Raw genomic sequence first — 55,748 nt, 5'->3', positions numbered from 1 at the left:
CAGTCCGGTGCTGGCGATGGAGGGCGGAATCTCGATTTCCGAGGATCCCAATATCCGCTTCACCTACGTCTCGAATGGCGCCAAGCGCTTCCGTGCCGAAGCCAAGGACACCGAAGGGCATATCTTCGAGCACGAATGGAAGGTCGAGAATCCCGGCACCTGACGCCTCGCGATCTCACGACGGACGCAAAATGCAATGAGATCAGGTTGGATCGCTATCGCGCCTTAGCCCGGTATTTAAGCATGATCTTTCCGGAAAACCGCTTCGCACTTTTTCGGATCATGCTCTAGAAGCACCTGACTTCGGCTTCGGCCTGGGCGCGCCTGAGGTCGTTGAGCGCGTTCGCGGCCTGCTCGGACGAGCGGAACTGGCCGCCCAGATTGCCCCGCACCTGCGCCATGCTCAGCACGGTCTCGGCGGTGACATAGCGATCATAGGGGATGATCGAGGCGACGACGTCGATCGAGCAGGAACATTGCTCGATCGACTGCCGGGATTCGCCATTGGCCTTCATGCAGCCGAACACATATTCCGCCCGCGCCGAGGTCGGATAGTCGTTGATCTCCTGGGCCCGCACGCTGACGGCCGTCCCGGCAAGCACCAGGATGGCGACAATCGGTCGTAGCATGCCAGCTCCTGCCATGGTCCTGCTTCCTCTTCTCTTTCCGCAAGCTATGCTATGGATGTTGATCAGAAAAGAAAACATTCGGGGAAGTGGCTCAAGAAACGATGATCATCTCTGTACGCACGGTGTTGGCTGCGGCAGTTCTGGCGGTCATGCAGTTCGGCACCTCGTGCTACGCGCAGACCATCCGCGTTGCAGCGCAGAAGACCGGAACGCTGGCCTGGGAACTGGCCGTCATTCGCTCCCATGGTCTCGACAAGAAGGCCAATCTGTCGATCGACGTCGTCGAGTTGGCCAGCCCCGAGGCCGGCAAGATCGCGCTGCGCGCCGGCACGGCCGACGTGATGGTATCGGACTGGCCCTGGGTGTCGCGCGAGCGGTCGCTCGGCGCCAAGCTGCAATTCTATCCCTATTCGAGCGCGCTGGGCGCCGTGATGGTCCCGGCCTCCTCGCCGGTCAAGACGCTCGCGGACCTCAAGGGGCGGAAGCTTGCTATTGCCGGCGGGGCGATCGACAAGAACTGGCTGTTGCTGCAAGCCGCATCGAAGCAGGACGGCATCGACCTGAAGTCGCAGGCGACCATCGTCTACGGCGCGCCGCCGCTGCTCGCCGCCAAGACGCTCGGCGGCGAGATGGACGCGACGCTCAATTACTGGAATTTCTGCGCCGCGCTCGAAGCCAAGGGCTTTCGCCGGCTCGCCGGGATGGAAGAGATCCTGCAAAAGCTCGGCAGCAAGGGCCGCATCGCCATGATCGGCTACGTGTTCGACGAAGCCTGGGCCAATGCCAACAAGGATCTGGTGGCCCGCTTCATCGCGGTGACCCGCGCGGCGAAAGAGATTCTGGCGACCTCGGATGCCGAATGGGACGCGATCGCGCCGCTCACCGGCGCGCAGGATCCCGCAACCCTGCATGCCTATCGTGAGCGCTACCGCGAAGGCATCCCGCGCCGTCCGATCGCGGACGAAGAGGCCGATGCGCGCGTGCTCTACCGGGTGCTGGCGCAGCTCGGCGGCCGCGATCTGGTCGGCACGGCAACCGAGCTCGATCCCGGCACCTTCTACCAAGCGATCCCGGGAGACTAGCGGTGCTGCGTCTCCTCTCATTCACGCTGTTCATCGCGACCTGGTGGATTGCCTCTCTCCTGATCGGCGATGCGAAGCTGCCGGCGCCGCCGGCGGTGCTGTCGGTGCTCGTCGCCGAAGCCCGATCGGGCGCGCTGTTCGTCAATCTCGGCGCAACCCTGGCCCGGGTCGCGCTGGCCTTCACCCTTGCCATGGCGCTCGGCTCGGCGATCGGCTATTTGATGGGCCGCGTCTCGCTTGCCAATCGCCTTGGCGATCCCTGGCTGATCCTGCTGCTCAACCTGCCCGCGCTCGTCGTCATCGTGCTCGCTTACATCTGGGCCGGGCTGACCGAGGTCGCCGCGATCGCCGCCATCGCCATCAACAAGCTGCCGACCGCCGTCGTCACTCTGCGCGAAGGCGCCCGCGCGCTCGATCCTGCGCTCGACGAAATGGCGACGGCGTTTTCTTTTCCGCGCGGCCGCGCCTTCCGTCATGTGATCCTGCCGCAGCTTGCGCCCTACATCGCGGCCGCTGCGCGCTCCGGGCTCTCGCTGGTCTGGAAGATCGTGCTGGTCGCCGAATATCTCGGCCGGCCGAACGGCGTCGGCTTCGAGATCGGGGTTGCCTTCCAGCTGTTCGACATCCCCTTGCTGCTTGCCTATTCGCTGAGCTTTGCGGGTGTCGTGCTCATCATCGAAACCCTGCTGGTGCAGCCGTTTGAAACCAGGCTAACGCGGTGGCGGCTCCGTGCAGCTTGAAGTCAATATCACCGGCAAGAGTTTTGAGAGCGCGGCCGGGAAGCGGCACGACGTGCTCGACAACGTCACCTTCACGCTGAACGCTGGCGAGGTCGGCGTGCTGTTCGGCCCGTCAGGCTGCGGCAAGAGCACCTTGCTCCGGATCCTCGCCGGGCTCGACGCCAACTACCGGGGCCATGTCGCGCGGTCGCCGGGCATGCGCCTTGGCATGGTCTTCCAGGAGCCGCGGCTGTTGCCCTGGCGCACGGTCGAGGAAAATGTGCGGCTGGCCGCGCCGCATGTCGACGACAGCACGCTCTCTGCGCTGTTCGAGGTGCTCGAACTGGGCGCGCACCGCAACCATTTTCCCGCGGAGCTGTCGCTCGGCCTCGCCCGCCGCGTCGCGCTGGCCCGCGCCTTCGCCATCGAGCCCGATTTCCTGATCCTCGATGAGCCGCTGGCCTCGCTCGACAATGCGCTCGCGGGGCGGCTGCGCGACCAGGTCGCGACGCTGGTGGCGAGCCGGAAAATGATGACCTTGCTCGTCACCCACGATCTCGACGACGCCGTTCGCCTCGGCGATCGCCTGTTCTTCCTGTCATCGCGGCCGGCCCGAATCCTCCACGTCGAGACCATTGCCGCACCACGCGCGACGCGCGGCGAACCCGAGATCGACGAAATCAAGCGGCAACTCTCACAGTTGGACCTTGCAAATATGTGAGACGCCGTCATCCTTGGACGAAGCATAAAGGAGAGGCTGGATGTCGCGCGCGTTGATCGCTGTTGGTGTTGCGTCGCTTGTGCTGCCGGCGACGGTGCTCGCCCAAAGCAAGGGCAAAGGCATTCGGCTGTGGAATCTGACCAGCGCCACGATTTCGAGCTTCGCGCTGTCGCCGGCAGGCAAGAACGAGTGGGGTCCGAACCAGACGCTCAACGACAAGGACAAGGAAGTCGACCATGACGAGCGCCTGCGGATCACCGGCGTCGAGCCCGGCCGCTACGACGCCAAGGTCGGCTACAGCGGCGCCAGGCAGTGCTTCGTTCGCGACATCGAGATCAAGGCCGATGCCGTGTTTTCGGTATCCGACAAGGACTTGAAGGACTGCAACAAATAGGAAGGCTAACCCGCCGGCAGCTCGCCGCCCGTGCCGGCCCGATCGTTGCTGTGCGGATATTCGCAACGCCAGCGCACCGCGGTCCATTTCGGATGTTCGCCGACCCACCGCGCGATGTAAGGCGGCGCGGCCATGGCGCATTGCTGCAGCGAGCCGTTCCAGTTGAACACCAGATGCTGCTCCTCGCAGGTGGCGGGCGACAGCACGGCACATACCGTGACGATCAGATCAATCGGGTTCATGCGCGATCCCTAAGCGTGCTCATGCAATAGATAACACGGCGAAATACGTAATCAGCCACGTCCGGGTTTCACAGCCCCGTGAGAGGTTGGGGAACCCGGTCCGGGAGGCTTCACGCTCTAGAAGTTCAAACCGTACACCAGCCGCGCCTGATGGCGCTCGAAATTGACGAGGTCGAGGGCGGCATTGCTTCCGGCCCGCTGCCCCCAGGCCTGGACGCTCCATGTCGCGGTCAGGCGTGAACGTTCGGAGAGCTGGAAATAGGCGGTCGGTCCGATGAACAGCGCCTGCCCGGACAGTTCATCCAGGCCGATTCCCTCGTACTTCCTGAAATAGCGCGCTTCGCCGCCGATCAGGATATCCGGCTTCACCCTGGCCATGAGGCCGAATGCGGCACCGATGGTGGCATCCTGATCCGCAGCGCCGGTGCGCGGCGTGCGCGTCCATTCCGGCTCATAGCTTAGGTTGAGGGCCGCGATGACAAAATTCGGGATCACCTCGCGGTCGAACGCGACCGTGAGTTCGGTGCCATAACTACGGACGGCTGCGGCCGTCGTCTCGTCGACGCGATCGGCACGCGTCTCCAGCGCGACCGTCATGCCAAAGGGCGCCGTCTCGCGATTCAGAAAGCGATAGCGGAAATCGACCGAGACGCTCTGCCACGACAGCTGGCGCCGATCGTCAAGACCCGGAACGCGGTTGATGTCGTATGCGCCGAATGACGTTCCGAGCTCGACACGAAAATTCTGCGCGGGCACGAGCTCGAGCTCCATTTCCTGATTGAGCGTGCGATACCGGCCGCCGTCCTTGGCGAAGCGCCCTGTGGTCTGGCTCTGGAATTCGCGCTCACCGACATTGCCCACGTCGGAGCCGATCATGAAGCCGAAGATGTGCTCGGTATCAAAGTCCTCGGCATATGCGCCAGGCGGCAACACCGCCGCGATGCCGGCAATCGCCGCGCACAGCATCCCCGCCCAACGCCCGGTCTTGAGTTTTGGATTCATCGTCCCCGCACCACCGCCTCAGGCCACACTGTAGGACAAAGCAGCTAGGCCCGCCAATCGCGCAGGTGGTGTCGGTCTCAAGGTCTTGTGGGAAGGGTATGAAGGAAGCTGTCCGAGCGGCCGCAGCGCCCGAGAAAGACACGTTCGACAAAAGACGCCTGCCCGGCTCGATGCAGCGCGCTGCACGAGCCGGGCAGGCTGTCTCGCGTTACTTGTCTTAAGATTACTTGCGCGCTGCGCAGGCGTACATGTTGATTTCCATGCCCACCGGCACTTCGACGATCTTCGGTGTTTTCCAGGCCATTTCCTTCTCCCAAGTCATAAGTTGTTGGCGCAAACCTCGCGCCGCGCGGCAAGCTAGGGCTGCCTTTTCCAGGGCGCAAGCCGGCCGGGTAAGGACCCGACTTCGCTGCTGGACATGCCGAGGCGGACGACGGCTCGCTGACATCTGCCCGGCGTTGGGAACTCCGACACTGATCTGTCGGGCATTTTCCGGCTGCCGGGCGGCGACGCGGGGGTAAGGAGACCCGATTCATCCAGCCGCGTCTTGCCCAAGAGCGAACTCGCAACTTTTTTGTTATGCGCGGATTCCTGCGTCAATATCCGGCAATCCGCCTAGCAAGATGCGCCGGAAAGGCAAGCTATTTGAGCAGGCGCAGCAAGGCCCGGCCGGCGCGCGAGTTCAACTCCTTCGCATCCAGCGTTCCGTCATTGTCGGGATCGGCGGCCTTGAAGCGCTGCTCGACGACCGCAAGGTATTCGTCGAGCGTCAGGGTGCCGTCGTGATCCGGATCGGCCGCGGCCAGTTCTTTCGCGGTCAGCCGTCCGCGCAATTCGCGCGCGTCGAGCGTGCCGTCATGGTCGGGATCGAGCTTCGCGAACAGGTCGGCAGCAGCCTTCTTGGCTTCGGCGAGATCGACCGTACCGTCATTATCAGGATCAAGCATCTTCAGCGCGCCCTTGCGGCTGGATGCCGCCAGGGCGGGCCCCGACAGGATGGCAATGGCCAAACTCAGCGCAAGCGATCGGCGCGAAATCATCGTTCGTCTCCCGTAAGTGCCGCTCCGGCGAAGACACGGAGCGCCTGCGATCGGACCCTACCATAGCAGCTTCAGCGGAGCTTCCCACGGTTCGTGTACGCGGCGAAATCCTGTCGGGTTTCGGGTGGAAAGCGATTGCCTCACGGGTCATCTGTGGCGCTCGCGATTGCATCACAACGAGCGAGGTGACCCATGACCAGCATTTGCAAGAACGCATTGGGCTGCCTTGTTGCATTCGGTCTTATCGCGCCCGTGTCCGCGCAGACCCGGCACCCTGCCCCATCGGCGGAGGCGGTCCAGCAGCGCGTGCTCACCGGCAAGGAGCGGCTCGGCCGCAAATGGACCGACGAGCAGCGTATCGATAATTGCAATGTGCCGCCGGACAAGCGGGGCGCGAAACCGCGGCCGAGTGTCTGTCCCCCGACGCCGTCCAGCTGACCGTTCGTGCCGCGGCATCACGGCGGGCCGCGCTGGTGTAGCGTATTCCACGCGACGGCAAGCCACGAACGCATCTGCGAAAGACCTGACGCTTTCGATCAGTCTCTTGCGGTTAGCGGGCGCTCGTTCACGTTTTCGTATTGACCCGTTTTGGTTTCAGGCGGATGGTTCCGTCCGCAACGTCAGGAATAGGCGTGCGGAAAAAAGATTCATTGGGAGGATAGGATGAGACGCATTGCGCTGGCCGCAAGCCTTGTGATTCTTGCATCGTATGGTGCAAGCGCCCAGACCAACGAGCAGTTGGTCAAGGGGGCGACTGATACTTCGAACGTTCTCAATTACGGCATGGGTTACAATCTTCAACGCTTCTCGACGCTGAACCAGATCAACAAGGACACCGTCAAAAATCTGGTGCCGGTCTGGAATTACAGTTTGAACGACGATCGCAGCGAGGAATCGCAGCCGCTCGTCTACCAGGGCGTCATTTACGTCACCACGCACAACGCCACGATCGCGATCGACGCCAAATCCGGCAAGCAGATCTGGAAGACCAAGGTCGAGTATCCCGCCGAGACGCCGCGTATCGTCTGCTGCGGCATCATCAATCGCGGTGCTGCGCTGTATGACGGCAAGGTGTTCCGCACCACGCTCGACGCCAATGTGATCGCGCTCGATGCCAAGACCGGCAAGGAGCTGTGGCGCCAGAAGGCCGCGGATATCAAGGAAGGCTACTCGATGACGGTGGCCCCGCTGGTTGCCGACGGCGTCGTGATCACGGGCATCTCGGGCGCCGAGTTCGGCACCCGCGGCTTCATCGACGGCTGGGATCCCGCCACCGGCAAGAAGCTCTGGCGTACCTACTCGATCCCGACCCCGGACGAACCCGGTGGCGACACCTGGAAGGGCGACACCTGGAAGCTCGGTGGCGGCTCGACCTGGATCACCGGCTCCTACGATCCCGAATTGAACACGGTGTATTGGGGCATCGGCAATCCTGGACCGTTCAACTCGGCGGTGCGTCCCGGCGACAACCTCTACACCTGCTCAGTGCTGGCGCTCGATCCGAAGACCGGCAAGATCAAGTGGCACTACCAGTTCTCGCCGAACAATCCGTTCGACTATGACTCGGTGGCCGAGATGGTGCTCGCCGACATGAATGTCGAGGGCAAGCCGACCAAGGTGCTGATGGACGCCAACCGCAATGGCTTCTTCTACGTGCTCGATCGCACCAACGGGAAGCTGCTCGCGGCCAATCCTTATGTGAACGTCAACTGGGCCACCGGCATCGACATGAAGACCGGACGGCCGATCGAGACCGACATCACCAAGGATGCGCGTGAAGGCAAGAAGGTCACCGTCTACCCGTCGATCCTCGGCGGCAAGAACTGGGAGCCGATGTCGTTCAATCCGCAGACCGGCCTCGCCTACGCCAACACGCTCGCGTTCGGCGGCAAGTACAAGGCCGAGCCGGTGACGTTCAAGCAGGGCGAATGGTATCTCGGCATGGATCTCACCGATCCCTGGGAATGGGGCACCGGACCGCGCGGCCATCTGAAGGCGATCGATCCGATGACCGGCAAGGCGAAGTGGGAAGCGCCGAGCGATATTCCGCGCTTCTCCGGCGTGCTCTCCACCGGTGGCGGCGTGGTGTTCTCCGGTCAGCTGACCGGTGAATTCGAGGCGTTCGACGCCGATACCGGCAAGAAGCTCTGGCAGTTCCAGACCGGCTCGGGCATCGAAGGACAACCCGTCACGTGGCAGCAGGACGGCGTGCAGTATGTCGCCGTCACCTCCGGCTATGGCGGCGTCTATTCGCTGTTCTCGGGCGACGAGCGGCTTGCCAAGGTCCCACCCGGCGGCTCGCTATGGGTTTTCGCGGTCAAGAACTGAGCGCGGAGCACACGTGACTGAACGAGTAACCCTGTTGACGGCGGCGATCTTCGCCGCCGTCGCGGCGGCGGTGATCATGCTGATTCCGGCCGCCGCACAGCAAACCACCGCAATCGACCTTGAGGGTCAGGCCGACCAGGGCAAGGTCACCTACGCCAAGAACTGCTCGCATTGCCATGGGCCCAACATGGTCAATTCCGGCACCATCACGCCGGACTTGCGCGCGTTTCCCGACGACAAGACGCGCTTCGTGACCACCGTGAAGCAAGGCAAGAACGGCAAGATGCCGCCCTGGGTCGACATCCTGAACGAGCAGGAGATCGCCGACGTCTGGGCCTTCGTGTCGAGCCGGAGGACCCAATGAGGGCTCTTCTTGCGGGCGCCGCGACAGCCCTGCTTCTCGCTTTGTCGTCGGCAGCGCATGCCGCCGACGAACCGCTCAAGGTATGCCTCGACGAGGATCTGCCGCCGCTATCGGCGCATCATCGCGGCAAGCCCGATGCCGGCTTCGACGTCGCGCTCGCGCAGGCCATTGCCGAGCGACTTGGACGGCCGCTCAAGATCCAGTGGTTCGAGAGCAAGCTCGACGAAGATTCGAGCCCGGCGCTCGAAGCCAATGCGCTGCTGTCGGACGGGCGCTGCTCGCTGGTCGGCGGCTACGCGCTTACCACGGACTCGCTGAAGGCGCCCGGCGTCACGACGGCCAAGCTGCCGGACTTCGACGGCGCCACCCGCGAGGATCGCCGCCGGCGGATCCCGATCGGCGTGCTGGCGCCAAGCCAGCCCTACATCTATTCGCCGATGACCATCGTCCTCGGTCCCAAGGCCAAGGACAAGCTCAAGGAGCGCAAGATCACCGGCATCGGCGATCTCGCCGGCCTTCGCCTGACGATCGAAAGCGGCACGCTGGGCGACGCCATCCTGATGACCTTTGACAAGGGTAAGCTGATCGACGACATCACGCACCTCGTTCCGGGGCGCAGCGACCTGCTCGGAGAACTGGAACGCGGCGAATTCGACGCCACGCTGCTCGACCTGCGCCGCTTCGACGCCTACCGCGCTGAACATCCGGACACCAGGATCACGGCCTCGGGCTACTATTATCCGATCGGCGCCAACCGCGGTTACGTTGCGCTCGAAACCGACAAGGCGCTGCTGGAAGCCGTCAACAAGGTCCTCGCCGATCTGCAGGCCAAGGGCACCATCGCGGAGCTCGGCAAGGCCGCCGGCCTCACCTGGCTTCCGCCGCGTGAGCCGATCATCCTCGGCGATGTCTGGCTGAAGATCCTGAACCGGTGATGCCGGCGATAGCTATCGCAAATAGCTCGCCAGATTCATGCTCTGGATCTTGGAGATCGCCGAATAGGACGCCGTCAGCTGCGCCTGATAGGTCGAAAGCTGTGCCGTCACGGCCGCGACATCGACGCTGGTGAGGTCCGTCGACAGCGTCTTCGCAAAATTCTGATAGTCACTCTGGTTTGTGCTGGCGGTCTCGATCTGCGACGCCGCGGCCGACAACTTTGCCTGCACGGTGGATGTGGCATCCAGCGCATTGCTCGCGAGGTCGAGCGCCTGCGTGATGTCGCTCGACGACAGCGTCGTGCTGTTGCCGACGAATTTCAAGAGCCGCATGACCTGCTCGAACGCCGGATTGTCGGCGGTGACGCCGTAGGAAATCGACTGGCTGTCCGACACGCGTACGGACGCGATCTCGCTGTCGCCCTTGTAATAGCTGGCGTCTGATGTCGTCAGCGATCCGGTGCCGGTGTCGAAGCTCGACAAATCCGCCGGCGCGGTGTCGGTGCGGGCGCCGCTGAAGACATATTCGCCGTCATACTGGGTGTTGAGCAGCCCCTGCATCTGCGCCATGGCCTGCTGGGCATAGTTGATCACCGATGCCGTCGCCGTGCCGCTGCCGGTGGTGGCCGCGCTGAGCTGGGTCCGCAGCTGCGTGATGATGTCGGTCACCGAACCGACCGCCGAATACATCACCTGCACCTTGTTATCGGCCAGTTGGCTGGCATCGATATAGGACTGCGCGCGCGTCACCGACACCTGCAAATTGATGACGCGCCCGGCGCCGGAACCATAGCCGCCGAAATCCTCGGATTGCAGCCCGGAGGACTCCTGCACCTGCTCGTTGGCCATGACCGCCTGCACCCGCAGCGCGTTTGATATCATCTGGTCCGACTGAGCAAAGGTGGCAACACGCATCATCATGACGACGGCCTCGGGCTCAGCTGGCGCTCATCGCAGTCATCAGCGCCGAGAACATGGCATTGATGGCCGTAATGATCTGGGACGCGGCGGCGTATTTGTTCTGCAACGCACTCAGATTTGCGGATTCCTCGTCAATGTTGACGCCGGACTGCGACGACAGCGAATTCGCATAAGTCGACTGCGCGGTTTGCTTGGCGGTGTAGGCCGCCGACGCCTGGGTCGCCTTGCCGGCGACGTTGGCGACGATGGCGGCCGCGTAGTCCGTGAAAGAGCCGGTGGTCGCCCCGAGGCCGCCGGCCATGCCGAAATTGGTCGACCCCGTCAGCGCGCTCGAGAGCGCGTTCACCACCGTCGCCGAGCCCGGTGACAGCACCGAGTTTCCGGCCGTCATCGTGGACGACGCATCGAGCGTCGCCGTCGGCAGCGCCGCCGTACCATTGAGGATGTCGCTGCGAACGGCGATGTCGGACGCGCCGGTCCCGTTGATCAGGTCGTTGAACCCGAAGTAATCCGAAAAGCCCTCGCCCGAACTGCCGACCGAGCTCGTCATCTCGTTGATCGCAACGCCGTTGCCGGATGTGGTCGTCGAGATCGACAAGTGTCCGTTGGCATCGACCGAAGCCGACAGCCCCGAGATACCGTTGATCGCGGTGGCGAGATCACCGACCGTGGCGTAGGACGACAGATCGAGGTCCTGGTAGGACACCAGATTGCCGCTCTTGTCCGCAACGGCGATTCGCACCGTGCCGGTCGCCGAGAACGGCGTCGTGCTGCTCACAGTGGCAGTTCCGGTCAGGCTGGCCGGCGGCGGAACCGACGTGCCCTGGTTCGATACCGCGTTGACGGTCGCGGTCAGCTGCCGGGCCAGCTCGTCGAGCTGCGACTGCGCCGCCGGCAGCGTCTGGTCGCGCAAGGTAATCAGCGCGCTGACCTTGCCCGAGGAGATCTGCGAGGTGATGTCGACGCCGTTGACGGAGATGCCGCTGAAACCGCTCGACGATCCCGCGCTATACGTCGTCGACGCCGTGACGCTGGGCAGCGCCGCATAGCTCAGCGGATGCGCCGTGCTGTCGACCAGCGCCTGTCCCGATCCGGTATAGACCTGCAGATCGCCGCTCGACGTGGTGAAATAGCTCACATTCATCATCGACGCGAGATCCTGCAGCGCACTGTTGCGCTGGTCCTCCAGATCGGCCGTCGACTGCCCGGCTGCCGCCTGCTGCTTGATCTGCTTGTTGAGGTCGGAGATCTGCTGCAGGTCGGAATTGATATCGGTGACCGACGAGGCGATGTCCTGGTCGGCATTGGAGCGCAGCGTCTGGATGCCGCTCGAGGTCTGCTGCAGCTGCGTCGTCACGGCCGCAAGCGCGCTGACGGCGTTCGATTGCAGCGACGCGCTGCTCGGCGTGCTCGCCAACGACGACAACGCCGACTCGAATGCCGCGATCGTATTCGCCAGCGAGGTGCCTGTCGTGGAGCTGTCGCTGCTCGATGTGCTGCCATAGAGCTGCTGGAGCTCGGTCAGATAGCTGTTGTTGGTGTCGGCGGCACCGAGATCGGAATCGGCCCCGACCAGCGACTTCAGGAGCAGCTTGTCGACCGCGCTGCTGATCCCCGTGATCGTGACGCCGGTACCGACACCAGAAGTGACGCTGCTGCTCTGGTTGGCGGTCTTCGCGGTATAGCCCTTGGTATCGGCATTGGAAATATTGGCCGAGGCTACGCTGATCTGCACTTGCGTGGCTGACAGCCCGCTGAATGCGATGCTTCGTGCGATATCGAGCGACGACACGGCCAACTCCCTCCGGCACCGGCCCGATCAGGCCCGCACATTGGTGCCATAGGACATCGCAGGCGTGACGCGACGGCCGCCGGCGCCATAAGGCGATACGTTGGCGATCTGCTCGCGGATCGCCTGCATGATCGCCTCGATCCTGCGATTGCTGGCATCGATCGCCGCACGCAGCCGCATCACGTTCTCGTCCATCGCCATGCGCAGCTTCAGGATCCGGTCCATCAGCTGCTCGCGCAGCACGCGATCCTGAACGTTGAGATTTGCCGTCTTGCCGACCGCCTCCGCCACACACTGCTCGAACAGGGTGGCAAGGCGGTGCTTCTCGTCGACCTGCTTCAGTCGCGAGGCCGGCAAGCCCTTGGCGAGCTCGACATTCTCCTCGTTCACGATCGCGATCAGATTGTCGATCAGCGCGATCAACGACCTTGCGCGCTCGTCATTTCCCGCGGGATTGATCTTGATGTTGCGTTCCGGTGTCATGTCATCGCTCCCGTTCAAGCTAGTGTCCGCGACGCAGGGCGCGAACCGATTGTGCGCTGCGCCCGTACGCGGTGATTGCCGTTACCCGGACCGCGGCCCGGTTGAGTTCATGGTCGAGCCGCGCGCATTCGCGCATCAGCTGGTCCCGCAACGTTCCGACATCGTCGAGCAACGCACGAATCTGCGCGCGATCGTCCGGCCGGACCGCAGCGGCCTTCGCCTTCAGCCGCTGAAGCCTGACCAGCAAGCGGTCATCTTGCTTTTCGGTCATCATCGCGACACCGCCGAGATCAGCGTATCGAACATCTTGTCGACGGTGGTGATCACCTGCGAGGCCGCCGAATAGGCCTGCTGCGCCGAGATCATGTTGGAGAACTGGCCGCTGGTATCGGTGGTGCTCGACTCCAGCTCGCTGCCGTAGATCGTGCCGGCGCCGTTGGTGCCCGAGGTCTGCAGCGTGGCGTTGCCGGAAGCTGCCGTCGCGGAGTACATGCCGTCGCTAGCCGCGCTCAATCCGTTGGGGTCGCTGAAGGTCGCGACCGCAATCTTGTAGATCGCGATCGTCTGCCCGTTGGAGTAGGTGGCGTCGACCACGCCCCCCTTGCCGATCGAAATGCTGCTCAGCTTGCCATAGGGCAGACCGTCCGACGTGATGCTGGTGAGATCGACGGCTGGCGTGGTCTCGCCCGATGAATACTGCGTCAGGCCGTCGGTCTTGCCGGCCGTACCGAGATTGAGCGTGATGGCCGTGCCGTTGGCGGCAGAACTGTCGGCCGCCCCATCCTTCCAACCCGTCACCGAGATGACGGGAGGGCTCGGGCTGGTCGAGGCGAGCGAGCCGTCGCTGTTGAAGGTGATATCCACCGTATCGGTGATCGCGCTGGCACTGTCTGTCGTGGAGTCCGACGCGAGCTTTGGCGTCTCGAAACTGGCCTGCCAGCTGTTGTCGGCGGTCTTTTTCCAGTCGATCTGGATCGTGCTCGCCGTGCCAAGCGAATCGTAGATCGTCATCGAGCTATTGAAGGTCGCACCGACGGCGGCATCGGCCGGCAGGTTCGCCGCGACGGTGGTCTTGGTGGTGGCGCTGCCGCTGGTGGAAGCCACCTGCGTATTGATCGGCCCGAGGCTCGCGGCAGAGGCATTGCCGACGATGTTGCCGTCAGCGTCGGTGCGCCAGCCCTCGAGGTAGTTGCCGTTGTTGACGAGATAGCCCAGATTGTCGGTGGTGAACGCGCCGTTGCGCGTATAGGAAGTGGTGCCGCCGGACGTCGCGTTGGTGGTGACGAAGAAGCCGCTGCCCTGGATCGCGACGTCGGTGGCGTTGGTGGTCGCGGACAGCAAGCCCTGCTGGGTGATGTTGGCGCGGCCGGACACCGTGACGCCGCCGGACGTATATGAGGTGGCGCTGTTCGACGCGGTCACCAGATCCTGGAACATTGCCGACGTGGTCTTGTAGCCCGTGGTATCGGCGTTGGAAATGTTGTCGGAAATCATTGCCAGCGACTGGCTCTGCGCATTGAGCGCCGAGATCGCTGAGGAAAGAGCACCAGTAAGACTCATGATATGACTCCGGAGGCAATCAGGACGTGACGCCGATAATGTTGGCGGCGCTGACGGGGACGCCGTTCACGAGCAGCGAGGGCGTCGAGCCGGAGGCATCGATGCCGGTCACCGTTCCCGTCATCGTGGTGTAGCTGAGCAGCGAGTTTCCGGCGGAGTCGGTCGCAGTCACCTGAATCGTGTACTGGCCGCCGTCCTTGAGCTGGGTGCCGTCGGAGGTCTGACCGTTCCAGGTAAAGGTGTTGGAGCCGGCGGTTCCGGTCCCCTTGCCGCTCCACACCGTGTTGCCCGAGGAGTCCTGGATCGTGATCGCGACGTTGGACGCAGCCGAGGTGAGCGAGTAGCCGAAGGTCGCCGAGCCGTTGGTCAGCTCCGCCGTGTTCGTCTTCGCCTCGACGGTGTGGCCGATATAGTTGACCGAGTTGAGCGTCACGAGGCTCGAGAACGAGCTCGCCAGCGATGTCATGCTGGCGTTGGTCGATTGCTGCTCGGTGAAGTTGGCGTAGGAGGTGAGCTGGTTGATGAAGTCGGTCGTGCTGGTGGCGTTCAGCGGATCCTGGTTTTGCAGCTCGCTGACGAGAAGGTTGAGGAAATCGGTCGAGCTCATCCCCATCGACGCACTCGACGACGAGCTCGACGTGGTGGAAGTTGCAGCAGAGGTTGCCGAGGAAACGGTCATGACAAGGCTCTCTTCGCCGCGGGATGCGCGACGGAACGCGGTGGAACATTGGGGTCGTGATGTCGTTCGCAGATAAAACGGATGACGCGCCGATTTCAGGCGCGGATTCATCCGCCCGGAATCACTTGATGAATCGGCAGAATTTGCCGTGTCCGTGGCAGGTTCATGGCTCGCAGGCGTGCATCTCGCCGCGAGAGCCCGCGGAGAGCTGCAACGGCAATGCGCAGCGTTTTAGAGCGAAAGGCTGATCGGCAGATCCGGCTCGCCGAGCATCAATGCCGGCGGCGTCAATGCGGGCAGCAGGCAGAGGGCCAGCAGCAGCGCCGGCAGCACCTTGCCTTGCTGTGCGGATCGGCCCGGTGCTTGTGCATCGTTCGGCTGATCGTCAGCCGGGGCTGGCCCCGAAGCGGGCTTCTGGGGCAATTTCGCCGCCGCGGTCACGATGCTGTCGGCAAGACCCTTTGGTGCGCGAACCGGCGGCGCCGCGAGCGCGCGGCGTACCGCACTCGCCTCCTCGTAGAGCGTCCGCGCCTCGGCCGAAGATGCCAGGAGCTGGACGGCGGCAAGACGTTGATCGTCGGGCCAGCGGGACAGATCCTCCCCCAGCCGGTCGATCAGGTCTTCGAATGTCGCAACGTCCATCGCGCGCGCAGATCCAGCCTCGTCGCCAAGGCTGTCATAAAGCATTCGCGGGACGGCGGAAATCAATTTCCGCCGCTGTCGCATCAGGTCCAGCATGGCGCTCGCCGGGCGGCTATTTTCCCCAACCAGGGCGCCCGCTCAGGCCCTTTGCTGCGCCGGCTAAGCGCCCTCGTCGGGTGATTCGCGGCCCTCTCCGGGCTCAGCGGCCGGCGGCTGATTCGAGCGTCTTGTCGAGTGCCCTGGCCTTGGCGGCCTTGCCGGCGGTCGCCTCGACGAACTTCCAGGCGTCGCGCAGTTCCGCCAGGCTCGCGATGATGCGCCGGAAATTCTCCCTGGCCTGCGGCCGGCCATAGGAGCGCAGGCACGCCATGATCAGGGCGCTATAGGTGCGGTAGAGACGATCAGCCATCGCGCCGCCACGGGTGAAATCGAGATTGTGGCTCAGCCCGCGCAGGATCGCGGTCGCCCGCGTCAGATAGATGTGCCCTTCCTCGAAGCGCTTCGCCTCGTGCGCTTCCAGCGCCTTCTGCAACAGCGTGATCGCGCCGTCGCACAGCATCACCACCGCCTTCAGCGGCGGCACCGCCACTGCGGCGGATCGATAGGCATTGTTGGCGTGGTAGGCGGTCGCGTTTTGGGTCATTAGTTACTCGATGATGCGTCTAGGAGTGCTTTCAGGTAGCCCAGCGTGTTGTTCGCGCTTTCGATGGCCGCCTGGTAATTGGCGTATTGAACCTGCAGCTGAGCCTTGAACGTCGCCGCATTGCTCTGAATGTCGCTGACCTGGGACTGCAGGTCGGTGTCGCGCGACTGCAAGTTGGAGATCATGGTCTGGAGTTGACCGCTGGTTCCGGAACTGGTGTGCGCGAGCTGGTAGAGCTGCGTCGCCAAACCGGACGACGATGTCACCGTGATCGATTGCGAGGTCGAGCCCGTATAGGTGAAGGCCATACCGGCGTAGATCGTTCCTGAATTGCCGATGATGGTGTTGCCGACCACCGAAAAGCCGGAGCTGTCGCCGCCGACCGAGGCTCCGGTCAGCGTACCGGTGGAGTCCACCGTGAGGTCGAGCGTGAAGGATTGCGGCGATGTGCCGGTATTGACCACACTGAGCTGGCTGGACGAAGTGGCGGTCTGCGCCGACAGCAGCTGGGTGACGCCGGCGAGATTTTGCGTCAGCACCGTCGACAGCGTTCCGGTATCGAGCTGGAGCTCGTTGTTTTCATTGAAGGACAGGCCGAGATCGGCCATCGTCATGCCGCCGACCGTCCCGCTGAGCACCTGCTGCAGCTGGGTCATGAGATCGCGCATCGTGCTGTCGCCGAACAGCACCGCGCTCGACGCGGCCGTGCCGTCGGAATTCTGCGCCGACTGCGCAATCACCTGGTCGCGCAATGCGTTGTAGTTGGTGACGAAGGTCTGCAGCGCTGACGTGATCTGGCTGGTGTCGGTCTCGATGCTGATGTTGAGGCTGGTGCCGCTCGGCGTCGGCTGCAGCAGGTTGAACGTGACGCCGGACAAGACGTCGGAAATGTCGTTGGTGTTACGCGTGAGCGCGATGCCGTCGAGGGTGAACTCCGCGGACTGCGACTTCTGCAGCACGTCGGTGAACGCCCCGGACGTGTCGGTGACGCCGAGCTTGTTCAGGATGTCATCGCCCGACGTCGACGAATAGGCGATGTCAGCGGCGTCCTGTGTCCCCGTCAGCACCATCTCGTAGGACCCGCTCGACACCTGGACGATGGAGGCCTGGACATTGGTGGTCGAGGTCTGGGCGTTGATGGTGTCGACGATATCCTGCATCGACATGCCGCTGGTGATCGAGATCGCCGTGCCGGTGCCGCCGGACAGGCCGAGCGAGAAAGTGCCGGAGAGACCCAGCGCCGTCGAGCTGCTCGACCGCGAGGAGCCGATCACCTTCTGCGCGGTCGCGAGCTGAGTGATCTGAAGCGTGTGATCGCCGGTCGCCGACCCGCTGTTGACGCTCATGTTGAGCGCCGACGAGGCGCTGACGTCACCGGTGGACGAGATCGTCGCCGCCCGGGTAGCGAACGCGTTGGTGGCAATCGAATTAATGATCGACGTGCTGAGCGACGACAACCCGGTCGCCAGCGTCGACAGCTCGGTCTGCAGCGATTGATAGGCCGTGATCTTGGCCTGGTTCGCGGTGATCGTCGTGGTGATCGAGGTCGCCGATGCGAGCTTGGCGTTGACCTCGGCCTCGATCAGGGCATCCCAATCGATGCTGGTCGAATTGGTCGTGCCGGTCGTTGTCACCGTGCTGGCGGAACTGGTCGACGTCGTGCCTGATGTGCTCGAGGTGGCGCTGCTAACCGTCATGTCGACACTTCCGCCGCGATAGGAATCGGGCCGGCATCATGCCGGCCCGATCGATCTTTCGAATTAGCCGAGCAGCTTCAGCAGGTACTGCGGCATCTGGTTCGCCGCGGTTTCCGCCGAGACCGCGGCCTGGGTCTTCACCTCGGCCGAGGACAGCGTCGCCTGCTCGGAAGCGATATCGACGTCCTTGATCGCCGAGTTCGCCGACTGCAGGTTCTGGGTCTGGGTCGAGATCGAGTCAGCGCTGAAGTTGAAGCGGGATTCCTGAGCACCGATCTCGGCGCGTGCGGACGAAACCTTGTCGATCGCGGTGTCGAGAGCCGTCATCGCGCTGGTGGCGCTCGACAGACTGGACACATCGAGCGACGTCACGGACAGCGACGAGGCCGTGAGGCTCGTCAGCGTGATCGTGATGGTGTCGGCCGAGGTCGAACCGACCAGCACCGAGACGCCCGAGGAGAACACGCTCGAACCGTCGAGCAAGCTCTGGCTGCTGTAGCGGGTTCCGCTGGCGATCGAGTCGATTTCGCCCTTGAGCTGCGTGAATTCCGAGTTGATGTAGGCGCGGCTGGAATCGGCCACGGTGCCCGAGGCGGACTCGGAAGCCAGCGACTTCATGCGGGCCAGGATGTCCGAGATGTTGGAGGCGCCGCCGTCGGCGGTCTGCAGGATCGAGGTCGCCTGCGCCGCGTTGGTGGCGGCCTGCTGCAGCGTCGTGATGTCGGAGGAGATGCGGGTCGAGATCGCAAGACCGGCCGCGTCGTCGGAAGCCGAGGTGATGCGCGAGCCGCTCGACAGCTTCGACAGCGCGCTGGTTTCCTGCTGCGAGTTGATGTTGAGGTAACGGACCGCGGAGTTCGCGGCGGTGTTGGTGGAGATTGCCGGCATGAGTAGCTCCTGTGCTGATGGGCATGGCAAGCCGCATCGTGAAAAATGAGAGGTGACGCGGATCCAGCCCCCGTCCGCCCGATCAAACGGGTCGGCCGCCGGTGGTCAGGCGCAAAATCTTCAGAAGCCGGAATTTATGGTTAGCAGTCGGTAAACGCGCCGCGCAGGTCGCGCTCGTGCCGCTTCAGCATCTCGCGCAGCTGCTGCCGTCCTCGCTTCAACAGCGACTCCACCGCGGCCACGGTCGTATCCATGACCTCGGCGATCTCGCCGTTGCTCATGTTCTCGTGATAGGAGAGGATCACCGCGACGCGCTGCTGCTCGGGCAGCCGCTGCATCGCGACCTCCAGCAGATTGCCGATCTCGTTGCGCTCGATCACGGCGGAGGCATCGAGCTGGGTGTCGGCGACCTCGGGCACGACATCGACATTCTCGGTGCGCGGCTTGCGGCGCAGATCGATGCAGCGGTTGCTGACGACACGATAGAGCCAGGTCGAGAACTTGGCGCGGCCATGCTGCCAGCGGCCGCGATGCGTCCACACCTTCAGCATCGTGTCCTGCACCACGTCCTCGGCGTCGGCGGCGTTGCCGACGATGCGCAGCGCGATCGCGTAGGCGCGATCGACGTGACGTTCGACCAGAGCACGGAACGCCGTCTCGTCGCCGGCGGCGAGACGGTCGAGCAATTCCTTGTCTTCGTCGTGGATCTCGACGGTGTCGAGCGGACCCGCATCGGCAACGGTCCGAACGTTGCTCCACGGAGCAGCCGCTTCGGCAGGTGCAACCGCGGCCGGCGTGGCCTCCACTTCGGCCGGTGCCCTCATATCAAGCGCGTAACTCATCCGCCGCTCTCCAACCAACGCCGCTGGCACACATTCCATGCGGCTTCTGAGCGTTGAACGGAGAGCGTCAGCAAACCAGGCGAACTTTTTTTGTTATTTTTCAAATGCTTAGCCGGATGTTTTTGCCGACCGCCCGGCAAAAGCTGCCGCTGCGCTTTGGCGCAGGGAAAAATGCGACGGAGTTTGGAGCAGTCGTTCAGCATCGCCTCGCATTTCCGCGGAAGAGATCGTCGCGTCGGAAAACGCTGTTGTCACACCAACTAACGCCACGCGAACCCATGCATGCGCCGAGCATGCGAGTGACTCACCGCCGTTGGTCGCCATCTTGCATTCGACGATTGCGACTAGGCAATTTTTTCCGAATCACTGTTTCGACGTTATCGGATTTTTTGAATCTGTCAGTCGCGAAGCGCGCGTTTTCGAATCCCGCATCAACTTTTTTGAACTGTCGCGCCTGATTTGTCTCACGCGCGCGTTCAACGCATGAGGACTGGCGGGAATTTTGCGCATGACAATCATGACGGTCGACGCGACGCGTCGAGCGCAGAATGTTTCTGCATGTTCATTCGATGTTTTCGATACATTTCTGTTGCGCGCCTGCACGACGGCGGATGGCGTATTTGAAGGGGTTTTTCAGCGTTCCTGCATTGCTGAAAAATTTCCGAACATGTCCGTCAGTTTCGTTCAGCATCGAATCCAGGCGGAGGCGCGGGCGCGCAAAGTATCGCAGGAGCGGTGCGGCTCAACTGAAGTGCGCATCGCCGACATCTACAAATACTTTCCGTTCAGGCTGTTCGGCCTGACCCGCGATGCGTTGCAGGATCTTGCGCAGATCGAGTTCGAGACCGAGCTCGAGCTGTGCCGCGCCAATCCCGAAATGCTCGAGCAATATCTGGACATGAAGCGCGGCGGTTTTCGCGTCGGTTTCATTTCCGACACCTACTGGAGCACAGACCAACTCGCGCAGCTGCTGCGTTGCTGCAGTCCCGGGCTGAGCTGGGATTTCCTCTATGCGTCCTGCGATCACGGCAGCAGCAAGAGCGAGGCACTGTTTGAAGCCTATCTCGCCGAGCAAGGCATCGACGCGGCAAGCTCGTTCCATGTCGGCGACAACCACACCGCGGATGTCAACGGCGCGCGCCGTCACGGCATCCGTCCGCGCTACTACCCGCAGGCCGGCGCGGCGCTGGCTTCCAAGTTTCAACGCGAAGCATCGATCTTCGAATTGCTGTGTCCCGATCAGCCGTCGCGGCTCGATTGCGGCGCCCGCACGCTGCGGCGCGCGGTGACGGCGAAGAGCGCGGAGCATTCTCCCGCCTTCAACCTCGGCGTGACCGTGCTCGGCCCCGTGATGGCGGCGTTCGACGCATTCATTGCCGCGCGGCGCAGCGCGCTTGCTCGCGAGGGCGCGCGCGTTGCGGTCTGCTTCCTCGGCCGCGACGGCCTGCTGCCGCATCGCGTCTGGCAGGCAAACCACGGCGAGACCGGCGCCTATATCGAGATCAATCGTCGCGTCAGCCTGGTCGGGTCTGCCGATACGCTCGAACCACTCTGTGAGCTGCTGAGCCGGGTCGTCAAGATCGACGCGGCGACCTTTATCGACATCGTCAAGGTGCAGCCGCCCGCCGTGATGAAGTTCTTCGCGCAGTATCCCGACGGCATTGCCAGCGGCCGCGAACTCGCCGACGCCCTGCCCGATCTGATGGACCCGCGCGAGATCACCGATATCGCTGCCGGTGTCCGGACCCGTTTGCTGACCTATCTTCGCGCGCATATCCGGGATTTCGACGGCTGCACCGATCTGATCCTGGTCGACCTCGGCTATTCCGCAAGCGTGCAGAAGTCGTTGCGGCGAATTTTCGATCGCGAGGGCATCCGCATCCGCCTGCACGGCGCCTATCTGCTGACGCTTGACGATGCCTTCGACGGCATCTCCGATGACGACACCGCGGAGGGCCTGGTCTCTGATCGCGTCGTCACGCCGCACGTCAAGCGCATGCTGATCCGCAACGTCGCATTGCTGGAGCAGCTGTGCTGTTCCACGGAAGGATCGGCGCGGGATTATCGCGACGGTGAGGTATTGCGCGAGGGTGATCAGCGCCCGGCCGCCCAACTGGCGCTGGCGACCGAGGTGCAATCCGGAACGCTGGCCTATGTTTCGCGCGCCCGCGAGCTGGCACCACGCTACGGATTGCAGCCCGATGCCGCCCCCGCGGTCGCGGCGCGCTGGACGGCCGCCGTGCTCGGCCGCCTCCTGCTGCTGCCGGACGATGATGAGCTCGCGCTGCTCGGCGGCATCAAGCATGACGTCAATCTCGGCACCCCGGCGCTGGCGCCATTGCTCGATGCCGACTTCGTCAATGATAGCATCATCGCCCGCGGCCTCATGACCGCCTGCACGGCTCCGGCGCCCCCGATGTGGCTGGCGGGCAGCTTTGCCGCCCTGTCGCCGTCGCATGCCTATCTCTACACGCTGTTCGGCGCCAATCGCCTGCCCGCTAGCGTGTTCGGCGAAGCGCTGTGCGGGACGCTGCAGGTCGGTCTGTTCGATCGGAACGGCCAGGCGTCGCTGGAGGCGATCAGCGTCTATCACACCGGGCTCGGCGATCTTCGCCTGCGGATCCCGCTGTCGCGCCGGATGGCAATCGCGACCATCGCATTGCCGCTGGCCAAGCTCACCCGCGACGGGATGCTCCACGGCATCACGGTCCAATATGGCGAGAGCGCCGCGAAAGCCGCCGAGGGTTCGAACGTGACAGCGATCGCCGAGGGACGGCTCATCGATGTCGGCCTCAAACGGCGCGGCCGTCACTTCCGCGCCACCAGTGACGACGGCATGCTGCTCATCCCCGTCGACGGCTTCGAAGACGACGTCGCCATCTACACGGTCGCGCTGACCGCCCTCGACCATGACCGCATCCTTGCGGTCGCGGACCGCGACGGCAACGGCGCCGCTTCGGCCACACTGACCTGGCGCAGCGCCAGAGGCATGCCGACAACGAACAACGACAGCTGATTTGTCCGCCTGATCCGGCCGCCCCGCACGTAGAAGGTTAACGAGGGGTAGTGCGGGCATGATTTCTGTTGACACGGCGCAAGCGGACGGCTTGCAGACGAACTTCGACCAATTGCTGGCGGCGAACGGCATCCGGATGAGCGCGGCGCAGCGCCGGCGGCTCGCATGGTTGTCGGAGCGGCTCGGACCCGCGGTCGTCCATCAGGCCGGCTCGGCGCCGGCGAGGGACCATGGCGTCATCATCCTCGTCGAGCCGCCGAGCGGCCCCGCCGCCGAGATGCTTTACCGGTCGCTTCGCGCCGACTGCGCGGTCGTCGTCCCCTTCGGCGAGAATCCCGCCTTCGACTTCCTGAAGTCCAAGTTGACCGACTTCGGAACGATCGGGCCGAGCTTCGATGGCCCGCATGAGATGTGGTGGGGCGGCCTCAATTGGCGCCCGATCGCGCCCGAGCAAGGCTCAAGGTCCGAGGCATCGCTGCGCGTGGTCTCCTGCTATCCCCGCGCTTGCGGCGACGACCATGCCCGCGCTCTCCGCGACAAGCTGGCCGAATTTCGGATCCCCTGCGATATCGCACCGATCGACACCGCAGACGGCGAGCACATGCGCGCAGCAGAGAAATCCGCCTTCTTGCTGCGGATGTGGGAGCAGCATCGTGAGCCGCTGCTGTTCATCGAGGCCGACGCAGTCCTCAGCGAGCCGCCAATGCTGCCGTCGTCCCTCGCATGCGACATCGCGCTTCACAAATGGAACCGGTGGGAAATGTCGGCGCGCACCCTCTATCTCGCCCGTTCGCCCGCCGCCGAAGCGGTGCTGCGCAACTGGCATCACATCGCGAGCGCCTATCCCGCGGTCTGGGAAGGCTATCTGCTCGACCAGGCCTGGAGCCTGACATCGTCACAGATGGCGCTCGACACCGTCTGGCTGCCGCGCTCATACCACGCTCCGGCCGAAGACGCCGGCACGCCCCGCCACACCACGGTCGTTCACGACCTGCCCACCGACAGCAGCGATCTTGGACCGGATGCCGAATTCGGCGTCGCGATGCGGGCCGCGCGGCGCGCCAGCCGCAGCGGCGGCCGTGACGCCATGATCGTGATCCGGTCGCAGGCGGCCTCGAATGATGCGATCACCGTGATCATGCGCGATATCGCGGCCAGCGACGCGCGCGAAATGGCTGCCAGCATCGAGGCGGTCACCGGCGCGTTCGCAGCCGATTGCGGCGGGTTCGGCCGGCTCGAGCTCGCACTCTGCCCCTGGCAGGACGATATCCGCGCGGCGAAATCGGCCGCGAAAAGCGCGAACAACCGCATAATCGAGATCGCGCCGTGGCAGACGCTGCCGGCCGACCTGTTCCGCACCGTGGGTCAATCCCGCGATGCCGGCAGCGTCGTCGTGATGGCCGGGCAGCGCGGCTGATGAACGCCGGAAAGACAGAGCAAGGGAAGGACATCGACATCATGAAGACAATCATCCTTCTTACCGGTGTCGCCAACCAGCAATTCGCGCTCACCGAACTATTGAAGGCGCACAATCCGGCGCTGTCGTTCAGCTGCGCGGTAACGGCCGACGAGCTCGCCGCGATCGAGCCGGAGGTCTTGCGCGAGGCCCGGCTGTTGGCCTTCACCACCAGCGTCATCGTGCCGGAGCACATTCTGGCGGCGCTCGGCCACGGCGCCTACAATTTCCATCCCGGCCCGCCGCAATATCCCGGCTGGGCGCCGGCGCATTTCGCGCTCTATGACGGTGCCCGCACCTTCGGCGCGACGGCCCATGTGATGGCCGCGCGCGTCGATTCCGGCCCGATCGTCGGGGTCGAGACCTTCATCATTCCCGACAAGATCAGCGTGCGCGGGCTCGAACAGATCGCCTATGTGCGGCTTGCCCATCTGTTCTGGCGGATGTCACGCGATCTCGCCTGCGATCCCACGCCGTTGGCGGAATTGGAGATCGCCTGGTGCGGAATCAAGAGCACGCGGTGGATGTACCGCGAGATGTGCGAGCTCCCCACCGACATCAGCGCCGGCGAGCTGGCGCGCCGGATCCGTGCCTTCCACGACGACTTTCGCGGCATCCCGCTGACCTGCTCGTTGCACGGCATCCGCTTCCAGCTGGCAACGACTGCCATGCAGGTGCCCGAGGCACCACAGGTGGTCTCGCCGCCGCTCGCCGCGGCCTCCTGAGAAACGGCCTCAACCGCGCGTCGCACGGCCCCGGACCTCGCGGTGCCGCTGCAAATGCGCCCTCACCGCGCGCTCCGCGGCGCGCGCGGAGCCGAAATAGCCACCGTCGAGGCCGTCAAAGGCGCGATCCGAGGAGAAGAAGCAGAAGCCGCTTTTGTCGCTGACGACGATACCAGCGGTCCGATCCGATACTTCGATGACATAGGCTTGAGACATTTGGGCTTGGGACATGCGTGTTCGATCGCCGGACGACGGCGCTCCTGTCTGATTGTCGGGTGCTTGACTTGTTGGAGCGATCAACAACAGACGCCGGTCGCCGCCGAGACGCAGCGATGCTGCATGCGGTTTCGCATGTCGCACATCAAGCTGCGGTGGTCGTGTCTCATTGCGGTGGCCTTGAACAACGCGGGGTATCGCGCAGCAATATCCGGCCGAACCGCGCGGCAGTCAATGAAATGGCTGACCAAAGATAAGAGCCCGGCGCGACGCCTCATTCGCGGCCAGCGGAAAAACAGCACAGTTTTGGTGGTGACGGTCGTGGAGCGCTGAATTGGCCGGGCACCGTGCATCCCGGCGCCCGGCCAAGGTCGCTCAGGGCAGGATCGGCGGGTGATAGGTGAAGGTCGCCATCAGGATCGCCGCCAACAGCATCACGATCGGGAAATGGATGAAGAACTGCACCGAGGTGTAGCCGATCAGGTCCTTCGACTTCAGGCCGAGGATGCCGAGCAGCGGCAGCATCCAGAACGGGTTGATGAAGTTCGGCAGCGTCTCGGCGATGTTGTAGACCATCACGGTCCAGCCGAGATGCGCGCCGATGTCGTTGGCCGCCTTCATGATGTAGGGCGCCTCGATGATCCACTTTCCGCCGGCCGACGGCACGAAGAAGCCGAGCAGCGCCGAATAGATTCCGACCAGGAACGAAAACACGGTGGAATTGCTGGAGGCGCCGACGAACCAGTGCGCGATCGTGTCCGACAGCGTCGTGCCGCTGCTGTTCGGGACCTTGGTCAAAATCTGCGCAATGCCGGCGTAGAACGGAAACTGCAACAGCACGCCGGAGACACTCGGCATCGCCTTCGAGAACGACTCGATGAGGCTGCGCGGACGCCAGTGCAGCACGATGCCGAGGATGAGGAAGACGAAATTATAGGTGTTGAGGCCCGACAGCGTGATCAACGGATTGCCCGACTGGAACGTCTGCCACAACCAGCCGGCGGCAAGGAGCGCGATCAGGATCGTCAGCAGCGGGCTGAACTCCAGCCAGTCGCCCGGACGCGCCGGCTTCCTGGCCTCGATGCGATCATTGCCGAGCGCAACGCCGAGGTCTTCCGCCGTCTTGGCCTGCTCGGGCGCCGGCGTCGTGAAATAGCAGATCGCAGCAGAGACCACGGTCACCATCGCGACGGTGATCATGTTCTGCCAGGTCAGGATGGTTTCCGAGAAACCGATCACGCCGGTGATCGGCAGGAGCGACGCCGGGATGCTGCCGGCATTGGCCTGCAGCTGCGCAGCTGATGACGTGATGCCGAGCGTGAAGCCGCAGCCGAGCCCGAGATAGCCCGCGGCGCCGGCCGCCCGGTAGTCGAGCCTGATGTCAGTGCGCCGAGCGATCTCCCGCACCAGAAGACCCGAGAAGATCAGGCTCAGGCCCCAGTTCAGCAGCGACAGAAAGATGCTGAGCACGCCGACGAAGACCACGGCGCCGCGCCCGGTCTTCGGCACGCTGGCGAGCCGTGCCAGCACCGCCGCCACCGGCGGCGACATCGCCACGACATAGCCGCCGATCGCGACCAGCGCCATCTGCATCGTGAAGGGAATCAGGTTCCAGAACCCGTCACCAAACGCGCGGCTGACGGCGAGCGGCGAACCGCCATGCAGGATCGCGCCGATCGCGACCGCAATCACCGCGATCAGGACGAAGACGTAGGCATCCGGAAACCAGCGCTCCGCAAACGCCACCAGGGCTTGCGAAAATCGCGCTATGATGTTGTCCGCGACAGGTTTTCGCAAGCTCACGGTTTGATCGTGCGTTGCATTCGTCATCAATCTGATCCCCTTCCGGTAATGCGGTTACAGCCTTCAATCGTGTTCGGTCATCAAAGCGCGAGCGTCAGATCGGTCAGCGGCACGGCCTGGCAGGCGAGGCACTGTCCCTCGCTGCCATCGACAGCGCCAAGATGGGTGAACTCCCCATCGACGACCTGAACCGCGCAGCTTTCGCATTGCCCGACACGGCAGCCGCTCGGCAGCGCGACGCCCGCCGCACTCGCCGCATCAAGCAGCGTCCCCTGCTCCGGCCGCCAGGAAAAATTCTGCTTGCTGCCCAGAAGGCGGACGGTGCGCGGCGCAAGATCGCTCGGTACCGACGGCGGCGACACGAAGCTTTCGGCGAAAATGTCGAAGCGCGGCACGCCGAGCGCCGTCACGGCCTCGATCTGCGCCGCAACGAATTCCGGCGAGCCGCAGATGTAGACCAGCGGCCAACGCGGCAACAGCGGCTCGACCTGCTCGAGATCAACCCTCCCCTTGCGCGACGAATGCAAGTCAATCGGGTCCTGCGCGAACGGCGCGGAATAGAACGTCATACGCTTCAGCTCTGGAATACCGGTTTCCAGCTCCGCAAGCCGCACGGCAAACGGATGCTCCCGACTGCTACGACAGCCGTGGAGCAACAGGATTTCGCCAACGCGATCTTGTGGGGCAATCCGTTGCAGCGTTTCGAGATGGCTGATGAACGGCGTGATGCCGATGCCGGCGGCGAGGAAGATCAGCGGCCGCGGCCCCTTCAATGGCGGCGTGAAGATGCCGCCCGGCGGCTCCAGCACGACCTCGTCTCCGACGGCAAGACGGTGCAGACGATCCGGCATGAAGAACGGCGCATCGCCACTCGGCGCCTCATTGAAGAAGCGCCCCTTCACCGCTATCGAGAGCACATCCGGCCGATCGCCCGATCCGGTCAGCGAATAGGCCCGTGCCTGCGTTGCGCCGGGCAGCGAGACCATCACGTGCTGGCCCGGCAGGAAGTCGGGCAGCGGACCATCGTCAAGCGGCAGCAGGTTGAGCGCGATGACATTATCCGCCTCGGCGCGGCGCGCACCGAGCGTGAACCGCCGCTGACCGCTCCACAGGCCACGACTGGCAACGCCGTCGCGCCTGATGTCGCAGACGATCGCGCGCAGCGGGACGGAGCCGCTGACCGGATCGCGCGCATCATCGTGCAGCACGGCATTGATGTTGCGGGTGTGGATGCCTGCCGTCGCGGAACGCTCGCGGCCGAGCGGCGGACAGTCTTCCCACCAGCCGAATTCGGCGACGACGACGCGATCGTCGAGCGCCGCATTGAGGCGCACCTTCAGGCGCACGTCACCGCCATGCGTCTCGACCACGGCCCAGTCGCCTTCGGCAAGGCCGCGCCGCGCGGCGAGCTGCGGACTGATCTCGACGGCCGGATCGGGTGACTTGCGCCGCAGCGAGGCGACGTGCCGATAAGAGGAGTGAACGAACCAGCCGCTCTTGGCGGTGGAAAGCACGAGCGGAAAGCGTGCATCCGGCGCTGCCGTGAGCGGGCTGCCGACCGGCTCGACATGGTCGGGCAAGGGATCATACCCGTGCCCCAGCATCAGCTCCGAATAGATCTCGACGCGGCGCGTCGGCGTCGAGAATCCGGCAACCGTGCGGTCCTCGCGCGCCACGGCGTATTTTTCGTCGCGGAAGATCTGCGGGAAACGGCGGCCTTCCGGATGGTCGCGCAGATCCTCGACACCGATGCCGAGCGGCGCCAACTGGTAATTCCACCCGGCCTTGATGTCGCCGCCGAAGAACAAGTCGCCCATCCCGAGCTTGAGCGCGAGCGCGGCGGCGATCTCGTAATCGGCCTTCACCTCACCGACCGGCTCGACCATGCGCGGGCGAAACTGCACGGTCTCGACAGCTTCCTGCGTGATCTCGAATCCGATCTTGAGCGCATCGCGCTCCCACGGAGTGCTGGCCGGCAGCACGAAATCGGCGCTCTCCGCGGTCGGATTCATGAACATGTCGATATGAACCTGGAATTCCAGCGCGTTCAGCGCGGCGCGGTTACGCTCGGAATGGCCCTGCGAGACGACGAAGTTGGTGCCGAAGGCGACCAGCGCGCGCACCCGGTAGGGCTCGCCGTCAAGCACGGCCCTGCTGAAATCGCGCGCCGTGATCCAGCCCTTGGCCGGCGGGCCGAGCGGCAGCTCAGTAATGCCCAGCGCCTTCGCCTGCTGCTCCGGCGACAGGATATTGTAGTCGTTGAGGGCGCGGGTCGGCGGCGGCACCGGCCAGCGATTGCCGCCGGGCCGATCGCAAGCGCCGGTCAGCGCATACAACGTTGCAATCGTGCGCTCGATCGCGGTCGCGTTGGTGTGCTGGCCGACGCCGGTCCAGGAATGGTAGGCGAGCCGCGGCCGGCGAGCGAGCAGCGTGTTGAACGCGTCGACGTCCTCGACAGGAAGCCAGGTCAGCTCCGCGACGCGCGCCGGCGTGTATGGCGCGGCTCGCTCGACGAGCAGTTCGAACGCGGTAGCCGCCGCTATCAGCCCGCCGTCGCGTGTGCGGACCTGCAGCGCGCCACGCAACTGGCCACAGCTCTCCGGCACGTAACGCGTGTCGCAAGGCACGGGCGCGCCCGACGCATCGAGACGAACGAAGGCCTCCGGCGCGCCATCCGGCCACAACGCGTCGGCGCGCAGGAAGCGTCCCGTCGCACGATCGACCAGCAGCGATCCATTGGTCCATGCGCTGACGAAATCCGCATCGAAGCTGCCGGTAGCGATGAGGTGACGGATCGCGCCCATCGCGAGCGCGCCGTCGGCGCCCGGACGAACGCGCAGCCACAGATCGGCCTGCTGCCCCGAGCCGTTCGGCTTGGGATCGATCACCACGACCTTGGCGCCGCGCCGCCGCGCATCGGCGATCCGCGTTGCCTGGGCAAGCCAGGTCCGCGCCGGATTGTGGCCCCACAGGATAATCGCATCGGCATTGTCGTAATCGGGAAAGCCGATGCCGCGGCCGAAGGTCAGCGCGTGCGCATAGTCCTTGTGCCAGCCGCAGATCTCGACCGCATAGATCAGGTTCGGGCTGCCGAAGCCGCGGATGAAGCGCTCGACCCACTCGAAACTGTCGACCATCGGCGTGCCGCTCGGCGTGGTGACGCCGAACGCCACCGCCTCGGCGCCGCTCTCCGCGCGGATCGTACCGAGCCGGGCGGCGATCTCGGTCAAGGCCTCGTCCCACGACACCTCGACCCAGCCCGGATCGGCGGCGCCGCGCGGCTGGGTCCGCTTGAGCGGGACGGTCAGCCGGCGCGGGCTGGCGACGATTTCGGGCGCCGCCCTGCCCTTGGCGCAAAGCGCGCCGCCGGTCGGGTGGTTATTTAATACCTCTACACCGACAAGACGCCCATCCTCGACCACGGTGACGGCACCGCAGCGCGAGCGACAAAGCGTGCAATAGCCGGGCAGCCGCTGTTTCACCGCCGTCTCACCTATCCCAGTCAATCCATGTGACGCATTTTTGTAATGCGTTACACATTTACGTCATACGCTACCGGCCGCGTCAAGGCTAAGTAATAATCAGCGACGAATCGGAGTTCCCAGCGAGAGGCGGCCACGACCACCGATGGACCAGAATTTGCGAGAACAGGTGCTGCAGCGGGTGCGGGCCGAGATCATTTCCGGGCAGAGCCTTCCGGGCACGATGTATTCGGTGCCGAGTCTCGCGGCGAGCCTCGGCGTCTCCTCGACGCCGGTGCGCGAGGCGCTGCTCGAGCTCAGCCGCGGCGGTCTGGTCGAGCCGATACGCAACCGCGGCTTCAAGGTGGTCGAGCCGACGCTGACCGAACTGCGCAACCTGTTCGACATGCGCGAAGTGCTCGAGCTGCACGCCGCCGTGCTGGTCGCCACCAATCCGCCGAAGGATCTAACAATCGTGCGCGGCTGGGCCGACCAGATCGCCAGGGCAGTCGAGACCGACGACGTCCAGCTCTATCTGGAAGCCGACCGCAACTATCATCGCGAGTTCATCGCCGCCGCCGGCAACGACCTGCTGACCGACACGGTGATGGGGCTGCGCGACAAGATGCGGCTCTACGGCATCAGCTCCCGCGCGGGCCACGAGCGGCAGCAAGCGTCAGTGCCCGAACATTACCGGTTGATCGAGCTCGCGCTCGCCGGCGAGACCGAGGCGCTGACCGCCCTGCTCCGCACTCACATCCGCTCCTGGGAGCCGATCTTCGTCGATGCATTGCTGCGCTCGAAGGAGCATGCGCGCGAGCCGCTGCGGCAGGCCCGCGGCTGATGCGGAACGGAGGCAGTTAGCCGGTCGTGCTGACCGGCTAGTCCAGAATGCTCTTGTAGTGCTCCGAGAAGACATCGCGGCCGATGATCAGCCGCATCACTTCAGAGCTTCCAGCGAGGATTCGATTGACGCGCGCGTCGGTAAACATGCGACTGATCGGATATTCATCCATGTAACCTGCGCCGCCGTGCAACTGGACGCCAAGATCGAGCATCTTCCACTCGACCTCCGACGACATCATCTTGGCCTTGGCGCCCATATTGCTGGTCAGGCGTCCGGCATTGTGCTCGGCCACGCAGTGATCGACATAGACCTGCACGAGATCGATTTCGGCATCCATCTCCGCCATGCGGAACTGGGTGTTCTGCTGTTCGGCAAGCGGCCGGCCAAACAATTTGCGGTCCATCACGTAAGTGCGCGTGATGTCGAACGCCTTGCGGCCATTAGCGATCGATCCGACCGCGGAGATTAGCCGCTCCTCGGCAAGGCCTTCCATGAGATAGTAAAAGCCCTTGCCGGGTTCTCCCAGCACGTTGGCCTTGGGCACCTTCACATTGTTGAAGAAGAGTTCGGCAGTGTCCTGCGCCGGCATGCCCATCTTCTTGAGATTGCGGCCGCGCTCAAAACCTTCCATGCCGCGCTCGACGATCAGGAGCACCATGGCATGCTTCTTCTCGGCGCCCGCGAGCTTGGCCGCCACGATCACCACGTCGGAATTGATGCCGTTGGAAATATAGGTCTTCGAGCCATTGAGCAGGAAATGATCGCCCTTGTCTTCCGCGGTCGACCGCATGCCGGCGAGGTCTGAGCCCGCGCCGGGCTCGGTCATCGCGATGGCCAGGATGGTCTCGCCGTTGACGCATTTCGGCAGGAATCGGTCGCGCTGCTCCTCGGTGCCGAAGCGCTTGAAGTAGGATCCGACCAGTCGGCTGTGCAGCGTGTTGAACCAGCCCTTGCAGCCCGAGCGCGCGGTCTCCTCGATGATGATCTGCTCGTAACGGAAGTCCTCGTCGCCCATTCCGCCGTATTTTTCCTCGGGCCAGATCATCAGGAAGCCGAGGTCACCGGCCTTCTTGAACGCGCTGCGGTCGACGATGCCGGCTTCCCGCCACTCCTCCATGTGAGGCGTGATCTCGCTGGCGAGGAACTTGCGGTAGGAGTCGCGGAAAATGACCTGGTCTTCGGTAAAGCTGCGCATCAATCACCCAATAGCGCTCTCGTGGAAGCCCACCGACGTACGGCGAGGCATCGTAAAAAGTTTAGAGCGCCGGTTCTGCTGCAATCAAAACCGACGCCCCGTCATCGAAACAGGCGATGCCCTACTTGCCCTTCCAGTTCGGCGCGCGCTTTTCGGCAAAGGCAGCCGCGCCCTCGCGGGCATCCTCGGATACGAAGACAGGACCGACGATCTCCTGCTGCCTCTTCCACATCTCATCTTCCGGCCAGAGCCGGGATTCGACGATCACCTGCTTGGATGCCTTGACGGCGAGCGGGCCGTTGGCGCCGATCGCTGCCGCGAGCTCAAGCGCGGCGTCGAGCGCCGGGCCATCGGTTACGCGATTGATGATGCCGAGTTGATGGGCGCGCTCGGCGCCGAAGAACTCGCCCGTCAATGCGAACTCCATCGCCACACGGAACGGCATCTGGCGCGGCATGCGGATTAGCCCGCCGGCCGCTGCCGCAAGTCCGCGCTTCACCTCGGGGATCCCGAACTTCGCGTTGCGGTTGGCGACGATCATGTCGCACGACAGCGCGATCTCCATCCCGCCGGCGAGCGCGTAGCCGTCGACAGCCGCAATCAGCGGCTTCTTCGGCGGGGCCTCGGTCAGGCCGGCGAAGCCGCGGCCGGGGATCGACGGCCGCTCGCCTTTCAGGAACCCCTTGAGGTCCATGCCCGAGCAGAATGTGCCGCCGGCGCCGGTGATGATGCCGACGCTCAGGGAATCGTCGGCGTCGAGCCGGTCGATCGCCGCGGCCACGCCCTTGGAGAGGGCGAGGTTGGCCGCGTTCTTGGCTTCCGGCCGGTTCAGGGTGATGATCAGTATCGGTCCGCGGACTTCAGTGAGGACCGGGGTTTCTTCGGACATCGCTTTGGTCTCCTGATCGCTTAACGCGGAGCCATGCGGATGGCGCCGTCGAGACGGACGTCTTCACCGTTGAAGTAGCCATTGGTGATCATGGTCAGCGCCAGATGCGCATATTCCTCCGGCATGCCGAGACGCTTGGGGAACGGCACCGACGCGCTGAGCGCGGCCTTGACGTTTTCCGGGGCGCCCTGCAGCAGCGGGGTGTTGAAGATGCCCGGCAGGATGGTGTTGACGCGGATGCCTTCGGCCATCAGGTCGCGCGCGATCGGCAGGGTCATGCCGACCACGCCGGCCTTCGAGGCAGAATAAGCCGCCTGCCCCATCTGGCCATCCTCGGCCGCGACGGAGGCTGTATTGACGACCGCACCACGCTCGCCGTGCTCCAGCGGAGCCAGCGACAGCATGCCCTGCGCCGACTTGGCGATGCAACGGAAGGTGCCGACGAGGTTGATCTGGATGATGCGGTTGAAGGCGTCGATCGGGAAGTGGGTGGGCTCGCCGGTCTTCTTGTCGCGGCCCGCGGTCTTCACCGCATTGCCGGTGCCTGCGCAGTTCACCAGGATGCGCTCCTGGCCATGCGCCGCGCGGGCCTTGGCAAAGCCCGCATCGACCTGCTCGTCCGAGGTGACATCGACCTTGCAGAACACACCGCCGATTTCCTTGGCGATTGCTTCACCCTTCTCTTCGTTGAAGTCGAAGATCGCGACTTTCACGCCTTGCGCAGCCAGCGCGCGCGAGGTGGCAGCACCAAGGCCGGAAGCCCCACCGGTGACGACGGCGGCGACCGATGAATCGAGTTTCATGGCAATATCCTTTCGCGATCACATGCGTTCGATGATGATGGCTGGTGCCATGCCGCCGGCGGCACACATGGTGACCAGGCCATAGCGTCCGCCGCTGCGCTCGAGCTCGTCGAGCGCCGTGCCGATCAGGATCGATCCGGTCGCGCCGATCGGATGGCCGAGCGCGATCGAGCCGCCATTGATGTTGACCTTCTCGCGGTCCAGCTCGAGGTCGCGGATAAACTTCTCGGCGACGACCGCGAAGGCCTCGTTGATCTCCCAGACGTCGATGTCGTTCTTGGTCAGGCCGGCCTTGGCGAGTACCTTCTTGGCCGCCGGAACCGGCGCGTTGAGCATCAGGGTCGGATCGTCACCCTGGTTGGCATAGGCCACGATGCGGCCGCGCGGCTTGAGGCCGTGCTTCTCGGCATATGCCTTCGACGTGATCAGCACCGCGGCGGCGCCGTCCACCACGCCCGAGCTGTTGCCGGCATGGTGCACGCCCTTCCACTCGAGGTCCGGATAGCGGCGCTGGATCTGCTTCTTGAACGTCGTGCCGTTGCCGAGGTCGAAATCGGCAAGCTGCTCGAAGCTCGGCTTCAGCGAAGCAAGGCCTTCAGCCGTGGTCTCCGGGCGCGGGAATTCTTCGCGATTGAGGGCAACGCTGCCGTCGTCGTTGAGGACGGGGATCACCGACTTGGCGAAGCGGCCTTCATCGATGGCCCGCTTGGCGCGCTGCTGGCTCGTCAGTGCCAGTGCATCGCAGGCCTCGCGGCTGATCCCCTCGCGCGTCGCGATGGCGTCGCCGCACACGCCCTGGTGCGACTGCGGGTGAATCTCGTCGAGCGCCGGATTGCCCGAACCCATCATCCGCGCCGGCTGCCCGGCCTTGGAACGCTCGGCTGCGAGAGTCTGTTGATAGCTCATCATCTCGGTGCCGCCGGCGATGACGCAATCTTCCATCCCCGACATCACCGACGCTGCCGCGAGGTTCACCGACGTGATGCCGCCGCCGCAGAAACGATCCAGCGTCGTGCCGCTGGCGTTGATGTCGTAGCCTGCCGCGAGCGCCGACATGCGTCCGAGATCGCCGCCCTGCTTGCCTTCCTGAGTCGATGTCGACCAGATGATGTCATCGACGGTCGACGTGTCGAGCTTGTTGCGCTCCTTGAGCGCGCCGAGCACCGTCGCGGCCAGATGCTGCGGATGCAGGTGCGACAGCGCCCCCTTGCCCGGCTTGCCGATGCCCCGCGGCGTGCGAACAGCGTCAATGATGTATGCTTCAGACATGCGTTTCCCTTTGCTTCGAATGTATCGTTAGTTGCGCTCGTGCCGGTGGTCCCAGCCGTTTCCGCGAGGCATCAACGGTGTGGCGTCACCGCAAGCGGCTCGGCAATCGAGTTGCGCTGATCTTCGAAGTACCCGAAGCGCGGCACCTGGCGGAGTTGCGGCTCGTCGGCGCAGGCAGGCTTGTCGCAACCCTGCGCAAACAACGGCGCACCGGCCGGGGCGGCGTGGGGACCGAGAGCATATTTCTGCTCTTGCGGCAGATAGATCAGCTGCCCGATCTGGGTAAGCGTCAAGGTGAGACGCGAGACCGTCGATCGCGGAAGACCGCAGCGATCGGCGATTTCGCGATTTCCCAGGCGTATGCTTCGACCTTCGAAGCAACGCACGATGTCGAATGCGCGCGACACCACCTGGATCACGCGCCGGTTGTCCGTGCCGGCGGTCTCTTGCGCCATCAGTACCTCAGATCGACGTCCCATCGTTTACGCCTCACTCCTCATTTTCCATACGGGTGAACGAAGCCCACTCTGCTTCGGGCGGCAGACGCCGATCCGCGACATCACTGCCGGGGCGCGCATCGCTCGCGCGCCCGAACTGATGTGCGGGATTCGGCGGCAGTGATCGGCGGCGTGCACCGCGTGGGCGATTGCAGCGGTGCTGCACGGGTTTTTCCGGGATCGACGGTTTGACGCGATGGCCGGTCGCTCCGGCGTTCGGTCTGCCCGCGGTGATCACCCTGACGTTGCGCTCGGCAAAGCGTGCGGCGGGCTCGGCAAGGTCATTCTCAGCCTGTTCGAGGCCGCTGCGCACGGAATGCACGAGCACCTTGTTTTCCAGCCAAGTGAGGCTGCGGCCGCGCGGGGCAAGCAGCTTCGGATGTCTCTGGCCGGCCAGCATCAGGCGGATTCTTTCCCTAGGGTTTTGGGCTTTAATTAATTGATTAATTAGTCACGTGATTAAAGTGGGCGCTCTCCCCTGTCAACCGCCCTCGCTGCAGGGCGCCCCGCGCTCAGCCCGCACCTTCACCCCAACGCCTGTCAGCGCAGTGATCGCGGACCTGTCGTGATGAACTTCGTCAGATTCAGACCGCTGCCGAACGGCGATCGAAATTCCGCGCGCGATAGCGGACATGCCCCGACGATTTGCCGGCCGGTGCGAAACGCAGGCGCAAGCAATTGAGGGCGGAGATCAGGAAGCGGCGTGAGGAAGCAGGCGATAGCGGTTGCCGGAACAGACGCGACCGCTGGCCGGGATGACCGTTACGAGGGCGGACTTAAGCTATGAAAGCTTGGTGGGCGCACCAGGGCTCGCGTGCATTGAACCTCCAGTTTGATTTCCTCTTGTCGGAATGGGGCAAGGCAAATTTCGAGCGAGCCCGGACCAACTAACGATAAGGCGTCGGGAATTCGAGGCACTGGTCCGCTGCATCGCTAAGCCCACTATTCTCGAAGCCCTCTTTTCTACCTACGGGCAGGCAAACTCGCGAGGTCGCCTCCTGATACCCCGTCAAAGGCCTCCTTTCGCCCGCAATTCCACTGCGAGAGGGTTGGAACCAGTTAGGTGCCGGCCTCGGGAGGCTCGCGTCGCGAAATGTCCGTCGCGGAAAGTGCCGAGAAGGTCGGAGCGGATCGCTCGATGTCGTCGGATTCCTCCTCCATCCAATTGAAGCGATCTTTTTGCCATGCCCGGACAAGCTCCGCCTATCGCCGGCTGAGCAGGATGTTGCGGTACTGCAGATCCTTGATCCTCTCGGGCGCAAAGTCGAGCTGGCCAAGGACGTCTTCATTGTGTTCGCCCTGATAGGCCGGCGTGCCGGGCGACGGCAGTTCCGAGCGGCTGAAGATCCAGGGATTGCCCGGCATTCGGACCAATCCGCCGGCCCGGTCATCGACCTCGACCACGGCATTCCACTCCTTGGCCCAATCGGTCTCCACGAACTCGTTGACGGTGCGCACGCGCCCAACCGCGAGCCCGGCTTCACTGACTTGCGCCTGCAACTGCTCGAGATTCTCGAACGTCGTAATCCAGGCGCGGATTTCGGCGAGCAACGGCGCGAGGTTCTGCCGGCGCAGGCTGGCGGTGGCGTAGCGGGCATCGGCCAGCAAATCGCTTCGCCGCATCATCGCGCAGTAGCGCGTGAACATCGGCGAATAGATCGGGCTGGCGGCGATCGTCAGGCGGGTGCCGTCGGACATCTCGAAGATGTGCGACTCATTAGCCGACAGCGCGATAGGCTCGCCGTCGGTGTCGATCCCCGACATCATCGCGCCGGCGCGCTCGTTGACCGACAGCATCGTCGCAGCCATCGACACGTCGACGTGCTGTCCCTCGCCGGTGCGGTTGCGATGCTGGAGCGCGGCGAGCACGGCGATCACGCCCTGCAGCCCGGTATAGACATCGGCATGGCTGCATGAATCGCCGCGTGGCTCCGACAATGCCGCACCGAAATGGTCCTGCACGATCGAGGTCAGGCCGGTCTCGGCCTGCACCGTAGGCGCAAAGGCCGGCCGGTTGCGCCAGGAGGTCGACTGCCCGTAGCCGCTCAGCGAGACATAGATGATGCCGGGGTTGAAGGCACGGACGTCGTCGTAGCTGAAGCCGAACCGCGCCAAGGTGCCGGGACGGAAATTCTCGACGATGACGTCGGCCCCCCTACACAGGCGGGTGACTATCTCGCGTCCCTCAACATAGTTCAGATCGATGCTGAGATTCCGCTTGCCGGCGTTCTGCTGCACGAAATAGAGACCCATACCACCGACGTAAGGCAGTCCGGCGCGGCCAATGTCGCCGGACGGCGGCTCGATCTTGGTGACCTCGGCGCCGAGGTCGCGCAGCGCCTTGGTGCAATGCGGACCGGCCAGCACGCGAGTGAAATCGACCACCCGCAATCCCTGAAGAGGCGCAGCCGACATCGTCAGTCTCCCTCGAAGACAGCTGTTGCCGGGCCCGACGCGAAGAAGGCGTCGGCGCCGCGCTGGCGGTCCCTAGCCTTCCAGATCATGTCGTTGATCTCGACCTGTCGCGCGTCGGCAGCGGCGACGCCGCCGCGCGCCTGCAGGTTCGCCTGCATCTTGATGCCCGCGATGACCTTGGTCGGGCCGGCGGCGAGCTGTCGGGCCATGGTCATCGATGAAGCGCCCAATTCGGCTTCCGGGACGACGAGGTTGATGATGCCCCAGCGTTCGAACGCCTCGGGAGTGTGACGGCGGCCGAGCATCGCGATCTCCTTGGCGCGCGCGATGCCGGCGCGTTGCGCGATGCGCTGCGTGCCGCCGAGCAGCGGCAGCAACCCGACCGCAACCTCGACCTGGCCGAGGAACGCGGTGTTCGCTGCGATAATCATGTCGCAGGTCAGCGCGAGCTCAAGCCCGCCGCCAAGCACGCCGCCATTGACGGCGGCAACCGTGGGAACCGGTACATCCTCGAGACTACGCCAGATTTTTTCGAGACCGGCCTGATCGGTGTGCAGCTTGGTGCCGATTCCCCAGGACGCCATCTCCGCGCCGGCGCAGAAGTGCCGCATCGAGCTACGCAGCAGGATAGCGCGGCAGCCGGCCGCAACCACCGCGTGGTAGGCGCCGACCACATCGTTGATGAGCTGGTCGTCGAGCAAATTGTGCGGCGGCTTCGCCAGCGTCACCACGCCAACCTTGCCGTCCATCTCGTGAAGTACTGTCGTCATCAGGTTCCCTCCGCTCGATGCAAAAGCCGGCCGGCAGCGCTTTCGACGCAGCGTCACGGCGGTCAGACGTCTCCTCGCTGCGGGCCTGCCCGGCGCAGATCCCGCTGTTCTGATGATTTGAATGTCGTCCGTCATAACAAACGTGACAACGTCAAGCTCTGCCAATTATGATGTCGAAGATTGCCAAACGGCCGGAAGAGCCGTTCGTCGGCCTGTCAATCTGTGCCAGCCGGACGTGGAGGAAGTGCCATGAAGCCGATCAAGATCGTGATGCCGATCTCGAGCGACCCCGATGCGCCGACGCAGAGCCTGCTCGGACTCGGCGCGCTGGCCGCCGAGCTGGCGGCGCAGGGCCTGTCGGTTCGGGAGCTGTTTGCACGGACCGGTCTCGATGCCTCCCAGCTCGAGGATCCCCACGCTCGCATCTCGCACCGCCAGCGGCTGGCGATCTACCGCAACGCGATGCGATTGGCGAAGCGCTCCGATATAGGGTTGCTCGCAGGCGCTCGGCAGCGCATCAGCGATTACGGCATTTACGGCTATGCGCTGGTGTCGAGCCGGACATTCGGCGAAGCGCTGATGTTCTCGCTCGATCACATCACCATGGCCGGGCCGGCGGTAAGGCAGATCAGCTTCCGGATCGAGCACGGGACGACCGCGATCCTTCGCAGCCATGGGCTCGACCCGCTCGGCGAGCTGCTGCCGTTCGCCGCGGAATTCTGGCGCAGCTCGATGACCGCGGTGTTCAGCCGCATCCTCGAGTCGCCGTTCCCGAGCAAGAGGATGATCTTTCCGTTTGCCGCACCCGTGCACTGGCGCAACTACGAGCGGATGTTCAACTGCCCGATCGACTTCGGCGCCGATCGCATGGAATGGCATTTCGATGCCAAGGTGCTCGATCTACCCTGCCCCAATGCAAACCCGATCACCGCGAAGATCTGCCAGCAGCTCTGTGACGTCGTCTTGACCGAGCATCCCGGCGAATCCGAGCTAGTAAGGCGGATCAGAGCCGCCTGCCTCAACAGCCCCAGCCGATTTGCGGGCGCGCCGGAGATCGCATCCAAGCTCGGGCTGTCGCTGCGAACGTTCCACCGCAGGCTGGCGGAGGACGGGCAGTCGTTCCAGTCGATCGTCGACGGGATGCGGCAGTCGATTGCGACGGAGTTGCTCGAGAACACCCATCTGGCAATCGATCAGGTCGCCGAGCGTGTCGGCTTTGCCGACGCTACCAGCTTCCGCAAGGCGTTCAAGAAGTGGACCAACCGCTCGCCGTCGGACTTCCGTCACCCTACAGCGCAGCGGCCAGCAGTGTCGCCAGACGCGTGATCAGCAGCAGCGCTAACCCGACCGCCAATGTCAGGAGCTGTCCGAAGCGGAAGTCGTCTGGATCGAGCGCCGCGTTCTGGAGCTGTGCGTAGGTTAGCAGCGATTGACACTCCATATCACCCTCCCGCCATCAGGCATGGTTGTTTCCGGCAATGACGGCGTCCGCCGGCCCGATCCTGCCGACGCATGAGCCGAAGCCGATGCTCGCAAAACCTTCTAGGCTGCAGCGGCCGCGGAAGGTGACTTCATCGCCATCCTCGAGGAAACTGCGGCGCTCGCCGCTCGGAAGCACGGCCGGCCGTGATCCGGCGGCGGTGAACTCGAGCATGCTCGAAAGCTGCGCCGGGCTAGGCCCCGAAATGGTGCCAGTGCCGATCAGGTCGCCCGGCAGCAGATTGCAGCCGTTGATGCTGTGATGCGCGATCATCTGCGCCGGGGTCCAATACAGGTATTTGGCATTGGATGTGAGAATCGCCGCGGCGGGCTGGTTCGCGGCGCGCATCTGCGCGGTCGAGAGCAGGACCTCGAGGTGGACATCGAGTCCGCCGTGCGATTGATCGGCCGCGTCGAACAGATAGTCGAGCGGACGCGGATCGCCGTCCGACCGCGCCAGCGCCGGGACACGGAACGGCGCCAGCGCATCCGACGTGACGACCCACGGTGACACCGAGGTAGCAAAACTCTTGCTGAGGAACGGTCCGAGCGGAAACATCTCCCAGCGCTGGATGTCGCGCGCCGACCAGTCGTTCAGCAGCGAATAGCCGACGATCTGCTGCGATGCTTCGGCGATCGGGACGGGATTGCCGAGCCGGTTGCCGGCAGCGAGGTAGAAGCCCATCTCGAGCTCGAAATCCAGCCGTTCGCACGGGCCAAAGCCCGGCGCTGCGCCCGCCACCGTGGGCGGGCGTTGCCCGAGTGGCCGTCGCACCATCCCGCGCCCCACTTGCACCGACGAGGCACGGCCGTGATAGGCGATGGGCACCCATTTGTAGTTCGCGGGAAGCGGATTTTCCGGCGTCAGCAGCGCGCCCGCCGCCCGCGCATGATAGATGCCGGCGTAGAAGTCCGTGTAGTTCGAGATGCGTGTGGGCAGATGCAGCGTCGCATCCGCGATCGACGTCAGCAATTCGGAGGCGCGGCGCCTGGTGTCATTGGCCGTGCTGCCCTGCCCCAGCAGATCGGCGGCGCGGCGGCGCAGCTCCCGCATCGCCATAGGTCCGAGCGCGAACAGCGCATTGAGCGTGCCTTGCTGGAGCGCCTGGCGGATCGGCGCCGCGAGGTGCTCATCGGAACCGAGCGCTCGCTTCAGGTCGAAGACGAAATCTCCGATCGCGGTGCCGATCCGCGGCTGCGTATCGGCCGCGGTGCTGAAGATGCCAAGCGGCAGATTCTGGATCGGGAAGTCGGTCGCGCCGCCGTTTGCCGTCTCGACAAAACTCCGCCGGGCCGGGTCGTGGGTCTCGTCGAGTTGAACTGCGTTGGTCATGCTGTTTTCCAGGTTCCTCGATGTCACGAGGCTGCGGCTGCGAGAGCCGGCCGCTCGCTGGCCAAAGCCGCTCCGATCTCGGATTGGATGAACTGCGCCGCAAACGCCTCGCGTTCGCGCGCAGCGCGCTCGCTGCGATCCGTTACCGAGAACAGCCAGACGAACAGGAAGGCGAGCGGCATCGAGACCAGAGCCGGATTGTCGTAGGGGAACAGCGCCGTCGGAAAGCCGAGGACGGCGACCCAGACCGTCTTGCTCAGCACGACCAGCACGACCGACGCGACGAGGCCCGCGAGACCGCCGGCGACGGCGCCGCGCGTCGTGGTGCCACGCCAGAACATCGCCATCGCCAGCACCGGAAAATTGCAGCTCGCGGCCACCGACAACGCAAGTCCGGCCATGAACGCCACGTTCTGGTTCTCGAAGGCGTAGGCCAGCAGAACCGCAACGACGCCGATGGCCACAGCCGAGACCTTCGAGACCAGCAGTTCGCGCGCTTCGGATGCCTTGCCGCCGGCCAGCACCTGGCCGTAGATGTCATGACTGACGGCGGAGGCGCCGGCGAGCGTCAGGCCGGCGACGACGGCAAGGATGGTCGCGAATGCCACCGCGGAGATGAATCCGAGCAGCAGCGGACCGCCCATCGCGTGGGCGAGATGGATCGACGCCATGTTCGGCCCGCCGACCAGATCGGCGATCTTGTTGAACTGCCCGGATGCCGCGACATTGAAATAGCTCGGATCCGTCATAAGGATCGCTGCGGCGGCAAAGCCCAGCACCGGAATGATCCAGCAGAAATACGCGACGCAGGCCGTCGCATAGAACACCGATTTGCGGGCCGCGGCGGCGTCCTTCACCGTGAAGAACCGCATAAGGATATGCGGCAGGCCGGCGGTGCCGAACACCAGCGCGAGGCCGAGCGAGATGGCGGACACCGGTTCGGCGAACAGTCCGCCGGGGACCAGAATAGCGGCTCCCTTGGGATGGACGTGGCTTGCGGCCTCCAGCAGCCGTCCGAGGCTGAACTCGAAATGCCACAGGGCAGCCAGCGCGAGCAGCGTTCCGCCGCACAGCAGCAGCACCGCCTTGGTGATCTGAACCCAAGTGGTCGCCTGCATGCCGCCCACGATCACATAAAGGATCATCAGCACGCCGACGCCGAGCACGGCGAAGATGTAGTTGATGCCGAAAAGCAGCTGGATCACCTTGCCCGCGCCGATCAGCTGCGCGATCAGGTAGAACAGCACAACGACGAGACTTCCGGTCGCGGCGACGAGCCGGACCGGCGTCCGCTGCAGGCGAAACGCGGCGGCATCCGCGAAGGTGTAGCTGCCCAGATTGCGCATGCGCTCCGACATCAGGAACAGCACTATCGGCCATCCCGTGAGAAAGCCGAGCGCGTAAATGAAGCCGTCGAAGCCATTGGCGTAGACCAGCGCGGATATGCCGAGAAATGCGGCCGCCGACAGGAAATCGCCAGCGGTCGCCAGACCGTTCTGCACCGGCGTGATCGCGTGTCCGGCGGTGTAGAAGCCCGCCTTCGATCCGGTGCTGCCGGCCGAGCGCCAGGTGATGACGAGCGTGACGGCGACGATAATCAGGAACATTCCGATCGCGATCCAGTCGGGCCCACGCGCCGCCGCGGCGGGCGCGCCCTGGGCCATCGCCGCGAATGGAAACACCACGCAAAGTGCGATCAGCAGCCATCTGGCGATCATCGGCCGAGCTCCCGATTGACTCTGCGCGCGAGTTCGTCGAAGCGCGTGTTCGAGCGCTGAACATAGAAGGCGGTGAAAGCGATGATCGCCGCAACCATGAGAAGGGCGAGCGCGAAGCCGAGCGGCATCGCGCTGCCGGCGAAACTCGCGCCGAGCGCGGCTTTCGCGGTCGAGATCAGCGCGATGAAGCCGAAGAACATGACTAGCGTCAGGATGGAGAGCCACCATCGCAACCTCGCGCGGCCTGAGACGAGCTCTCTGAACGCGCTATCGGCAAGGATTTTTCGCGTGCGCTCGGGCGACAGTTGTGGCATCCGATTCCTCCCTCAGAGACATTTTCCGACCGTCGCGTCCTTCCGCGTGCGTTGCGCCGCAGGGATTCGGGGCTCAGGGCGTCTCTGTTCCGAGGCTCCGAGCATTAGAATCCGGACCACATCCGGCAAGGTGATATCCTGCCAAACTCCGGGTGATTTCATGCCATGCTGGGTGCGCCGCGATTGTCGCGCCATCGCCTGTCTCGACATCCCGGGACGATGCACAAGCCGGAGAGTCGTAATTCGCCTGTCAGCCGACCTACGGGCCGTCGTCGATGCCTGGGCGGCAAAGCAGGACGATACTCCGGGCCGCTCTGAGGACGTCCGCCGGCTCATCGAGTTCGAGCTAACTGTATCGCCCACGGCGCTGCGCGCTGAACGGCACAGCCCCAGGGAGCGCGCCCGCGAATTGGCAGGCGACGCAATCCACAAGGTGACCGACAGTACAGCCAGCCAAGACGATCAGGCCAGCCGCAAGCGCAAGCTGATCAAAGGGCCGGAGGAGTTTCACAAGGTGCGCCGCGACAGAAATCTAAAATGATCACACCCTCAAGATCATTGCCCCATAATAGGATCGAAAGCTTGCTTCGCGCGTTGAATTAGTCAGCCCAAATGGGAGGTCAACAATGATTAAAGAGCGAGACCGACGGGCGCCGACGGCTGCGGAACGCGAAGCAAACAAGGCATTCAAAACTGTCAGGCCGAAGGATGCTATGACGGATTACGCCAAAGCGCAAAAAGCGGTCCATGATAATCGAGAGCGCCTAAAGGCCGAACGGCTGGCGCGGGAGGCAGAAGCGGCCAACCGCACAAAAGTAGACTAAGCGTCCCATGTGGATGATCACGGAGGACCAAAGTTTGTGAGGGTGAAATGGCCCTGCACTTCCGCCGAGTCGATACTGAACTGGAGATATGGATCGCAAGCAGCGACGACTATTCATTCGTCATCAGCAACGAGAGCCGGAGTGGACCTGGATTGCATGGAGAGCCGGGCTTTGTTGCATCATATCGCCCTGACTTTCTGAATATGCCAGCGGCTCACGTATCCGGGTCTCCCTTCAGTTCGTTCGCTGAAGCCGAGCGGGCCTGCAATGCGTTCCTAGGGCGCCTCATCATTAAGGGATGACTACCGTTATCCGCCCGCCGCGGCTATGGCTTCTTCTGCGGCATCGCCGCGGCCGGCCGTTGCAGTCTACGCCGGCGAAGCCAAAGAGCAGACCATCGCCGAATTCCTGCTCAACATCATCCCGAAATAATCCTTCGTGCCCGAAGCGTTTATCGGCTCGTTCAAAAGAAAGGCTTGCAGAGCAAATCGAAGTTTATCGATTGCGATACTGGTTCCGTAACTGGGCTCAATGCGCACGAGGTCCGTCATATGGGTCCAAGCCGACCTCGGCGGTCCGCTTCGCCTTGGTCGGCTTTCCTCCCGAAGGCGGACATTGCAACCTTCTGCAAAGTTCGGCTTTGGGCCGATTTCGTTGCAGAAGTCGAAAGTTGCAGGCCTCAAGATTTTTCGCGAAAACACTGAGCAGCGAGCGATCGATGACCTCAATCGCGTTACCGAAGTCGCCTGTGAATTTTGCGTGAGGCCGTAAGGTCCCTCACATCTTGTACGCGAAAGCCGCGCCCACGGCCCGCAGAATTTTGGTCATCGGCGAAAATCGACTTTTGCAACACAATCGGCCAGAAGCGGAAATCAGCTAACGGTCTACTTTGATATGCGGCAGACGAGCTTCGAACGCGATCGTCGCTCATACGGTCTGGTTGCAGATTCGAGTCCCGCCGGACCCACCAGCAAATCAATTACTTGTCGGGTGGTGTCCCTTCATCGCCCATTTAGGATCATCCACCCGAAATGCCTCACGCCTTCGCGGTAACCATTCTCCACAGCACCTCGGTCAGCACCGCGTAGCCCTTGTCGAGGGCCGCGGGCGCCGTGAACTCGCGCGGATTGTGGCTGAGCCCGCCCTGGCTCGGGACGAAGATCAGCGAGGACGGAACAGATTTCTGGATCGCCAGCGCGTCGTGGCCAGTGATGGTCTTGAACGTCATGGCCTTGAAACCGAGATCCGCGGCGGCAGAAAGAACCAGTGTCACGCCGCCGGGATCAAGCACGGTCCCCGCTCGCCTCTCGTCGGCAGCGATCGAGATACCAACGCCGATCTCGCCCGACTCACGCGCGATTCGCTTCAGAAAGCGATCGCTGATCGCCGAGACCACGGCTTCGGCCTCATGCCGGATCTCGAACCAGACCCGAACACGGCCCGCCACGACATTCGGCGAGTTGGGATAAACGCTGATGCGCCCCGCGGAGGCATGGGCGCCCGCAGTCTCGCTCGCGACCTCCTGGTACAGCGCCTCGATCGCCCGGGCCGCTGCGCGCAGGGCGTCGCGGCGGAACGCCATCGGCATCGGTCCGGTGTGCGAGTAGTCGCCTTCGAACATCACCGATATCTTGCGCGTCATCCACGCGCCGGACACTGCGGCAATGTCGCCAGCCGCCTGCTCCAGGCGATCGCCCTGCTCCACATGCAACTCGACATAGCGCACCGGATTGTGTTCGAGCGGCGTCGTCCCGCAATAGCCGATCGCGGCCAGCGCCTCGCCCAGGGTGACGCCCTCTGCGTCGCTGCACGCATATGCATCCTTCAGGCTCAGGGCGCCGGCGAAAACCGAGCTGCCGGTCAGGCTGGGCTGGAAGCGGGCACCCTCCTCATTGGTCCAGTTCACGACGGCGAGGTTGCGTCGCGCGGCGCCGGGATTGGCACGGCAACGCTCCCTGACGGCCTCGACCGCGAGGATCCCGGCGAGCACGCCGAAGACCCCATCATATCGCCCTCCCGTCGGCTGGGAATCGAGGTGCGAGCCGGTCATGACGACGTCCGTAGACGCCGGTGCCAGCATCGCCACGCCAAACAGATTGCCGATCGCATCGATCCTCGGAACAAGGCCGCGATCGGCGATCTCGTGCAAGAAGAGGTCCCTCGCCTCCTTGTCGCGCGCCGTTCCAGCCAGCCGACACACGCCACCGTCGTCGGTCGCACCGATCCTGGCAAAGCGCGCGATGAGGTCATGCAATGCGGTCATGTCTGCTCCAGCGATGCGATCCAGTTCCTCAGCTCGGTCTGCCGGCAATCATGGCTCAGAATGTCGCGGTGAAGTGCCAGTTTCCAGGCGAGATCGCCACGCCGTTCGTCCGCCTCGAGCGCCGAGAGGTCGCCGGCATAACGCGCGAGCGCGTCCAGATCGGCAAAGAAACCCTCGTCAACCAGGAGCTGTCCGTAGCGCCGGATGACGGCGACGACGTCGTGCAGGCGATATTCGGGATGATACTGCACGCCCCAGAATAGCCCGCGACCGAAACGGATCTCCGCCGCCTGAACCTCGCACATGGTATTCCAGGCGGTGACGGTTGCGGACTGCGGAAGGCGGGTGACAATATCGCTGTGGATGGCCGGCGCGTCGAACACCGCCGCACGGCCAGCATGCATGGGATGAGCGCGGCCGTCAGCCGTCAGCATGATCCTTCGCGCGAACCCGACCTCGCGCCCCGCCGGGTTGAGACCGACCTCGCCGCCCGCTGCGACCGTGGCGAGCTGCAAGCCCCAGCACGAGCCGAACATTGGCACTCCGCGAACGAAGATCTCGCGCACGAGGTCGATCTGCCGCAGCGCTTCGACCTCTCGCTGGTAGATATTGAGGGCCGACCCCGTGATCGCGATGCCGTGGTAAGCTTCGAGCGGTTGCGGCAGCGCGAAGCTCGCATCCGCCGGTGTCGCGATGTCGACGACGACGCGAGGTGCAAGCGACCGCAGGACCGCCGCATAGCTCTCCGCAGGCATTGCGCCCGCCGTCTCGGCGATCCGTCGCCGGCCGGCCAGCGTGTTGCCCTCGAGAACGAGCAGCCTCAGCACGGCTCAGCTTCCAAGATCGCCTCGAATGGCGGCCAGCGTCAGCTGCTTGAACTCCGGCTCGGTCAACGGCCGCGGATTGGCACCCGCAGTCGGATCCTTGACGGCATCGGCCGCGATCGTTCCGGCGTCGGTCTCCTTCACCCCGAGCTCGGCGAGCGTATGCGGCACGCCGAGCTTCTTGCGGAAGGCCAGCAGCCAGGACAGCACGGCATCGAAGTCTTGGCTCGGCAGGTTGAGCGCGCGGGCAATGTGCGGAATCTTGTCGGCGATCGCAGCCTTGTTGCAGACCAGGACATAAGGGAAGACCACACCATTGGTCAGCCCGTGATGGGTATCGTATCGGGCGCCGACCGGATGGGATATCGAGTGGATCGCGCCCAACCCCTTCTGGAACGCGGTGGCTCCCATCGAGGCCGCGGCGAACATGTAGGCGCGCGCTTCGAGGTCGCGACCGTTCTCGACCGCGCGCGGCAGATAGTTATCGACGATCTTCATCCCCTCCAGTGCGATGCCGTCGGCAAGCGGGTGAAATGCCTTGACGCAGTAGGCCTCGAAGCAGTGCGACAGCGCATCCATGCCGGTTGCCATGGTGAGAAACGGCGAGAGACCGACCGCGAGCTCGGGATCCTCGATTGCGATCCTGGGCATCATCATGGGATGGAAGATGATCTTCTTCTCATGGGTATCCTCACGAGTGATCACACCGGCGCGGCCGACCTCGGACCCCGTGCCTGCCGTCGTCGGCACCGCAATGATCGGCGCGATGCCCTTGGTGTTGGCGCGCGTCCACCAATCGCCGACGTCCTCGAAATCCCAGACCGGGCGCGACTGCGCCACCATGAACGCCACGCATTTGCCGACGTCCAGCGCCGAACCTCCGCCCACCGCAATCACGCCGTCATGACCGCCGGCCTTGAAGGCTTCGACGCCGGCCGTCAGGTTGGTTTCGGTCGGATTGGTCTTCACGTCGGAAAACACGGCGAGCGGAATGCCCGCCTCGCGCACACGGTCGACGATGCTGGCGATGAGATCGGTCTTGGCAAGCCCGTGATCGGTGACCAGCAATGGCCTGGTGAGGCCGTTGGTCTGGCACGCCTCGGGAAGCTCGGCAATGCGGCCCGCGCCGGTGACGACGCGCGTCGGAAAATTCCAGGCGCCGGTGATCTGAACGTCCATGTGCTGCTCTCAATGCTCAATGCTCGATGCGAAGGTGGAATGATCTTGGGCGGGTCAGCGCCTCGAAGCCGAGGCGCGACATGCCGACACCACGTCCGGTGTCCTTGAGGCCGGTCCACGCCAGGGCGGGATCGACATAATCGCAGCGGTTCATGAATACGGTGCCCGTTGCGATGCCGTCACCGATACGTTCGGCTGCGGCGGCGTCCTCGGTCCAGACCGATGCAGTCAGGCCATAGGGGCTGTCGTTCATTAGGCCAACCGCCTCCTGATCGGAGGAGACCTTCATGAGACCGACCGCAGGCCCGAAGCTCTCCTCCATCATCACCTGCATGGAGTGATCGACGCCGACCAGGACCTGAGGCATCAGATAGGCCGTACCGATCTTGTCCGCCGGGAACCGGGCCGGATCGATCAGAGGCTGCGCGCCTTTTGCGACGGCCTCGCCGATGTGGGCGCGGACGGTATCGGCAAAGCGTGTCGCCGCCATCGGGCCGAGCGTCGTGTCCTGCGACAGCGGGTTGCCGAGCCGGTAGCGCGCGGTCAGGCCGGCAAAGGCGTCTACAAAGGAGTCATAGATCCGCTCATGCACGTAAATCCGCTCGATGCCGCAGCAGCATTGGCCGGAGTTGTAGAAGGCGCCGTCCACGAGCTGCTCGACCGCGAAATCGAAATCGGCATCCGGCCGCACATAGGCCGGATCCTTGCCGCCGAGCTCTAGCCCGAGGCTGATGAATGTCCCGGCCGCCGCTCGCTCGACGGCCCGGCCGCCGGCGACCGAACCGGTGAAGTTCACATGGTCGACCGAGCGCGATGAGATCAGCTCACTGGTCATGACATGGTCGAGCGTGAGCGTCCTGAACACCCCCTTGGGCAGGCCGACCCGGTCCAGTGCCGCCTGGAAGCGCTCACCGACCAGCAGGGTCTGCGCGGCATGCTTCAGGATCACGGCGTTGCCGGCCAGCAGCGCCGGCACGATGGTGTTGGCCGCGGTGAGATAGGGATAGTTCCAGGGCGCGATCACCAGCACGATGCCGGCAGGAACGCGCTTGATCATGCGGCGGAAGCCGGGCTGCCCGGTCGGCACGATCGGCGCCAGCGCTTCATCGCTGAGCTCGACCAGCACGCGGACCCGCTCCTCCAGGCTGCGCAGTTCGCCGCCATAGCGCACCGGCCGGCCCATCTGCATCGCGAGCTCCGGAACGACCTCGTCGTTCTGCGCCCGCATCTCGTGCAGGAAGGCGAGCATCATGGCCTTGCGCTCGGCGAGCGATATGCTCGACCATTCCTGCTGCGCTTTCCGTGCTTGCGCGAGAGCCGCGGCGACCTCGGCACCCGTTGCGACGGGCCGCCGGGCAACCTCGCTGCCGTCGACCGGCGAAATGCAGACGATATCGTTCACGTGATGTCACTCGTTTTGGAAGGGAGGATCCGTCTCAAATGATCTCGAAGTAGCGAGCGAGCTCCCAGTCGGTGATGGCCTTGCGGAACTCGCGCTCCTCCCACTGCCGCGTCATCGCGTAGTGATCGACGAAGACGTCACCAAACAGATTGCGCGCCGCCTGCGAGGCGACCAGCCGGTCGGCCGCCTCCGACAACGTGCGCGGAAACGCGCGCTCGGGCGGATGCTTGCGCTCATAGGCGTTGCCGATGATCGGCTCGTCCGGTTCGATCCTGTGCTCGATTCCCCAGAGGCCCGATCCGAGCGCGGCCGCGATCGCCAGATACGGATTGATGTCGGCGGCAGCGACGCCGTACTCGACGCGCTGGCTGGCCGGCTTGCCGGGAATGACGCGCAACGCGCAGGTCCGGTTCTCGATTCCCCAGGTCGCGTCGGTCGGTGCCCAGAAGCCGGGGATCAGGCGCGAGTAGCTGTTCACGGTCGAGGCCACCATCGCGAGCAGCTCCGGAAGCAGCGCCTGCTGGCCGCCGACGAACCAGCGCATGGTGTCGGACATGTCGCCGGGCCTGCCGCTCTGGTGAAACACCGGCTTGCCGTCTCGGTCGCGCAGCGACAGATGCAGATGCCCGGATTGTCCGGGATAGGCGTTCGACCATTTGGCCATGAAGGTGAGCATCTTGCCCTGACGCTCGGCCCAGACCTTGGAGAAGGTCTTGAACAGCACGGCGCGGTCGGCGGCCGCGAGCGCATCGGTGTATTGGATCGCGGCCTCCAGCACGCCGGGTCCGGTCTCGGTGTGCAGGCCTTCGACCGGCATGTCCATCTCGTTGCAGAGCTTGAGCAGCGAGCGATGAAATTCGGACTCGACGGAGGCGCGCAGCATGGAATAGCCGAACCAGCCCGGCGTGAGATTCCTCAAGCCGCGAAAGCCCTTCTCGCGCACGCTGTGCGGCGTCTCGTCGAACACGAAGAACTCGAACTCCGCGGCCACGGACGGCGAGAATCCCATGCCCTCGGCGCGGTCAATGACGCGCCGCAGCAGCCGGCGCGGACACACCCCCGCCGCGGCGCCCTCGAATTCACCGAGGAAGAACAGCATGTTCTCTTCCGTCGGCACATTGCGGCAGGTCGAAGGATCGATGCGCGCGGTCGCGTCGGGAAAGGCCGTATGCCAGCCGGTGAATGCACAATTGTCGTACATCTGGTCGTTGGAGTCCCAGCCGAACACGATGTCACAGAAGCTGAAGCCGGCCTCCAGCGCGCCGACGAACTTGTCGCGCGCGAGATATTTTCCGCGAATGACGCCGTCGAGATCGACGATGCCGAGCTTGACGTGGGAGAGGCCCCGCTCCTCGACAAGGGCCTTCGCCTCGGCGATAGTTCGTACGCTTCTTGCATCCATGATCTTCAAATCTTCGGCTTCTGTGGCATCGCGGGCTATCGGCGATCGCGTCACGACGCGGCCACCTCGCTCAACTCCTCGTCGCACGCGGTGATGAACATGTCGGCGTGGTCCTTGCCGAAGCACAGCGGCGGACGAATCTTGAGCGTGCTGCCGAACGGACCGGCAACACCGATCAGGATGCCGCGCCGGCGCAGGCGATTGATCAGCAGGCTAGCGAGCTCCGGTGCGGGCTCCTTGCTGTCGCGGTCGCGCACCAGCTCGAGCCCGATGAACAGGCCGGCACCACGAACGTCTCCGATGGTCATGTGGCGATTGCCGATCTCGCGCAATCCATCCATCAGGTGACGGCTGACCTCGCGCGCACTCTGCATCAAGCCCTCGTCCTCGATGACGTCGAGCACGGCAAGGCCTGCGGCCGCGGCCACCGGGTTGCCGCCGAAGGTGTTGAAGTACTTCACTTCCGCGGCAAAGCGATCGAGCAGCGCGGCGCGCATGGCGACGCCTCCCATCGGAAAGCCGTTGCCCATGGGCTTGCCCATCGTGACGATGTCGGGGACGACGCCATGGCGCGCGAAGCCCCACATCGCCGCCCCGGTTCGTCCGAAGCCTGGCTGCACCTCGTCGGCGATGAACAGTCCCTGACGTTCGTGCACGAGCTTCACGGTGTGGGCCAGGAAGCCGGCAGGGTCGGCATAGATGCCATCGCTCGAAAAGATGGTGTCCACCAGCAGCGCAGCAAAGCCGAAGCCGCTTCGCTCGAGATCGGTGATCGCTGCGGCAACGCTGTCGGCAAAGCGCTGGCCGGGATCGCCGACCGGATTGCGATACATCTCGGGTGCGGGAACTGCCCGCACGTGGGGCGGCAGCGGCTGACCGGGACGCGAGGACGGCGAGACATCGGTCACTGCGGCGCTATTGCCGTGATAGGCGGTCTCCGTGACAATGAAGCCCATCCGCCCGGTTGTCACTTTCGCGACCCGTAGCGCAAGGTCATTCGCCTCGCTGCCGGTGCAAGTCAGGACCAGATGATCGATCCCGCGCGGAAACGTCGCCAGGAGACGCTCCGCATAGCCATCGACGACGTCGTTGAGATAGCGTGTGTGCGTGCTGAGCAGGCCGGCCTGACGGCTTATCGCCTCGACAACGCGCGGATGCGAATGCCCGACCGACGGGACGTTGTTGTAGAGATCGAGATAGCGCCGGCCATCGACGTCGAACATATAGACGCCTTCGGCGCGCGCCATCCTGATCGGCTCCTGATAGAACAGCACCGAGGCTTTTCCGAACGAACGCAGGCGTCGTTGCACCGCCTCGCCGAGCGCTGGGTCGATTGACGACACCCGGCTCTGATCGAAGGCGTTCAACGCCAGAATCCCTTTCTCCTGCTGCATCGCCTGCCTTCCCTTTGGCCCGCGGCCTGCGCGGACCAAAGCCGTCCCCTGCGGCGATCATTCCCCAGCCGTTCCACCGCGACCTTGGATCTATGTGCGAATCCCCACAACTGAAAAGCAGATTGCAGGCAAGAGACACCAGAACGTCAGACATGCGCTCCGCATTCCAAAGCCATACTTCATATGTTTCAGTGTCTTATGTGATCGCCATGATTCCTTTGCGAATTCCATAGGCAGCACGGCGCCCAAAAAATGAGGAATATGCCACACAATTGATGTGGACTCACAACATCACTTGGGGAACGATCATGGCACGGACGCTGGAGAGGTTTGCAGCCGGAGAGACAGCGGAATGACGAGCGACGCCCCTGCTGCGGCCGACAAGCGGCCACGAAAGGCCGACGGCGACCGCCTCTCGAAGCTCGCGCGCCACAAGCACATCATCTCGCAACTCACCGCCGCGCCGACGCTGCGGGCTTCCGAGCTCGCCGCCGTGCTCGGCGTCTCCGGCGAGACCATCCGGCGCGATCTGATGGAGCTTCAGGAGCAGAAGCTCATCAACCGCACCTATGGCGGAGCGTCCCGTCCCTTCGCGCTCGAGCCGGCGCTGACCGATCGCAAGGCGATCATGATCGCCGAGCGCGAGGCGATGGCCGCGGTGATCGCCGACCTGATCCTGCCGAACGAGGTGTTGATGCTCGGCGCCGGCGCGACCACGTTTCACATCGCGCGACGGCTGGCCTCACGCGCGCACGACATCACCGTGATCACCCATGATTACGCCATTGCGGCCGCGCTAGCCGTCAATCCGTCGATCCGCGTGCTCTGCTGTCCCGGCCGCTATCACCCCACCGAAGGTTATGTGTTCGGCACGCAGACGATCGCGAACATCAACAGTTATGAAGCCAACCGCGCCATCGTGAGCGCGACCGGCATCAGCGCGCGCGGCGCGAATGATGCCGACGATGAGGCCGGTGCCATCTATGGCGCGATGGCCAAGCGCGCCGCAGAAGCCATCCTGGTGGCCGATCACGGCAAATTCGACCAGCGTGCGCTCACCGTCTTCGCACATTGGACCGATATCGATCGCCTGGTTACCGATCGGCAGCCAGAGGGAGCTCTGGCAACCGCTCTCCGTGAAGCCGGAACGGAGATCATCGTTGCGCAACCCTGAGAAAGGCCCAGCCATGGCACGCCTGACATCTGTTGCTTCCCGCGAGGAACACACCGGCCTTCATGCTGGCAACGACAAGGGCCCCGGTCCCACGCAGGATTGGCGGACCCGGATCGGACGCCTCGATCTCGAACTCGTCGGGCCGGACCACGCCTTTGCCCGCAACTGGGAACGCGTTGCCTGCATCCACGATGCCGCCTATGTGCTGGTGTTTCCGCAGACAGGATGCGTCGCATTCAGCCAGGACAGCCGCAACGGGATCGCACGTCCCGGCGAATATGTCCTGCTCAGCGAGCTCGCCTTCTACGAATTGTCGTCTGACAAGACCGCGCGCTTCCTGATGTTGCGGATTCCGGCCGCCGAGCTGCGCGGCCGGCTCGTCTCGGTTGAAGATCACATCAGTCGCCGCTTCAAGCCAAACGAACAGATGACGCACCTGCTGGCGGGCATGATCCGCAGCGTGGCCGAACTGTTCGTCGCCTCGCCGCCGCCGAACCCCCAGGCGCTCGCGACCGAAATGATCAGCTTCGTCGCGCTGACCATCGGATCGGAGGATCGCGGCGCCGCAACCGATGTGCGCAACGCGCGCTATCACCTCCGCCGCCGGATCGTCGACTTCATCGAGGGCCATCTCGGTGACCAGTCGTTGTCGCCGAAGAAGATCGCGGCGTCGAGCCGCATCTCGCTCAGTTATTTGTACAGCCTGTTCAACGACAACGAGACCACGGTCAGCCAGTTCGTCCAGACCAAGCGGCTGCAGCGGGCGTATGAAATCCTAGTCGCCGATCCGAAGGGCCGGCGGACCGTCTCGGAGGTCGCCTACGAAGTCGGCTTCAAGAACGTGTCGCATTTCTCCCGCTGCTTCAGCCGGCACTTCAAGGTGGCGCCGCGCGACGTTCGCCAGGCGCCCGTGTCGGCGCCGCAGCCGGCCGCTGGCGTGCGCTCGCCGCAGCCGAGGAGCCCTGCCGCCCGAGTGGCGCGGCGCAACGGATTCGACTCCCCCTATTGGGAGATCGACAAGCAGTCGGTCCACGAGACCGCGTAACGCCCCATCCCAAGGCAAGGCGTCGTGCGTCCCGCGACGTCGGCGCGCCTCCCGCCCGGAGCGACCATTGGACGACATTCAAGACAGATTATCCGCAAGCGAGCTCGCTTCGTTCTTCAACGAGCTTGCCGACGTGGCCGGACGGATCGCCGTGACGCACTTCCGTTCCCGCGTCGATTTCGAGCGCAAGCCGGACCTGACGCCGGTCACGATCGCCGATCGTGCGATCGAAATGGAGCTACGGCAGCTGATCGGTTCGCGCTTCCCCGATCACGGCATCCTCGGCGAGGAGATGGGATCGACGGCCGGGGACCGCTACACGTGGTATCTCGATCCGATCGACGGAACGAAGAGCTTTATCTCCGGCATGCCGCTGTTCGGCACGCTCGTCGCGCTCGCCGACGAGAGAGATGGATCGATCACCGCCGGCAT

General features: G+C 64.2%; 56 protein-coding genes and 1 pseudogene (2 of these 57 running past the window's edge). 20 read left to right on the top strand and 37 right to left on the bottom strand.

The features are described from left to right. On the top strand, positions 1-163 hold the final stretch of the coding sequence (locus J2R78_RS28645) for a quinoprotein dehydrogenase-associated SoxYZ-like carrier (RefSeq protein ID WP_253607694.1). The gene continues 662 nt to the left of window position 1, outside the view; the window shows 163 of its 825 coding nt (coding positions 663-825); its start codon lies off the left edge, out of view; the stop codon is at positions 161-163. A 124-nt stretch (positions 164-287) separates the two neighbouring features. Here the strand turns inward: J2R78_RS28645 and J2R78_RS28640 are convergent, their stop codons facing one another. Continuing rightward, positions 288-629, bottom strand: coding sequence for a hypothetical protein (locus J2R78_RS28640; RefSeq protein WP_371852187.1), 342 nt, complete (start codon positions 627-629; stop codon positions 288-290). 149 nt (positions 630-778) lie between these two features. On the opposite strand from J2R78_RS28640, the gene J2R78_RS28635 reads away from it, so the two are divergent. From J2R78_RS28635 to J2R78_RS28620, 4 genes are read left to right on the top strand one after another with little or no spacing between them, the layout of a single operon-like run. After that, positions 779-1,711, top strand: coding sequence for an ABC transporter substrate-binding protein (locus J2R78_RS28635; RefSeq protein ID WP_253590605.1), 933 nt, complete (start codon positions 779-781; stop codon positions 1,709-1,711). 2 nt (positions 1,712-1,713) lie between these two features. Continuing rightward, positions 1,714-2,451, top strand: a complete 738-nt coding sequence (locus J2R78_RS28630; RefSeq protein WP_057020570.1) for an ABC transporter permease — start codon at positions 1,714-1,716, stop codon at positions 2,449-2,451. Continuing rightward, a complete protein-coding gene (locus J2R78_RS28625; RefSeq protein ID WP_016847784.1) occupies positions 2,441-3,151 on the top strand; it encodes an ABC transporter ATP-binding protein in 711 nt (236 codons plus the stop codon). The genes J2R78_RS28630 and J2R78_RS28625 overlap by 11 nt, the downstream gene beginning before the upstream one ends. Before the next feature lie 40 nt (positions 3,152-3,191). Then, complete coding sequence (locus tag J2R78_RS28620; protein WP_057020572.1) at positions 3,192-3,545, top strand: hypothetical protein; 354 nt, start codon at positions 3,192-3,194, stop codon at positions 3,543-3,545. 5 nt (positions 3,546-3,550) lie between these two features. On the opposite strand, the gene J2R78_RS28615 is transcribed toward J2R78_RS28620, so the two are convergent. The 4 genes from J2R78_RS28615 to J2R78_RS28600 all read right to left on the bottom strand — a co-directional run bounded on the left by J2R78_RS28615 (position 3,551) and on the right by J2R78_RS28600 (position 5,829). Next, a complete protein-coding gene (locus J2R78_RS28615; RefSeq protein ID WP_168856069.1) occupies positions 3,551-3,787 on the bottom strand; it encodes a hypothetical protein in 237 nt (78 codons plus the stop codon). 117 nt (positions 3,788-3,904) lie between these two features. Then, positions 3,905-4,789 carry a hypothetical protein gene (locus J2R78_RS28610; protein WP_375167067.1) on the bottom strand — a complete coding sequence of 295 codons (885 nt, stop codon included), beginning with the start codon at positions 4,787-4,789 and terminating at the stop codon, positions 3,905-3,907. Between the two features lie 223 nt (positions 4,790-5,012). Then, a complete protein-coding gene (gene pqqA / locus J2R78_RS28605; protein WP_009031067.1) occupies positions 5,013-5,093 on the bottom strand; it encodes a pyrroloquinoline quinone precursor peptide PqqA in 81 nt (26 codons plus the stop codon). A gap of 337 nt (positions 5,094-5,430) precedes the next feature. Next, the gene (locus tag J2R78_RS28600; protein ID WP_253607693.1) at positions 5,431-5,829 is read right to left on the bottom strand and encodes an EF-hand domain-containing protein; all 399 of its coding nucleotides are present in this window, start codon (positions 5,827-5,829) and stop codon (positions 5,431-5,433) included. A 192-nt stretch (positions 5,830-6,021) separates the two neighbouring features. On the opposite strand from J2R78_RS28600, the gene J2R78_RS28595 reads away from it, so the two are divergent. The 4 genes from J2R78_RS28595 (at position 6,022) to J2R78_RS28580 (ending at position 9,456) form a co-directional block, all read left to right on the top strand. Further along, positions 6,022-6,267, top strand: a complete 246-nt coding sequence (locus tag J2R78_RS28595) for a hypothetical protein (protein WP_225647641.1) — start codon at positions 6,022-6,024, stop codon at positions 6,265-6,267. 225 nt (positions 6,268-6,492) lie between these two features. Beyond that, entirely contained in the window at positions 6,493-8,157 is a 1,665-nt protein-coding gene (locus tag J2R78_RS28590; RefSeq protein WP_018272901.1) for a methanol/ethanol family PQQ-dependent dehydrogenase, read from the top strand. A 76-nt stretch (positions 8,158-8,233) separates the two neighbouring features. After that, complete coding sequence (locus J2R78_RS28585; protein WP_253609934.1) at positions 8,234-8,521, top strand: cytochrome c; 288 nt, start codon at positions 8,234-8,236, stop codon at positions 8,519-8,521. Then, positions 8,518-9,456 (top strand): ABC transporter substrate-binding protein, encoded by a 939-nt coding sequence (locus tag J2R78_RS28580; protein WP_253607692.1) that lies wholly within the window; start codon positions 8,518-8,520, stop codon positions 9,454-9,456. The genes J2R78_RS28585 and J2R78_RS28580 overlap by 4 nt, the downstream gene beginning before the upstream one ends. Positions 9,457-9,468: 12 nt before the next feature. Here the strand turns inward: J2R78_RS28580 and J2R78_RS28575 are convergent, their stop codons facing one another. The 12 genes from J2R78_RS28575 to J2R78_RS28520 all read right to left on the bottom strand — a co-directional run bounded on the left by J2R78_RS28575 (position 9,469) and on the right by J2R78_RS28520 (position 19,806). Beyond that, complete coding sequence (locus J2R78_RS28575; RefSeq protein WP_253607691.1) at positions 9,469-10,377, bottom strand: flagellin; 909 nt, start codon at positions 10,375-10,377, stop codon at positions 9,469-9,471. A gap of 16 nt (positions 10,378-10,393) precedes the next feature. Continuing rightward, positions 10,394-12,169 (bottom strand): flagellar hook-associated protein FlgK, encoded by a 1,776-nt coding sequence (flgK, locus tag J2R78_RS28570; protein WP_253607690.1) that lies wholly within the window; start codon positions 12,167-12,169, stop codon positions 10,394-10,396. A gap of 27 nt (positions 12,170-12,196) precedes the next feature. Continuing rightward, positions 12,197-12,652, bottom strand: a complete 456-nt coding sequence (locus J2R78_RS28565; protein ID WP_038379117.1) for a hypothetical protein — start codon at positions 12,650-12,652, stop codon at positions 12,197-12,199. 19 nt (positions 12,653-12,671) lie between these two features. Continuing rightward, the gene (locus tag J2R78_RS28560; RefSeq protein WP_253607689.1) at positions 12,672-12,926 is read right to left on the bottom strand and encodes a hypothetical protein; all 255 of its coding nucleotides are present in this window, start codon (positions 12,924-12,926) and stop codon (positions 12,672-12,674) included. Continuing rightward, positions 12,923-14,212: a flagellar hook protein FlgE gene (gene flgE / locus J2R78_RS28555; RefSeq protein ID WP_253607688.1), complete on the bottom strand. Its 1,290-nt coding sequence runs from the start codon at positions 14,210-14,212 to the stop codon at positions 12,923-12,925. Before flgE ends, J2R78_RS28560 begins: the two co-directional genes overlap by 4 nt. Positions 14,213-14,231: 19 nt before the next feature. After that, the gene (locus tag J2R78_RS28550; RefSeq protein WP_225647635.1) at positions 14,232-14,891 is read right to left on the bottom strand and encodes a flagellar hook assembly protein FlgD; all 660 of its coding nucleotides are present in this window, start codon (positions 14,889-14,891) and stop codon (positions 14,232-14,234) included. 231 nt (positions 14,892-15,122) lie between these two features. Beyond that, a complete protein-coding gene (locus J2R78_RS45040; protein ID WP_309145019.1) occupies positions 15,123-15,629 on the bottom strand; it encodes a hypothetical protein in 507 nt (168 codons plus the stop codon). Between the two features lie 103 nt (positions 15,630-15,732). After that, a complete protein-coding gene (fliS, locus tag J2R78_RS28540) occupies positions 15,733-16,176 on the bottom strand; it encodes a flagellar export chaperone FliS (RefSeq protein ID WP_253607687.1) in 444 nt (147 codons plus the stop codon). Then, positions 16,176-17,873, bottom strand: coding sequence for a flagellar filament capping protein FliD (gene fliD / locus J2R78_RS28535; protein ID WP_253607686.1), 1,698 nt, complete (start codon positions 17,871-17,873; stop codon positions 16,176-16,178). Before fliD ends, fliS begins: the two co-directional genes overlap by 1 nt. 63 nt (positions 17,874-17,936) lie before the next feature. Then, positions 17,937-18,761, bottom strand: coding sequence for a flagellin (locus tag J2R78_RS28530; protein ID WP_028336954.1), 825 nt, complete (start codon positions 18,759-18,761; stop codon positions 17,937-17,939). Positions 18,762-18,901: 140 nt separating this feature from the next. Then, on the bottom strand, positions 18,902-19,603 hold the full coding sequence (locus J2R78_RS28525; RefSeq protein WP_253607685.1) for an RNA polymerase sigma factor: 702 nt from the start codon (positions 19,601-19,603) through the stop codon (positions 18,902-18,904). Continuing rightward, positions 19,600-19,806: a hypothetical protein gene (locus tag J2R78_RS28520; RefSeq protein ID WP_253607684.1), complete on the bottom strand. Its 207-nt coding sequence runs from the start codon at positions 19,804-19,806 to the stop codon at positions 19,600-19,602. Before J2R78_RS28520 ends, J2R78_RS28525 begins: the two co-directional genes overlap by 4 nt. Positions 19,807-20,270: 464 nt before the next feature. On the opposite strand from J2R78_RS28520, the gene J2R78_RS28515 reads away from it, so the two are divergent. Genes J2R78_RS28515 through J2R78_RS28505 form a run of 3 tightly spaced genes read left to right on the top strand, consistent with a single transcriptional unit; the run spans position 20,271 to position 24,800 of the window. Continuing rightward, a complete protein-coding gene (locus tag J2R78_RS28515; RefSeq protein WP_309145018.1) occupies positions 20,271-22,619 on the top strand; it encodes a hypothetical protein in 2,349 nt (782 codons plus the stop codon). A gap of 58 nt (positions 22,620-22,677) precedes the next feature. After that, positions 22,678-24,036, top strand: coding sequence for a hypothetical protein (locus J2R78_RS28510; protein ID WP_253607682.1), 1,359 nt, complete (start codon positions 22,678-22,680; stop codon positions 24,034-24,036). Positions 24,037-24,074: 38 nt separating this feature from the next. Further along, positions 24,075-24,800 carry a formyltransferase family protein gene (locus tag J2R78_RS28505; RefSeq protein WP_253609932.1) on the top strand — a complete coding sequence of 242 codons (726 nt, stop codon included), beginning with the start codon at positions 24,075-24,077 and terminating at the stop codon, positions 24,798-24,800. A 9-nt stretch (positions 24,801-24,809) separates the two neighbouring features. Here J2R78_RS28505 and J2R78_RS28500 read toward each other — a convergent pair whose 3' ends face one another. Beyond that, the gene (locus tag J2R78_RS28500) at positions 24,810-25,031 is read right to left on the bottom strand and encodes a hypothetical protein (RefSeq protein WP_253607681.1); all 222 of its coding nucleotides are present in this window, start codon (positions 25,029-25,031) and stop codon (positions 24,810-24,812) included. Positions 25,032-25,151: 120 nt separating this feature from the next. Here J2R78_RS28500 and J2R78_RS28495 point away from each other — a divergent pair, with 120 nt between their 5' ends. Then, entirely contained in the window at positions 25,152-25,349 is a 198-nt protein-coding gene (locus J2R78_RS28495; RefSeq protein WP_253607680.1) for a hypothetical protein, read from the top strand. 42 nt (positions 25,350-25,391) lie between these two features. On the opposite strand, the gene J2R78_RS28490 is transcribed toward J2R78_RS28495, so the two are convergent. Both J2R78_RS28490 and J2R78_RS28485 read right to left on the bottom strand, forming a co-directional pair. Beyond that, positions 25,392-26,846 (bottom strand): short-chain fatty acid transporter, encoded by a 1,455-nt coding sequence (locus J2R78_RS28490; RefSeq protein WP_253607679.1) that lies wholly within the window; start codon positions 26,844-26,846, stop codon positions 25,392-25,394. Between the two features lie 53 nt (positions 26,847-26,899). Then, entirely contained in the window at positions 26,900-30,301 is a 3,402-nt protein-coding gene (locus tag J2R78_RS28485; RefSeq protein ID WP_253607678.1) for a molybdopterin-dependent oxidoreductase, read from the bottom strand. Positions 30,302-30,446: 145 nt separating this feature from the next. Here J2R78_RS28485 and J2R78_RS28480 point away from each other — a divergent pair, with 145 nt between their 5' ends. Beyond that, positions 30,447-31,124, top strand: coding sequence for a GntR family transcriptional regulator (locus tag J2R78_RS28480; protein ID WP_253607677.1), 678 nt, complete (start codon positions 30,447-30,449; stop codon positions 31,122-31,124). Positions 31,125-31,161: 37 nt separating this feature from the next. Here J2R78_RS28480 and J2R78_RS28475 read toward each other — a convergent pair whose 3' ends face one another. The 8 genes and pseudogenes from J2R78_RS28475 to J2R78_RS28440 all read right to left on the bottom strand — a co-directional run bounded on the left by J2R78_RS28475 (position 31,162) and on the right by J2R78_RS28440 (position 38,965). Continuing rightward, on the bottom strand, positions 31,162-32,322 hold the full coding sequence (locus J2R78_RS28475; protein WP_253607676.1) for an acyl-CoA dehydrogenase family protein: 1,161 nt from the start codon (positions 32,320-32,322) through the stop codon (positions 31,162-31,164). Positions 32,323-32,443: 121 nt separating this feature from the next. Continuing rightward, entirely contained in the window at positions 32,444-33,211 is a 768-nt protein-coding gene (locus tag J2R78_RS28470; RefSeq protein WP_057020591.1) for a crotonase/enoyl-CoA hydratase family protein, read from the bottom strand. A gap of 20 nt (positions 33,212-33,231) precedes the next feature. Next, positions 33,232-34,014 carry an SDR family NAD(P)-dependent oxidoreductase gene (locus J2R78_RS28465; protein ID WP_028336964.1) on the bottom strand — a complete coding sequence of 261 codons (783 nt, stop codon included), beginning with the start codon at positions 34,012-34,014 and terminating at the stop codon, positions 33,232-33,234. A gap of 18 nt (positions 34,015-34,032) precedes the next feature. After that, positions 34,033-35,283 carry an acetyl-CoA C-acetyltransferase gene (locus J2R78_RS28460; protein ID WP_076834214.1) on the bottom strand — a complete coding sequence of 417 codons (1,251 nt, stop codon included), beginning with the start codon at positions 35,281-35,283 and terminating at the stop codon, positions 34,033-34,035. 221 nt (positions 35,284-35,504) lie between these two features. Continuing rightward, positions 35,505-35,762, bottom strand: a pseudogene (locus tag J2R78_RS28455) (helix-turn-helix domain-containing protein); the annotation flags it as partial. A 10-nt stretch (positions 35,763-35,772) separates the two neighbouring features. Beyond that, entirely contained in the window at positions 35,773-36,180 is a 408-nt protein-coding gene (locus J2R78_RS28450) for a hypothetical protein (protein ID WP_253607675.1), read from the bottom strand. Positions 36,181-36,983: 803 nt separating this feature from the next. Further along, complete coding sequence (locus J2R78_RS28445; RefSeq protein ID WP_225159570.1) at positions 36,984-38,195, bottom strand: CaiB/BaiF CoA-transferase family protein; 1,212 nt, start codon at positions 38,193-38,195, stop codon at positions 36,984-36,986. Positions 38,196-38,197: 2 nt separating this feature from the next. Beyond that, positions 38,198-38,965, bottom strand: a complete 768-nt coding sequence (locus J2R78_RS28440; RefSeq protein ID WP_092083035.1) for an enoyl-CoA hydratase/isomerase family protein — start codon at positions 38,963-38,965, stop codon at positions 38,198-38,200. A 249-nt stretch (positions 38,966-39,214) separates the two neighbouring features. Here J2R78_RS28440 and J2R78_RS28435 point away from each other — a divergent pair, with 249 nt between their 5' ends. After that, a complete protein-coding gene (locus tag J2R78_RS28435) occupies positions 39,215-40,291 on the top strand; it encodes an AraC family transcriptional regulator (protein ID WP_253607674.1) in 1,077 nt (358 codons plus the stop codon). Positions 40,292-40,421: 130 nt separating this feature from the next. On the opposite strand, the gene fahA is transcribed toward J2R78_RS28435, so the two are convergent. Genes fahA through J2R78_RS28420 form a run of 3 tightly spaced genes read right to left on the bottom strand, consistent with a single transcriptional unit; the run spans position 40,422 to position 43,809 of the window. Next, the gene (gene fahA, locus J2R78_RS28430; protein WP_253607673.1) at positions 40,422-41,777 is read right to left on the bottom strand and encodes a fumarylacetoacetase; all 1,356 of its coding nucleotides are present in this window, start codon (positions 41,775-41,777) and stop codon (positions 40,422-40,424) included. A 23-nt stretch (positions 41,778-41,800) separates the two neighbouring features. Further along, positions 41,801-43,495, bottom strand: a complete 1,695-nt coding sequence (gene actP, locus J2R78_RS28425; RefSeq protein WP_256558674.1) for a cation/acetate symporter ActP — start codon at positions 43,493-43,495, stop codon at positions 41,801-41,803. Next, the gene (locus tag J2R78_RS28420) at positions 43,492-43,809 is read right to left on the bottom strand and encodes a DUF485 domain-containing protein (protein ID WP_083715219.1); all 318 of its coding nucleotides are present in this window, start codon (positions 43,807-43,809) and stop codon (positions 43,492-43,494) included. Before J2R78_RS28420 ends, actP begins: the two co-directional genes overlap by 4 nt. Before the next feature lie 160 nt (positions 43,810-43,969). Here J2R78_RS28420 and J2R78_RS28415 point away from each other — a divergent pair, with 160 nt between their 5' ends. Continuing rightward, positions 43,970-44,350: a hypothetical protein gene (locus J2R78_RS28415; protein WP_253607672.1), complete on the top strand. Its 381-nt coding sequence runs from the start codon at positions 43,970-43,972 to the stop codon at positions 44,348-44,350. 85 nt (positions 44,351-44,435) lie between these two features. Continuing rightward, entirely contained in the window at positions 44,436-44,633 is a 198-nt protein-coding gene (locus J2R78_RS28410) for a hypothetical protein (RefSeq protein WP_253607671.1), read from the top strand. Positions 44,634-45,669: 1,036 nt separating this feature from the next. On the opposite strand, the gene J2R78_RS28405 is transcribed toward J2R78_RS28410, so the two are convergent. Genes J2R78_RS28405 through J2R78_RS28380 form a run of 6 tightly spaced genes read right to left on the bottom strand, consistent with a single transcriptional unit; the run spans position 45,670 to position 53,097 of the window. Further along, the gene (locus J2R78_RS28405) at positions 45,670-46,896 is read right to left on the bottom strand and encodes a Zn-dependent hydrolase (RefSeq protein ID WP_253607670.1); all 1,227 of its coding nucleotides are present in this window, start codon (positions 46,894-46,896) and stop codon (positions 45,670-45,672) included. Next, a complete protein-coding gene (locus J2R78_RS28400) occupies positions 46,893-47,723 on the bottom strand; it encodes a gamma-glutamyl-gamma-aminobutyrate hydrolase family protein (protein ID WP_253607669.1) in 831 nt (276 codons plus the stop codon). The genes J2R78_RS28405 and J2R78_RS28400 overlap by 4 nt, the downstream gene beginning before the upstream one ends. Before the next feature lie 3 nt (positions 47,724-47,726). After that, positions 47,727-48,899 carry an iron-containing alcohol dehydrogenase gene (locus tag J2R78_RS28395; protein WP_168856093.1) on the bottom strand — a complete coding sequence of 391 codons (1,173 nt, stop codon included), beginning with the start codon at positions 48,897-48,899 and terminating at the stop codon, positions 47,727-47,729. 16 nt (positions 48,900-48,915) lie between these two features. Beyond that, a complete protein-coding gene (locus J2R78_RS28390; protein WP_076834237.1) occupies positions 48,916-50,301 on the bottom strand; it encodes an aldehyde dehydrogenase family protein in 1,386 nt (461 codons plus the stop codon). A gap of 34 nt (positions 50,302-50,335) precedes the next feature. Then, positions 50,336-51,703 (bottom strand): glutamine synthetase family protein, encoded by a 1,368-nt coding sequence (locus J2R78_RS28385; protein ID WP_253607668.1) that lies wholly within the window; start codon positions 51,701-51,703, stop codon positions 50,336-50,338. A 50-nt stretch (positions 51,704-51,753) separates the two neighbouring features. Continuing rightward, complete coding sequence (locus tag J2R78_RS28380; RefSeq protein ID WP_253607667.1) at positions 51,754-53,097, bottom strand: aspartate aminotransferase family protein; 1,344 nt, start codon at positions 53,095-53,097, stop codon at positions 51,754-51,756. A gap of 352 nt (positions 53,098-53,449) precedes the next feature. Between J2R78_RS28380 and J2R78_RS28375 the strand changes: the two genes are divergently transcribed. The 3 genes from J2R78_RS28375 to J2R78_RS28365 form a co-directional block, all read left to right on the top strand. Further along, positions 53,450-54,271, top strand: a complete 822-nt coding sequence (locus J2R78_RS28375) for a DeoR/GlpR family DNA-binding transcription regulator (RefSeq protein ID WP_092083044.1) — start codon at positions 53,450-53,452, stop codon at positions 54,269-54,271. Between the two features lie 13 nt (positions 54,272-54,284). Continuing rightward, positions 54,285-55,316 carry a helix-turn-helix domain-containing protein gene (locus tag J2R78_RS28370; RefSeq protein WP_253607666.1) on the top strand — a complete coding sequence of 344 codons (1,032 nt, stop codon included), beginning with the start codon at positions 54,285-54,287 and terminating at the stop codon, positions 55,314-55,316. Positions 55,317-55,383: 67 nt separating this feature from the next. Continuing rightward, positions 55,384-55,748, top strand: partial view of an inositol monophosphatase family protein gene (locus J2R78_RS28365; RefSeq protein ID WP_168856097.1) — the 5' end (the start) only. 427 nt of this gene lie beyond the right edge of the window; the window shows 365 of its 792 coding nt (coding positions 1-365); its start codon is at positions 55,384-55,386; its stop codon lies beyond the right edge, outside the window.

The sequence above is a fragment of the Bradyrhizobium sp. USDA 4538 genome (assembly GCF_024171045.1).
In the GTDB taxonomy this organism is placed as follows: Bacteria; Pseudomonadota; Alphaproteobacteria; order Rhizobiales; family Xanthobacteraceae; genus Bradyrhizobium; species Bradyrhizobium australafricanum.
The sequence above is the reverse complement of the archived record's forward strand: the minus strand, read 5'-3'. Positions and strand labels throughout refer to the sequence as shown.

Excerpts from the sequence above, each read along its gene's own strand:
- J2R78_RS28640 (WP_371852187.1), bottom strand. The coding sequence starts at position 629 with ATGCTACGACCGATTGTCGCCATCCTGGTGCTTGCCGGGACGGCCGTC.
- J2R78_RS28635 (WP_253590605.1), top strand. The coding sequence starts at position 779 with ATGCAGTTCGGCACCTCGTGCTACGCGCAGACCATCCGCGTTGCAGCG.
- J2R78_RS28620 (WP_057020572.1), top strand. The coding sequence starts at position 3,192 with ATGTCGCGCGCGTTGATCGCTGTTGGTGTTGCGTCGCTTGTGCTGCCG.
- J2R78_RS28615 (WP_168856069.1), bottom strand. The coding sequence starts at position 3,787 with ATGAACCCGATTGATCTGATCGTCACGGTATGTGCCGTGCTGTCGCCC.
- J2R78_RS28610 (WP_375167067.1), bottom strand. The coding sequence starts at position 4,789 with ATGAATCCAAAACTCAAGACCGGGCGTTGGGCGGGGATGCTGTGCGCG.
- pqqA (WP_009031067.1), bottom strand. The coding sequence starts at position 5,093 with ATGGCCTGGAAAACACCGAAGATCGTCGAAGTGCCGGTGGGCATGGAA.
- J2R78_RS28600 (WP_253607693.1), bottom strand. The coding sequence starts at position 5,829 with ATGATTTCGCGCCGATCGCTTGCGCTGAGTTTGGCCATTGCCATCCTG.
- J2R78_RS28595 (WP_225647641.1), top strand. The coding sequence starts at position 6,022 with ATGACCAGCATTTGCAAGAACGCATTGGGCTGCCTTGTTGCATTCGGT.
- J2R78_RS28590 (WP_018272901.1), top strand. The coding sequence starts at position 6,493 with ATGAGACGCATTGCGCTGGCCGCAAGCCTTGTGATTCTTGCATCGTAT.
- J2R78_RS28585 (WP_253609934.1), top strand. The coding sequence starts at position 8,234 with ATGCTGATTCCGGCCGCCGCACAGCAAACCACCGCAATCGACCTTGAG.
- J2R78_RS28580 (WP_253607692.1), top strand. The coding sequence starts at position 8,518 with ATGAGGGCTCTTCTTGCGGGCGCCGCGACAGCCCTGCTTCTCGCTTTG.
- J2R78_RS28575 (WP_253607691.1), bottom strand. The coding sequence starts at position 10,377 with ATGATGATGCGTGTTGCCACCTTTGCTCAGTCGGACCAGATGATATCA.
- J2R78_RS28565 (WP_038379117.1), bottom strand. The coding sequence starts at position 12,652 with ATGACACCGGAACGCAACATCAAGATCAATCCCGCGGGAAATGACGAG.
- J2R78_RS28560 (WP_253607689.1), bottom strand. The coding sequence starts at position 12,926 with ATGATGACCGAAAAGCAAGATGACCGCTTGCTGGTCAGGCTTCAGCGG.
- flgE (WP_253607688.1), bottom strand. The coding sequence starts at position 14,212 with ATGAGTCTTACTGGTGCTCTTTCCTCAGCGATCTCGGCGCTCAATGCG.
- J2R78_RS28550 (WP_225647635.1), bottom strand. The coding sequence starts at position 14,891 with ATGACCGTTTCCTCGGCAACCTCTGCTGCAACTTCCACCACGTCGAGC.
- J2R78_RS45040 (WP_309145019.1), bottom strand. The coding sequence starts at position 15,629 with ATGCTGGACCTGATGCGACAGCGGCGGAAATTGATTTCCGCCGTCCCG.
- fliS (WP_253607687.1), bottom strand. The coding sequence starts at position 16,176 with ATGACCCAAAACGCGACCGCCTACCACGCCAACAATGCCTATCGATCC.
- fliD (WP_253607686.1), bottom strand. The coding sequence starts at position 17,873 with ATGACGGTTAGCAGCGCCACCTCGAGCACATCAGGCACGACGTCGACC.
- J2R78_RS28530 (WP_028336954.1), bottom strand. The coding sequence starts at position 18,761 with ATGCCGGCAATCTCCACCAACACCGCCGCGAACTCCGCGGTCCGTTAC.
- J2R78_RS28525 (WP_253607685.1), bottom strand. The coding sequence starts at position 19,603 with ATGAGTTACGCGCTTGATATGAGGGCACCGGCCGAAGTGGAGGCCACG.
- J2R78_RS28520 (WP_253607684.1), bottom strand. The coding sequence starts at position 19,806 with ATGCTGAACGACTGCTCCAAACTCCGTCGCATTTTTCCCTGCGCCAAA.
- J2R78_RS28515 (WP_309145018.1), top strand. The coding sequence starts at position 20,271 with ATGTCCGTCAGTTTCGTTCAGCATCGAATCCAGGCGGAGGCGCGGGCG.
- J2R78_RS28510 (WP_253607682.1), top strand. The coding sequence starts at position 22,678 with ATGATTTCTGTTGACACGGCGCAAGCGGACGGCTTGCAGACGAACTTC.
- J2R78_RS28500 (WP_253607681.1), bottom strand. The coding sequence starts at position 25,031 with ATGTCCCAAGCCCAAATGTCTCAAGCCTATGTCATCGAAGTATCGGAT.
- J2R78_RS28495 (WP_253607680.1), top strand. The coding sequence starts at position 25,152 with ATGTCGCACATCAAGCTGCGGTGGTCGTGTCTCATTGCGGTGGCCTTG.
- J2R78_RS28490 (WP_253607679.1), bottom strand. The coding sequence starts at position 26,846 with ATGACGAATGCAACGCACGATCAAACCGTGAGCTTGCGAAAACCTGTC.
- J2R78_RS28480 (WP_253607677.1), top strand. The coding sequence starts at position 30,447 with ATGGACCAGAATTTGCGAGAACAGGTGCTGCAGCGGGTGCGGGCCGAG.
- J2R78_RS28475 (WP_253607676.1), bottom strand. The coding sequence starts at position 32,322 with ATGCGCAGCTTTACCGAAGACCAGGTCATTTTCCGCGACTCCTACCGC.
- J2R78_RS28470 (WP_057020591.1), bottom strand. The coding sequence starts at position 33,211 with ATGTCCGAAGAAACCCCGGTCCTCACTGAAGTCCGCGGACCGATACTG.
- J2R78_RS28465 (WP_028336964.1), bottom strand. The coding sequence starts at position 34,014 with ATGAAACTCGATTCATCGGTCGCCGCCGTCGTCACCGGTGGGGCTTCC.
- J2R78_RS28460 (WP_076834214.1), bottom strand. The coding sequence starts at position 35,283 with ATGTCTGAAGCATACATCATTGACGCTGTTCGCACGCCGCGGGGCATC.
- J2R78_RS28450 (WP_253607675.1), bottom strand. The coding sequence starts at position 36,180 with ATGCTGGCCGGCCAGAGACATCCGAAGCTGCTTGCCCCGCGCGGCCGC.
- J2R78_RS28445 (WP_225159570.1), bottom strand. The coding sequence starts at position 38,195 with ATGTCGGCTGCGCCTCTTCAGGGATTGCGGGTGGTCGATTTCACTCGC.
- J2R78_RS28440 (WP_092083035.1), bottom strand. The coding sequence starts at position 38,965 with ATGACGACAGTACTTCACGAGATGGACGGCAAGGTTGGCGTGGTGACG.
- J2R78_RS28435 (WP_253607674.1), top strand. The coding sequence starts at position 39,215 with ATGAAGCCGATCAAGATCGTGATGCCGATCTCGAGCGACCCCGATGCG.
- fahA (WP_253607673.1), bottom strand. The coding sequence starts at position 41,777 with ATGACCAACGCAGTTCAACTCGACGAGACCCACGACCCGGCCCGGCGG.
- actP (WP_256558674.1), bottom strand. The coding sequence starts at position 43,495 with ATGATCGCCAGATGGCTGCTGATCGCACTTTGCGTGGTGTTTCCATTC.
- J2R78_RS28420 (WP_083715219.1), bottom strand. The coding sequence starts at position 43,809 with ATGCCACAACTGTCGCCCGAGCGCACGCGAAAAATCCTTGCCGATAGC.
- J2R78_RS28415 (WP_253607672.1), top strand. The coding sequence starts at position 43,970 with ATGCCATGCTGGGTGCGCCGCGATTGTCGCGCCATCGCCTGTCTCGAC.
- J2R78_RS28410 (WP_253607671.1), top strand. The coding sequence starts at position 44,436 with ATGATTAAAGAGCGAGACCGACGGGCGCCGACGGCTGCGGAACGCGAA.
- J2R78_RS28405 (WP_253607670.1), bottom strand. The coding sequence starts at position 46,896 with ATGACCGCATTGCATGACCTCATCGCGCGCTTTGCCAGGATCGGTGCG.
- J2R78_RS28395 (WP_168856093.1), bottom strand. The coding sequence starts at position 48,899 with ATGGACGTTCAGATCACCGGCGCCTGGAATTTTCCGACGCGCGTCGTC.
- J2R78_RS28385 (WP_253607668.1), bottom strand. The coding sequence starts at position 51,703 with ATGGATGCAAGAAGCGTACGAACTATCGCCGAGGCGAAGGCCCTTGTC.
- J2R78_RS28380 (WP_253607667.1), bottom strand. The coding sequence starts at position 53,097 with ATGCAGCAGGAGAAAGGGATTCTGGCGTTGAACGCCTTCGATCAGAGC.
- J2R78_RS28375 (WP_092083044.1), top strand. The coding sequence starts at position 53,450 with ATGACGAGCGACGCCCCTGCTGCGGCCGACAAGCGGCCACGAAAGGCC.
- J2R78_RS28370 (WP_253607666.1), top strand. The coding sequence starts at position 54,285 with ATGGCACGCCTGACATCTGTTGCTTCCCGCGAGGAACACACCGGCCTT.